The sequence below is a fragment of the Arcicella sp. GW821-FHT09D11 genome, assembly GCF_059416265.1.
This window is the reverse complement of record NZ_JBWKOV010000005.1, coordinates 1-57,671: the sequence shown is the minus strand read 5'-3', so window position 1 is coordinate 57,671 and position 57,671 is coordinate 1. Positions and strand designations below refer to the sequence as shown.

Annotated in this window: 40 protein-coding genes; 27 read left to right on the top strand and 13 right to left on the bottom strand. The window is 35.8% G+C overall.

Going from position 1 to position 57,671, the window contains the following annotated elements:
• Window positions 1-183: 183 nt before the first annotated feature.
• The 7 genes from AC07N0_RS15410 (at window position 184) to AC07N0_RS15380 (ending at window position 9,153) form a co-directional block, all read left to right on the top strand.
• On the top strand, window positions 184-882 hold the full coding sequence (locus tag AC07N0_RS15410) for an L-ribulose-5-phosphate 4-epimerase (protein WP_309916241.1): 699 nt from the start codon (window positions 184-186) through the stop codon (window positions 880-882).
• A gap of 190 nt (window positions 883-1,072) precedes the next feature.
• Window positions 1,073-2,617 (top strand): alpha-N-arabinofuranosidase, encoded by a 1,545-nt coding sequence (locus AC07N0_RS15405; RefSeq protein ID WP_492799459.1) that lies wholly within the window; start codon window positions 1,073-1,075, stop codon window positions 2,615-2,617.
• A gap of 48 nt (window positions 2,618-2,665) precedes the next feature.
• Window positions 2,666-4,159 (top strand): L-arabinose isomerase, encoded by a 1,494-nt coding sequence (gene araA, locus AC07N0_RS15400; protein WP_492799460.1) that lies wholly within the window; start codon window positions 2,666-2,668, stop codon window positions 4,157-4,159.
• Between the two features lie 158 nt (window positions 4,160-4,317).
• Window positions 4,318-4,977 carry a fructose-6-phosphate aldolase gene (gene fsa, locus AC07N0_RS15395; RefSeq protein WP_492799461.1) on the top strand — a complete coding sequence of 220 codons (660 nt, stop codon included), beginning with the start codon at window positions 4,318-4,320 and terminating at the stop codon, window positions 4,975-4,977.
• Between the two features lie 211 nt (window positions 4,978-5,188).
• The gene (locus AC07N0_RS15390; RefSeq protein WP_494589872.1) at window positions 5,189-6,340 is read left to right on the top strand and encodes an aldose epimerase family protein; all 1,152 of its coding nucleotides are present in this window, start codon (window positions 5,189-5,191) and stop codon (window positions 6,338-6,340) included.
• A gap of 188 nt (window positions 6,341-6,528) precedes the next feature.
• Entirely contained in the window at window positions 6,529-6,984 is a 456-nt protein-coding gene (locus tag AC07N0_RS15385) for a hypothetical protein (RefSeq protein ID WP_492799463.1), read from the top strand.
• A gap of 273 nt (window positions 6,985-7,257) precedes the next feature.
• On the top strand, window positions 7,258-9,153 hold the full coding sequence (locus AC07N0_RS15380; RefSeq protein WP_494589871.1) for a peptidase U32 family protein: 1,896 nt from the start codon (window positions 7,258-7,260) through the stop codon (window positions 9,151-9,153).
• 86 nt (window positions 9,154-9,239) lie between these two features.
• Here the strand turns inward: AC07N0_RS15380 and AC07N0_RS15375 are convergent, their stop codons facing one another.
• Window positions 9,240-9,830: an RNA polymerase sigma factor gene (locus tag AC07N0_RS15375; RefSeq protein ID WP_323246996.1), complete on the bottom strand. Its 591-nt coding sequence runs from the start codon at window positions 9,828-9,830 to the stop codon at window positions 9,240-9,242.
• Between the two features lie 295 nt (window positions 9,831-10,125).
• On the opposite strand from AC07N0_RS15375, the gene AC07N0_RS15370 reads away from it, so the two are divergent.
• The 9 genes from AC07N0_RS15370 to AC07N0_RS15330 all read left to right on the top strand — a co-directional run bounded on the left by AC07N0_RS15370 (window position 10,126) and on the right by AC07N0_RS15330 (window position 26,168).
• Window positions 10,126-11,169 (top strand): FecR family protein, encoded by a 1,044-nt coding sequence (locus AC07N0_RS15370; RefSeq protein ID WP_494589870.1) that lies wholly within the window; start codon window positions 10,126-10,128, stop codon window positions 11,167-11,169.
• A 397-nt stretch (window positions 11,170-11,566) separates the two neighbouring features.
• Window positions 11,567-14,779 (top strand): SusC/RagA family TonB-linked outer membrane protein, encoded by a 3,213-nt coding sequence (locus AC07N0_RS15365; RefSeq protein WP_494589869.1) that lies wholly within the window; start codon window positions 11,567-11,569, stop codon window positions 14,777-14,779.
• 24 nt (window positions 14,780-14,803) lie between these two features.
• Complete coding sequence (locus AC07N0_RS15360; protein ID WP_492799467.1) at window positions 14,804-16,348, top strand: RagB/SusD family nutrient uptake outer membrane protein; 1,545 nt, start codon at window positions 14,804-14,806, stop codon at window positions 16,346-16,348.
• 81 nt (window positions 16,349-16,429) lie between these two features.
• Window positions 16,430-17,899: an arabinan endo-1,5-alpha-L-arabinosidase gene (locus AC07N0_RS15355; RefSeq protein WP_494589868.1), complete on the top strand. Its 1,470-nt coding sequence runs from the start codon at window positions 16,430-16,432 to the stop codon at window positions 17,897-17,899.
• A 29-nt stretch (window positions 17,900-17,928) separates the two neighbouring features.
• Window positions 17,929-18,897, top strand: coding sequence for a glycoside hydrolase family 43 protein (locus AC07N0_RS15350; protein WP_494589867.1), 969 nt, complete (start codon window positions 17,929-17,931; stop codon window positions 18,895-18,897).
• Window positions 18,898-18,926: 29 nt separating this feature from the next.
• Window positions 18,927-21,047: an alpha-L-arabinofuranosidase family protein gene (locus AC07N0_RS15345; protein WP_494589866.1), complete on the top strand. Its 2,121-nt coding sequence runs from the start codon at window positions 18,927-18,929 to the stop codon at window positions 21,045-21,047.
• Window positions 21,048-21,107: 60 nt separating this feature from the next.
• Window positions 21,108-23,081: an alpha-L-arabinofuranosidase family protein gene (locus AC07N0_RS15340; protein ID WP_494589865.1), complete on the top strand. Its 1,974-nt coding sequence runs from the start codon at window positions 21,108-21,110 to the stop codon at window positions 23,079-23,081.
• A 130-nt stretch (window positions 23,082-23,211) separates the two neighbouring features.
• A complete protein-coding gene (locus AC07N0_RS15335) occupies window positions 23,212-25,131 on the top strand; it encodes a glycoside hydrolase family 97 protein (RefSeq protein WP_494589864.1) in 1,920 nt (639 codons plus the stop codon).
• A 65-nt stretch (window positions 25,132-25,196) separates the two neighbouring features.
• Window positions 25,197-26,168, top strand: a complete 972-nt coding sequence (locus AC07N0_RS15330; protein WP_494589863.1) for an arabinan endo-1,5-alpha-L-arabinosidase — start codon at window positions 25,197-25,199, stop codon at window positions 26,166-26,168.
• Window positions 26,169-26,245: 77 nt separating this feature from the next.
• On the opposite strand, the gene AC07N0_RS15325 is transcribed toward AC07N0_RS15330, so the two are convergent.
• The 9 genes from AC07N0_RS15325 to AC07N0_RS15285 form a co-directional block, all read right to left on the bottom strand.
• Window positions 26,246-26,641: a c-type cytochrome gene (locus tag AC07N0_RS15325; protein ID WP_492799474.1), complete on the bottom strand. Its 396-nt coding sequence runs from the start codon at window positions 26,639-26,641 to the stop codon at window positions 26,246-26,248.
• 167 nt (window positions 26,642-26,808) lie between these two features.
• Entirely contained in the window at window positions 26,809-27,981 is a 1,173-nt protein-coding gene (locus tag AC07N0_RS15320; protein ID WP_494589862.1) for a PQQ-dependent sugar dehydrogenase, read from the bottom strand.
• A 75-nt stretch (window positions 27,982-28,056) separates the two neighbouring features.
• A complete protein-coding gene (locus AC07N0_RS15315; protein ID WP_492799476.1) occupies window positions 28,057-28,842 on the bottom strand; it encodes a hypothetical protein in 786 nt (261 codons plus the stop codon).
• A gap of 244 nt (window positions 28,843-29,086) precedes the next feature.
• The gene (locus AC07N0_RS15310) at window positions 29,087-30,094 is read right to left on the bottom strand and encodes a fatty acid desaturase (RefSeq protein ID WP_494589861.1); all 1,008 of its coding nucleotides are present in this window, start codon (window positions 30,092-30,094) and stop codon (window positions 29,087-29,089) included.
• A gap of 111 nt (window positions 30,095-30,205) precedes the next feature.
• The gene (locus AC07N0_RS15305) at window positions 30,206-32,386 is read right to left on the bottom strand and encodes a penicillin acylase family protein (protein WP_494589860.1); all 2,181 of its coding nucleotides are present in this window, start codon (window positions 32,384-32,386) and stop codon (window positions 30,206-30,208) included.
• 188 nt (window positions 32,387-32,574) lie between these two features.
• Complete coding sequence (locus AC07N0_RS15300; RefSeq protein ID WP_494589859.1) at window positions 32,575-32,955, bottom strand: VOC family protein; 381 nt, start codon at window positions 32,953-32,955, stop codon at window positions 32,575-32,577.
• A 151-nt stretch (window positions 32,956-33,106) separates the two neighbouring features.
• A complete protein-coding gene (locus AC07N0_RS15295) occupies window positions 33,107-35,437 on the bottom strand; it encodes a glycoside hydrolase family 65 protein (RefSeq protein ID WP_494589858.1) in 2,331 nt (776 codons plus the stop codon).
• 287 nt (window positions 35,438-35,724) lie between these two features.
• Window positions 35,725-36,372 carry a beta-phosphoglucomutase gene (gene pgmB, locus AC07N0_RS15290; RefSeq protein WP_494589857.1) on the bottom strand — a complete coding sequence of 216 codons (648 nt, stop codon included), beginning with the start codon at window positions 36,370-36,372 and terminating at the stop codon, window positions 35,725-35,727.
• A 103-nt stretch (window positions 36,373-36,475) separates the two neighbouring features.
• Window positions 36,476-38,380: an alpha-amylase family glycosyl hydrolase gene (locus AC07N0_RS15285; RefSeq protein WP_494589856.1), complete on the bottom strand. Its 1,905-nt coding sequence runs from the start codon at window positions 38,378-38,380 to the stop codon at window positions 36,476-36,478.
• 235 nt (window positions 38,381-38,615) lie between these two features.
• Between AC07N0_RS15285 and AC07N0_RS15280 the strand changes: the two genes are divergently transcribed.
• The 3 genes from AC07N0_RS15280 to AC07N0_RS15270 all read left to right on the top strand — a co-directional run bounded on the left by AC07N0_RS15280 (window position 38,616) and on the right by AC07N0_RS15270 (window position 42,772).
• Window positions 38,616-40,523: an alpha-amylase family glycosyl hydrolase gene (locus AC07N0_RS15280; RefSeq protein ID WP_494589855.1), complete on the top strand. Its 1,908-nt coding sequence runs from the start codon at window positions 38,616-38,618 to the stop codon at window positions 40,521-40,523.
• A 106-nt stretch (window positions 40,524-40,629) separates the two neighbouring features.
• Window positions 40,630-41,883, top strand: a complete 1,254-nt coding sequence (locus AC07N0_RS15275; protein ID WP_494589854.1) for an MFS transporter — start codon at window positions 40,630-40,632, stop codon at window positions 41,881-41,883.
• 7 nt (window positions 41,884-41,890) lie between these two features.
• Complete coding sequence (locus tag AC07N0_RS15270; protein WP_494589853.1) at window positions 41,891-42,772, top strand: N-acetylmuramoyl-L-alanine amidase-like domain-containing protein; 882 nt, start codon at window positions 41,891-41,893, stop codon at window positions 42,770-42,772.
• 27 nt (window positions 42,773-42,799) lie between these two features.
• Here the strand turns inward: AC07N0_RS15270 and AC07N0_RS15265 are convergent, their stop codons facing one another.
• Window positions 42,800-44,176: an aldehyde dehydrogenase family protein gene (locus tag AC07N0_RS15265; protein WP_494589852.1), complete on the bottom strand. Its 1,377-nt coding sequence runs from the start codon at window positions 44,174-44,176 to the stop codon at window positions 42,800-42,802.
• Window positions 44,177-44,458: 282 nt separating this feature from the next.
• Here AC07N0_RS15265 and AC07N0_RS15260 point away from each other — a divergent pair, with 282 nt between their 5' ends.
• Both AC07N0_RS15260 and mog read left to right on the top strand, forming a co-directional pair.
• Window positions 44,459-45,037 carry a TetR/AcrR family transcriptional regulator gene (locus tag AC07N0_RS15260; RefSeq protein WP_309916156.1) on the top strand — a complete coding sequence of 193 codons (579 nt, stop codon included), beginning with the start codon at window positions 44,459-44,461 and terminating at the stop codon, window positions 45,035-45,037.
• Window positions 45,038-45,302: 265 nt separating this feature from the next.
• Window positions 45,303-45,836 carry a molybdopterin adenylyltransferase gene (gene mog, locus AC07N0_RS15255; RefSeq protein ID WP_494589851.1) on the top strand — a complete coding sequence of 178 codons (534 nt, stop codon included), beginning with the start codon at window positions 45,303-45,305 and terminating at the stop codon, window positions 45,834-45,836.
• Window positions 45,837-45,876: 40 nt separating this feature from the next.
• On the opposite strand, the gene AC07N0_RS15250 is transcribed toward mog, so the two are convergent.
• Window positions 45,877-46,860 (bottom strand): helix-turn-helix domain-containing protein, encoded by a 984-nt coding sequence (locus tag AC07N0_RS15250; protein WP_494589850.1) that lies wholly within the window; start codon window positions 46,858-46,860, stop codon window positions 45,877-45,879.
• Between the two features lie 253 nt (window positions 46,861-47,113).
• Entirely contained in the window at window positions 47,114-48,736 is a 1,623-nt protein-coding gene (locus AC07N0_RS15245) for a S8 family peptidase (protein ID WP_494589849.1), read from the bottom strand.
• Window positions 48,737-49,212: 476 nt separating this feature from the next.
• Here AC07N0_RS15245 and AC07N0_RS15240 point away from each other — a divergent pair, with 476 nt between their 5' ends.
• The 6 genes from AC07N0_RS15240 to AC07N0_RS15215 all read left to right on the top strand — a co-directional run bounded on the left by AC07N0_RS15240 (window position 49,213) and on the right by AC07N0_RS15215 (window position 57,597).
• Complete coding sequence (locus AC07N0_RS15240; protein ID WP_494589848.1) at window positions 49,213-50,454, top strand: MFS transporter; 1,242 nt, start codon at window positions 49,213-49,215, stop codon at window positions 50,452-50,454.
• Window positions 50,454-51,593 (top strand): MalY/PatB family protein, encoded by a 1,140-nt coding sequence (locus AC07N0_RS15235; RefSeq protein ID WP_494589847.1) that lies wholly within the window; start codon window positions 50,454-50,456, stop codon window positions 51,591-51,593. Before AC07N0_RS15240 ends, AC07N0_RS15235 begins: the two co-directional genes overlap by 1 nt.
• A gap of 146 nt (window positions 51,594-51,739) precedes the next feature.
• On the top strand, window positions 51,740-53,458 hold the full coding sequence (locus AC07N0_RS15230; protein ID WP_492799492.1) for an IlvD/Edd family dehydratase: 1,719 nt from the start codon (window positions 51,740-51,742) through the stop codon (window positions 53,456-53,458).
• Window positions 53,459-53,571: 113 nt separating this feature from the next.
• Window positions 53,572-55,554 carry a S9 family peptidase gene (locus AC07N0_RS15225; protein WP_494589846.1) on the top strand — a complete coding sequence of 661 codons (1,983 nt, stop codon included), beginning with the start codon at window positions 53,572-53,574 and terminating at the stop codon, window positions 55,552-55,554.
• A gap of 150 nt (window positions 55,555-55,704) precedes the next feature.
• Window positions 55,705-56,805 (top strand): carboxypeptidase-like regulatory domain-containing protein, encoded by a 1,101-nt coding sequence (locus AC07N0_RS15220; RefSeq protein ID WP_494589845.1) that lies wholly within the window; start codon window positions 55,705-55,707, stop codon window positions 56,803-56,805.
• 24 nt (window positions 56,806-56,829) lie between these two features.
• Complete coding sequence (locus tag AC07N0_RS15215; protein ID WP_494589844.1) at window positions 56,830-57,597, top strand: SDR family NAD(P)-dependent oxidoreductase; 768 nt, start codon at window positions 56,830-56,832, stop codon at window positions 57,595-57,597.
• Window positions 57,598-57,671: the final 74 nt, after the last annotated feature.

Sequence of the window (57,671 nt, the reverse complement as noted above, 5' to 3'; positions counted from 1 at the left end):
TAGACTGATAGACTTTAGACTTTAGGACTGGAGGACTTTAAGACGTTAGAGTGATAGACTTTAGACGCTAGACACAAGATTTGAAGACTTGAAGATAAAATAAATAAAAAGTAGAATTTTGAGATAGAAGGAATTGTGAGTCTTATGTATTCAAAACTCACAATTCACAACTTATAATTAATCATGTATCAAGACATTAAACAAGCCTGTTTTGAGGCAAATATGCAACTTCCTAAATTGGGTTTGGTTGTATTTACTTTCGGAAATGTAAGTGTTGTAGATAGAGAAAAAGGTGTTTTTGCTATTAAACCTAGTGGCGTACCTTACGAATCTCTACAGGCTGACCAAATCGTAATTTGCGATTTTGATGCTAAAGTAGTAGAAGGTACTTTCCGTCCTTCTTCTGATACTAAAACTCATGCAGTATTGTATAAGCATTGGACTGAAATCGGTTCTATTGTTCATACGCACTCTACTTATGCTACTTCATTCGCACAGGCTCAGATGGATATTCCTATTTTAGGGACTACTCATGCCGACCATTTGACGGTGGATGTACCATGCGCTCCGCCTATGAGTGATGAAATGATTAAAGGAGATTATGAATATGAAACGGGTTTTCAAATCATGAATCATTTTGAGAAAAAGGGTTTTTCTTATAAAGAAGTAGAAATGGTTCTTTTGGGAAATCATGCTCCTTTTACATGGGGTAAAAACGCCGAAAAAGCTGTTTATAATGCTGGTGTTTTAGAAGCAGTTGCCCAGATGGCTTACCTTACTTGTACGTTGAACCCACGAGTAAATCGTTTGAAAGATACCTTAATTGAAAAGCATTACGAACGTAAACATGGTGTAAGTGCCTATTACGGACAAGGATGTTAATTAGTGAGGAGTTTTGAGTGCGGAATATAGAGTCATTTACGATAAGTACTCAATCACAAACAAGTAATTCTTTTTTTCAAATAGGTAATAAAAGGAATTTTTAAGGGTGATTGCAAAAAAAACAATCACTAACTCACAATTCACTCATTCACAATTATATATTATTCCAATTAAATCCTCAAAAAACTCGATGAAAAAACAACTATTGGCAGTGGCATGTTTAGGGCTTTCTTTCTTAGGAAATGCTCAAAATACAGCGACATTGCAAGCTGATTCAGGTAAAGTTACTATTAACAAGCACATCTACGGGCATTTTGCAGAACATTTAGGTACGTGTATCTACGGTGGTTTTTATGTGGGTGAAAACAACACAAAAATCCCGAATAAAGATGGTGTAAGATTAGACATTATTGATGCGCTTAAAAAATTAAAAATTCCTAACCTACGTTGGCCAGGTGGTTGTTTTGCTGATACTTATCACTGGAAAGATGGTATTGGACCAAAAGCTCAACGTCCAGCGATGGTTAATACTTGGTGGGGGGGTGTTACTGAAGATAATTCTTTTGGTACACACGATTTCTTAAATATGTGCGAGCTATTAGGTACTGAACCATATATTTCGGGTAATGTAGGTAGTGGAACTGTACAAGAATTGAAAGACTGGACTCAGTATATAAACTTGGGTGCTGGCACTAGTCCGATGTCAAAATTGCGTGAGCAAAATGGTCGTGAAAAACCTTGGAATGTTTCAATCTGGGGAGTAGGTAATGAAGCTTGGGGTTGCGGTGGAAACATGACAGCCGAATATTATGCTAACATCTATCGTCAGTATGCTACTTTCATGGCAGGAGCAGATAAAAAAGGACTTTTCAGAGTAGCTTCTGGTGCAAGTGATGCAGATTATAAATGGACAGAAACGTTGATGAAAAACATTCCTCATCAAATGCTTGAAGGTGTAGCCATTCACCATTATTCAGTTTTAAGCTGGGGCGAAGGTAAAAAAACTTCTGCTACAGAATATACGGATAAAGAGTATTTCAAAACAATGCAACAAGCTTTGTTGATGGATGAATTGGTAACAAAACATTCAGCAGTAATGGACAAGTACGACCCTAAAAAGAAAGTTGCTTTAGTAGTTGACGAATGGGGCGGTTGGTACAATGTAGAAAATGGCACAAATCCGGGTTTCTTGTTTCAACAAAATACCATGAGAGATGCCATGATTGCAGGTGCAACTTTGAATATTTTCAATAACCATGCTGACCGTATTAGAATGGCGAATTTAGCACAGGTAGTAAACGTTTTGCAGGCAGTTATCCTTACGAAAGAAGAGAAAATGATCCTCACTCCTACTTACCACGTAATGGAAATGTACAATGTTCACCAAGATGCTACTTTGCTTCCAATCAAAGTAAAAACTAACGACTTTGTATTTGAAGGAGAAAAATTACCAGCGGTTTCGGTTTCGGCTTCAAAAGATGCTAAAGGTTTAACACACATCTCTTTAACAAATGTTGACCCTAAAAATCCTCAAGAAATCACTATTGATTTAAAAGGTGCTAAATACGTTTCTGTTTCAGGAAGAATTTTAGCTGCTGAAAAATTAAGAGACTTCAATTCATTTGAAAATCCTAATAAAATTCAACCAAAGGCATTTTCAGGAGCAACGATTTCGGGTAATCAATTAAAAGTAAAATTACCAGCGTTTTCAGTAGCTGTTTTGGAATTAAAATAATTATATCACACATAACATTCTGGTGCTTACCAAATTATATTTATTAAAATGATTGACTTAAAACAAAACGAAGTTTGGTTCATTACAGGTAGCCAACACCTTTACGGAGAAGAAACACTTAAGCAAGTGGATGACCACTCTAAAATTATTGCTGAAGCGCTCAACAAGTCTTCAAAAATTCCAGTAACTGTTGTATTTAAGCCTGTTTTAAAAACGCCAGAGGAAATATACAATATGGCCATTCAAGCAAACTCTGATGCAAAATGTATCGGTTTGATTTGCTGGATGCATACTTTCTCGCCATCAAAAATGTGGATTAATGGCTTGAAAATTTTACGTAAACCTCTTTGTCATTTACATACGCAGTTCAATGCTGAAATTCCGTATGCGGATATCGATATGGACTTTATGAACTTGAACCAGTCTGCTCATGGCGACCGTGAATTCGGTTTCATAGGAGCTAGAATGGGTATAGCTCGTAAGGTAGTAGTGGGTCACTGGCAGGACGAAGAGGTTCATGAAAGAATCAACGTTTGGAGTAGAGTAGCCTCTGGTTGGAACGATTTACAAGGTGCTAAATTTGCTCGTTTTGGCGACAATATGCGTTTTGTAGCGGTAACAGAAGGCGATAAAGTAGAAGCTGAAATCAAATTTGGATATTCTGTCAATACACACCCTGTAGGTGATTTAGTAGGTATTATCAATTCAGTGAGCGACGCTGCTATTAATGCATTGATTGAAGAATATGAAGCACAATATACTTTGATGGATTCATTGAAAGTAAACGGTGGACAAAGAAGTAGTTTGGTTGAAATTGCTAGAATTGAAGCTGGTTTACGTTCATTCCTTACACAAGGAAATTTCAAAGGTTATACTAATACTTTTGAAGATTTGCACGGAATGGTTCAATTACCGGGTATTGCTTCTCAGCGTTTGATGGCTGACGGATACGGTTACGGTGGCGAAGGCGACTGGAAAACGTCTGTATTGGTGCGTACATCTAAAGTAATGGCAGCAGGTTTAGTAGGTGGAACTTCATTCATGGAAGATTATACTTACCACTTCTCACCAAACAACAACCAAGTATTGGGTTCACACATGTTGGAAATCTGTCCTACTATTGCTTCAGGGAAACCAACTTGCGAAATCCATCCATTAGGTATTGGTGGTAAAGCAGACCCAGTTCGTTTGGTGTTCAACTCTCCTGCTGGCCCAGCTTTAAATGCATCAATGGTGGATATGGGCGGACGTTTTCGTTTAATTGTTAACGAAGTAGAGGCTATCGAACCAGCCGCTGAATTACCAAAATTGCCAGTAGCACGTGTATTATGGAAAACTAAACCTGATTTGAAAACCGCAGCGCAAATGTGGATTTTGGCAGGTGGTGCACACCATACTGTTTATTCGCAGGCACTTACACAAGAATTCTATGCAGATTTCGCTGAAATCGCAGGCATAGAATACGTATTGATTAATGATAAAACAGATTTGTACCAATTCAAAAATGAATTGCGTTGGAATTCAATGTTTTATAGAAGATAAATAAAATTGGGTTTTTGTATTGGTACCTCTCGCCTGAGAGGTATCAATCTTCTTGAGTTAATGAAAACTTAATAAAGCTTCAGACCCAAAAACCATTTATTTACTAGTAATTTCAATAATCAATTGATAATCTTGCGAAAGCACTAAAACACAAGCAAATGAAATTTTTTATCGATACAGCAAACCTTGCTGAAATTCAAGAAGCATACGATTTAGGTATTTTAGATGGTGTAACTACCAATCCATCTTTAATGGCTAAAGAAAATATCAGTGGACATGAAAACGTAATCAATCATTACAAAGCAATTTGTGATATTGTTGACGGAGATATTTCTGCGGAGGTAATCGCTACTGATTATGATGGAATGATTGCTGAAGGTCTTGCCTTGGCAGCACTTCACCCAAATATTGTAGTAAAAATTCCGATGATTAAAGATGGTATCAAAGCTATCAAATATTTTTCAAGCGTAGGGATTAAAACCAACTGTACCCTAATCTTCTCGGCTGGACAAGCGTTATTAGCAGCTAAAGCTGGTGCTACTTATGTTTCTCCATTCGTAGGTCGTTTAGATGATATTTCAATGGACGGTATTAAATTAATCGAGCAAATCCGATTGATTTTTGATAACTATGGTTTTGAAACTGAAATCTTAGCGGCTTCTGTTCGTAATCCAATCCATATTTTGAAGTGTGCTGAGTTGGGTTCAGATGTAGTTACTTGTCCGTTAAGTGCTATACTCGCCTTATTGAACCATCCATTAACAGATAGCGGTTTGGCTAAATTCTTAGCTGACCATAAGAAATCTGCTGGTTTGTAATATTGTCCCTATTTATTTCGGTCATTAACAGTTCGATGTATCAAACTGTTGATGACCGATTTTGAATATAGAATGATACAAGAAGCATTATATTTCGGAAGGATTCAATTTATGTTTGCAATAAAATTGCCCTAATCGTCATTATTCATTACAGTTTTGTGTATTATTTACCATACTTTTAATCAAAATAACTCAAAAACAATATTTAACAATGAAAAAACAAGTAAAAACAGCTGCTGTTTTGTTCTTATTAGCTTGTGTTAGTATGACATCTTGCGATACCTCAAAAAAAGAAAACAACAATAATATGATTGAAAAAGTAAGCTTTGGGAAACTCCCAGACGGACAAGAAACAGAACTTTATACCTTGAAAAATGCTGCTGGTATGGAAGTGAAAATTTCAAATTTTGGAGGAACAGTTGTTTCATGGACAGCCCCTAACAAAAAAGGTGAATTTGAAGATGTGATTCTTGGCTGTGATTCAGTTGCTGGTTATGTAAAAGGTGTTCCATATTTCGGAGCTTTAATCGGGAGATATGGCAACAGAATTGCCAATGGTAAATTCACCCTTGAAGGCAAAGCTTATTCTTTAGCACAAAACAATGGCGTAAATGCTTTACATGGTGGCTTAAAAGGTTTTGATAAAGTACTTTGGACAGCTACACCAATTGAAGGTGAAGAGCCAAGCTTAAAATTGACTTATACTGCCAAAGATGGCGAAGAAGGATATCCGGGCAATTTGTCAGTAGAAGTAGTATATACGTTACAAAAAGATAATTCTTTAAAGATTGATTATAAGGCAACTACTGATAAAACAACCGTTATTAACCTAACAAACCATACGTATTTTAACTTGAATGGTAATTTAGATAGCGATATTTTAAGCCATGAAGTAACGTTGAATGCTGACAAATTCCTTCCAGTAGATAAGACGTTGATTCCTACGGGTGAATTAAAACCAGTTGCAGGTAATGTGTTCGATTTCTTGAAGTCTAAGAAAATCAGTGCAGGCATTAACGATACGACAGACACACAAATTAAATTTGGTGGCGGTTATGACCATTGCTGGGTGTTGACAGATTCTACTAAAACGTTGAAATCTGTGGCAACAGTTTATGAACCAACGAGTGGTAGAGTATTAGAAGTATTGACGACTGAACCAGCGATTCAATTCTATACAGGTAATTTCTTGGATGGAACCATCAAAGGGAAAAACGGTATTATTTACAAACACCGTTCAGGATTGTGTCTTGAAACACAACACTATCCAGATTCTCCAAACCAAGCTGCTTTCCCTAGCACAGTATTGAAACCAAACGAAACATATCAAACTACTACAGTTTATAAGTTTTCGGTGAAATAAATACCATTAATCGGTATCATTTTTATCTTCTTAAAATCCCCAAGGCTGAAATTTCATTTGGCTTTGGGGATTTTTGGTTTTTGAGGTTTGCAAATTATTATCCAGAGATTCTTATTTATTAAAATTAAGCCTCAATTTTTTTCATTAATTTAGTTCTAAAACAAACGCTGAGCTAAAACACATAAGTAATGAAAACAACGACTAAATTCTTTTATTGGATTCACCTCTTTTTGCTAGGGTTTCTTGCTTTAGGGGCTCTCGGCGGAGGATTTACTTTAATTATTTCTCCAAATGGTAAGTTGATAGGCATGCCCCTATCTATGTTAGCACAGTCGCCCTTTAATAATTTTCTAGTGCCAGGAATCATACTTTTTGTTGTTTTAGGGGTATTCCCAGCTTTACTGATAGTGGGATTAATCAAAAAAACAGCATCTAATCTTGCTGAGCAATTTAATTTCTTTACCGATATACATTGGACTTGGACATACAGCATTTACATAGCTTTTGCGTTGATAATTTGGTTACAGGTTCAAATGATGTTTTTAAATGCCGTTGGCTGGTTACATACTTTCTATATGTTTTTAGCCATTACTATTATCTACGTTGCATTGCTTCCTCAAGTAAGAAATAATTATAAAAAATGAAGTCAATTACTATTCTTTCATCGTTATGAATACCACTAAATGGCTGATAATGACATAATATTATGAATATGCGTTATCAATATCCTCAATTACATCGTAATTATTAGCAATATGTCTTATACTTTATTAAGTATTTCCTAATTTTGTAGTTTGTATCAAAAAGAGGCATAATCATTGCAAGAATACTGATTACAAAAGTCGTCTCAGAAGTTTTGTTAGTCGATTAACGAAATAAACTCTGAGGATATCGATGAAAAAGAAATACATAATTAGATGAAAAAGAAAATAGAAATTCTCGCACCCGCCAAAAACTTGGTTCAAGGTATGGCCGCTATTAATGCTGGTGCAGATGCTGTATATATTGGGGCTCCACAGTTCGGGGCTCGTACTAATGCTACCAATTCGTTAGAGGATATCGCCGAAATGGTTAAATATGCCCATCTTTTTAAAGCTCAAGTGTTTGTCGTTATCAATACCATTTTATATGATAATGAGTTAGACTTGTGCAAAAAGCTAATTTATCAATTATATGATATTGGTGTTGATGCCTTGATTGTTCAAGATATGGCCATTATGGAAATGGACTTACCTCCTATCGTAATCCATGCTAGTACGCAAGCCAATAACAGAGATGCCAAACATGTTAAATTCTTAAAAGATGCAGGGATGAAACGGGCTGTGTTGGCAAGAGAATTAAATTTAGATCAGGTTCGTGAAATCAGCGAGGCTACTGATATTGAACTGGAATTCTTTGTTTCTGGTGCCCTTTGTGTATCATTCAGTGGTAATTGTTATATGAGTATTGCGGGTGGTGAACGTAGTGCTAACAGAGGTTCGTGTGCGCAAAACTGCCGTCTTCCTTATCAGTTGATTGATGGCACGGGCAAAACATTAATTGCTAATAGCCACTTATTATCGATTAAAGATTTAGACCTAAGCGACCAATTACCTAATTTAATTGACGCAGGTGTTACATCTTTTAAAATAGAAGGACGTTTGAAAGATATTGTGTATGTTAAAAACAACACGTCTTTTTTACGCAAGAAATTAGATGCTTTTTTAGAACAAAATACTGATAAATATCAAAAAGCTTCGTCGGGTAGAACATTCTATAATTTCGAACCAGAAATGGATAGAAGTTTTAACAGAGGTTATACCGACTATTTTGTAAACAAACGCAAAGAGAAAATCGGTAACTGGGAAAGTCCTAAATCACAAGGGCAATTGATTGGTAAATTGCTTGAAATAAAGGCAAATGGCTATGTCATTGAAAATTATGAGAAGCTAAACAATGGCGATGGACTGTATTTTATCAATGAACAAGGTGAAGCTGATGGTGCGCAAATCAATATTATCGTTGGAAATGTAGCTGTACCTAATACTTTTAAACCACTGCCAGTGGGAACAGTCATTTATAGAAATTCAGATGCTGAATTTAACAAAATGGTTGAAAAAGAAAACAGTGCTGTTCGGAAAATTGGTGTTTCATTACGCTTTACTGAAACGGTTGATGGATTCCAATTGTTAGCAGTGGATGAAGATGGTCATCAGTGTAGTTTGACCTTGGAAACTGCCAAAGAATTAGCAAAAAGTCAGGAGTCAGTGATTCCTAACATTAAAAAGAACCTTGCTAAAACTGGAAATACGCCTTTTATAGTGGATGAAATTGAAGTTGAGTTTTCAGGTAACTGGTTTTTACCAATTTCAAAAGTGAATGAGATTAGAAGAGAGGTATTAGAACAATTGGTTGATATTCGTGTAAATGAATATCATAGAGAAGAGTTCCAGATTACTAAAACAGACCACCCTTACCCTGTTCAGAAGCTTGACTTTATGTATAATGTTTCAAACCGTTTGGCCAGAGCATTTTATAAAAGACATGGCGTTACAGAAATTGAAAAAGCCTTTGAATTGCAATGGGACCCTGGAAAAGCGCGTGTGATGACGACTAAGTATTGCGTAAAATATGAGTTAGGAAAATGTGCAAGATTTCAAAGGGATACCATGGGCGAAAAGTTGGTCGAACCACTTACGCTAAAACATGGCGAAAATGAATACAAATTGAAATTTAATTGCAAGCCTTGTGAAATGGAGATTTGGGAAAAAGATGCTGAGCTAGAATTTGAAGATGAAGATGAACAATTAGGATATGTTAATTACAGACACTAAGGTTTGAAGAAAGTATAAACCCCAATGGAATTAATTCCCTTGGGGTTTTTTTATGGTTATAAATATAGCTTATTTCAAATATCAGTTTAACCCACCAAAGGATATTCCCAAGGGTACGAATATTTTTCTCCAACATTAAAAATCTCCTGTAGTGAATCCAAAGCTCTATAGATTAATGCCCTTGCAGATTTTACTTTAGTCATTTCCATGATTTTTGCTATTTCTTCATAACTCACATCTTCATAGAAATACAACAAAATAGCTTCTCTTTGTTTTACTGGCAATTTATTAAAGGCCTCTTGTAAAAGCTGACCTGATTGGTCAAGGCAAAGTTCTCTTAATATATCCGAATCAGCAGCGAAATCAATCTGAAAATCTCCTCCAAAATTATTCAAGCTCGAGAACCTATCTTCATGCTTTACCTTACGCACTAGCTTGTTGCGTAGACTCGCTAATAAATAAAATTTAATAGAAGTAGTATCCCCTAATCGCTCACGGCTTTGAATTAATTCACAAAATAATTCTTGAACAGCATCTCTTACCAAATCGCTATCACTCGTAAACTGACGACCATAATTATACAATACATTCACGTATTGGCTATAAATTGTCTCTAACGCAGAATCACTTCCATGTAGAAACTCATTCCAAAGCTGGCTGTCAGATACTTCTTTCATCTATTAATGTTCGTTGAGCTTTTGAAAATCTTGTGTCAGAATGACACAATTGCACACAAAGATAATAAAATATTTAGAAAACCAACAAATTGTATAAAAAAAATAAAAACTTTTACTTTTCTATGTATAAATGCCTTTAATTACAGAATATCATTAAATAATTAAAAATATTATCAAAGTTAACCTCCTAGTTTTCAATGAATTATTCAATTTATTCACTATAAATTTATTTTTTATTGATTTTACTATGGTCATCATCACACTATTTGTCTTTATTAATTGAAAACCTACATATATGTACTCCAACATTGAACGCATAAAAGATTTACTTGAAGACCCCACGTTTGTGAATTGGGTTAGACAACCCAATGACCAACTTAATGAACATTGGCTAAAATGGTCTGAAGAAAATCCTGATAGAAAAAGTGATTTATTACTTGCCAAGCAATTTGTAAACTCTTTACAATACAAAAATGAGTTTCATCTTGAAGAGGCAGATAAAAATAAAATGTTTGAGCGAATCAAGGCCTTCAAACAAGATAAAGAAGAAATAGAAAGAAGGGCAATCAAAAAAATAAAATTCCGTAAAACTTTATTCGGTTTTTCAGCAGCAGCCTCCGTAATAATGGCCTTTATTGGTAGTATTTATTGGTCTGGTAACGACCAGCCCGCTCCTTTCACGATTACTCGTTCAGGCAATAACGTAGAAGTAGCCACTACTTATAAAGGACAAAGGACTAAAGTAATTCTACCAGACGGCAGTATTGTTCATTTAAATGCAGGAAGTAGCCTTAGTTATCCAGTAGCTTTCAGCAAGACCAACAGGATAGTTGAATTGGTTGGAGAAGGTTTTTTTGAGGTTGTAAAAAATAAAAAAAAGCCATTCATCGTAGAAACGGGCAAAGTTAAAACCCAAGTATTAGGGACATCTTTCAATGTACGTGCCTACGCTAATGAAAAAATAGTGCAAGTGGCAGTAGTAACAGGAAAGGTAAAAATGGAAGAAAAACTATCTGGCAATGCCCAATACCTTACTCCTAATGAAATGGGAACATTGGACAATTCTTCAGTAATACACAAAGATAAAGTAGATCTCGAAAAAGCTACAAGTTGGAAAAAGGGAGTATTGATGTTTGACGGGAATAATTTTACAGATGTATTTACAAAATTAGAAATATGGTATGGTGTAAACATTATCGTTCTGCCCAATGTTGAGCTAAAAGGACACTATAGCGGTGAATTTCAACAAGAAAGCTTAGAAAACATCATGCAAGGTATTTCGTTTACTTCGGGTTTCAAATATGAAATTGCAGGTAAAACAATCCTTATTCACAATTGAACTTAACCACTCTATCATACTTTACCATTTAATTATTAACTAAACAAAACCCATCTAATTATGATGAATATAAAAAATTCTGATAACACTAGCTAAGGGTTTGAATTGTATAAGGTTGTGAAGACTGTTTTCTGCAAAAAAATAGACCCACAACCACTATACAAAGTAAAACCTTTCAAAAAATATCCTAAAAATTGGCGTTTGGAGGATAAGGATTAAAAGTATTTAGTATTCAAAATACAATAACAAATTTATGAAAATTCATTTACTACCAAGTATACGACGTTCAAAATATCTTTTTGTCGCAATATTTTTGCTGCTTTTGAACGTAATCGGGTCTATTCACGCTCAAGCAAATAGCTTTGATGAAACCAGATTGACTCTAAGAGTCGATAAAATGAACATTTTGCAAGTTTTTAAAGAGATAGAAAAGAAGACAGCTTATAAATTTACGTACAACGATGCTTTTTTAAACGACAAAATGCGCATAACGATGAGCATGGAAAATCGTTCGTTGACAGAAATTCTTGCTTTTCTATCAAAAGAAGTGAATTTGGAGTTTAAACAAGTAAAAAAACATATACATGTAATTGCTTCTAACGATAAGAAAACTAGTTTTTTAGGAGGAGAATCCGTTCAATCAATCAAAGTTGCAGGATTTCCAGTAAAAGGAAAAGTAACTAGTAGTGAAAATGCCGAGGGTATTCCAGGAGCAAGCGTTTTAATTAAAGGTACAAACAGAGGAACTGTAACAAATGCTTTAGGGGAATTTTCAATGGAAGTTGACAATGAATCTACTGTGTTAGTTTTTAGTTCGATTGGTTATGTTTCAAAAGAGATTTCAGTCGCTGGTCGTAAACTAATTAATATCAGTTTATCATCTGATGTAAAAGCTCTTGACGAAGTGGTTGTCGTAGGTTATGGTACTCAGAAAGCAAAAGATTTAACAGGTTCTGTTGGGATTGTAAAGATTGAAGATGCTAAGAAAACAGCTTCTTATGATGTAGCAAAACTATTACAAGGACAAGTTCCAGGAGTAACAGTACAAAGTTCGGGCGAGCCAGGCGGTTTTGTAAACATCAAAATTCGTGGTATTGGTTCATTGACTAACAATAACCCATTATTTGTAATTGATGGTGTGCTAGTGGATAGTCCTTTTGACTTTTCAACCAATGATATTGAATCAATCTCTGTGTTGAAAGATGCTTCTGCGGGTGCTATCTATGGTTCAAGAGGGATGAATGGCGTAGTAATCATTACGACTAAAAAAGGAAAAGCAGGCCCATTAAAAGTAGATTATAATGCCTATGCTGGCGTACAGAATATTGCTAAAACCATTTCAGTAATGGATAGAGTAGGTTATCAAAATGTTGTAAGTGCTGCAGAATTGAATGCTGGCTTAACCATTGCCCCTGCTAACGACCCTTCAAATCCTGCTTATATCAGCAATGTAAATACAAACTGGCAAAAAGAAGGTTTGAAAACTGGTTATATCCAAGACCATAATTTAAGCCTATCGGGTGGTTCTGAAACCATCAAAGCAAGTGCTTCATTAGGCTTCTTTAATAACAGTTCAACTGTTACTGGTCCGCAGAACTACAAACGTTATACTTTCAACGGTAACATTTCTGGTAAAAAGGGTATTTTCTCTTTCGGTGCTAAAATTGCCTATACAAATTCAGAAAAGATTGGTGCTGAAAATACCCGTGAACACGCTGTATTTGGTGGAGCAGTAACGAGTTTGTTAACTGCCATTCCTACGATGTCTGTATACGACCCAAATCGTTTAGGTGGTTTCGGTGGTGCTGATAAAAACACACAAAGAGCCATTACATTGAACGTAATCGGGATGAACTCTTTATTAAAAGGAACTGATACGCGTAATAGATTCTTAGGTTCTGTTTTTGGAGAATTAGAATTGTTGAAAAACTTGAAATACAAACTTCAATTAAGTGCTGACCGCATTGATACAAGATATTTATACTTTGAACCTAAGTATGATTTAGGTTTTTATTACCTAACGCCTAATGCTTATTTATATGAAAAAAGAGAAAGCAACTTTACAACTTTAGCTGAGAATACACTTAACTATACTGTTGAAGTCGGAAAACATAGAATTGAAGCTTTAGCAGGTTATACTTTTCAGCAAAGTGCTTATTCAAGAACAGAAGCTAGCGCAAAAGGCTTGACAGAACCTTATGTATTAAACATGAATACTGCTGTTAATACAGCCAATGGTAAAAGCGTGACAGGATGGGATGCAAACTCTTCATTAAGCTCTATTTTAGGTAGAATAAACTATAATTACGCTGATAAATACTTATTAACAGTAAATTATCGTCGTGATGGTTCGTCTAAATTCAGACCTGAAAATCGTTATGGCAACTTTTCATCTGTAGGGTTAGCTTGGAACGTACATAATGATATTGAGCTACCTGAATTTATCAACTCATTTAAAATAAGAGGTGGTTACGGTACATTAGGAAACCAAAATGTAGGAGATTACTTGACTGATACGTATATCAACACCAATGCTGGGTATGTTTTTGGCGGAGTATTAGCTCCTGGTGCAATCAGAACACAGGTGGTTGACCCTTCTATCAGATGGGAAAGCAAACGTACTAGCAACGTAGCCATGGAATTTGGTTTCTTAAAAGACCGTATGTCTTTCTCTGTTGAATATTTTGATAACCGCTCTTATGATGTATTGGCTAACATTCCAATTCCAACATCAGTAGGTGCCACGAATGGTTCTATTTTGACAAATGCCGCTTCATTAAGCAATTCGGGTATTGAATTCACTGCGGGCTATCGTGAACAAACTGGTGACTTTAAATATGCTGTTTCTGCTAACTTCCACACACTTTCAAACAAAGTGTTAGCACTAGGTGGTACTAATAATCCTATCTATGGAGCAGCTAGTAAAACTGAGGTTGGTCAACCAATTGGTCAAATTTTTGGATATGTTTCTGAAGGAATTTTCCAAAATGCTGATGATTTAAAAAACCACGCAACACAAACGAATGCAGCTCCTGGTGATGTAAAATTCAAAGATTTGAATGGTGATGGCGTAATTACTTCAGATGACCGTACTTATTTAGGAAATACCATTCCTACTTTTTATTTCGGTGCAAACTTCAATGCTGCCTATAAAAACTTTGACTTCTCGTGTTTCTTCCAAGGAAGTGGAGGCAATAAAATCTATAATGGAATGTACCGTGATTTGATGGGCTTGCAATATAGCAACGGTTCGACGGATGCTTTGAATTACTGGACACCAACAAACACGAATACAAATGTGCCAAGACCAATCATTGGTGACCCTAACTCAAATGGTAGAGACTCTGACAGATTTGTTGAAAATGGTACTTATGTAAGATTACAGAATGCTCAGTTAGGTTATACTTTGCCTTCATCACTTGTAAATAAATTGAAAGTAAGCAAAGTGAGATTTTATGTTTCAGGACAAAACCTTTTCTTGATTTCTGGCTTCAAAGGCTTTGAACCTGATTTTATGGGCGAGAGTGATGGCTTATTTAGTAGAGGTTATTACAATGGTTCATACCCTAATCCAAGAGCTATTTTGCTGGGCTTACAAGTTGGTTTTTAGTTTCACTCAAACGAATTTATTACAATGAAAATATTTAACAAAAAAGTTATCATTGCGCTTTCAGCGACCTTATTGATAGCTACTTCATGCGAAGATAAATTAAATCAGGTTAATCCAAACTCACAAACGTCTTCTACTTTTTGGAAGAACCAAGAGGATGCCTTAAAAGGTATTAATTCAGTATACCTGAGTTTAGCCATTGATGGAAGCTATATGCGCTCGACACCATTATTACTTGATAACCGTGGTGATGATGTAATGAGTAATAGTCCTTGGGATCAAATGTACAATTCTGGAAAATTTGCTTTGAATGCTGGTAATACTGCTATCTACGGCTGGGCATTTGGTGCTTATTACGAAGGTATTTCTAAGGCTAACCAAGTACTAGATTACGTTCCTGGCATTGCGATGGATGCTAACCTTAAAAAACGCATCTTGGGTGAAGCTTACTTCTTGCGTGGCTTGTACTTCTATCATTTAGTGAACATGTTTGGGAGTGTAATGTTACCTACGAATTCTGTACAATCGACAAAAGACTTTTTTGTAAAGCAATCAACAGAGGCAGAAGGATGGACACAAGTAATGGAGGATTTCAAGAAAGCTGCTGATATGTTGCCAACTACTTATACAGGTACTGACCTTGGTCGTGCTACTAAGGGAGCTGCTATTGCTTATTTAGGAAAAGCTTATTTAACGAATCATAAATACACTGAAGCTGCGGCTCAGTTCAAAGCAGTGATTGATTTAGGCATTTATGATTTAGTAACTAACTATCGCGATAACTTCACAGAGGCTAATGAGAACAATAAAGAATCTCTTTTTGAAGTTCAATTCGAACGCACAGCTGGTGGTACAGACCTTAACTGGGGTGGTGAACCAATTGCATCATGGGGTAGAGTATCAGCGAGAGCTATTACTTATGGTGCAAATGGCTTAGGCTGGACAGACGTCCAACCAACGCGTTCAGTATTTAATGAGTTCTTAGAAGAGAAAACGGCTGATGGTAAAGATGACCCTCGTTTGGTGGCTACTATGTTTTACAACAAACCAGGTTTCATGGTGTATGGAGTAGAGTTTGCAGTAAGATATGCAGGAAATGCAGGGGCTTTAAATTCATTATACTGTCGTAAATACGAAAATGATGATACTAAAGCCGATGAATTTGACTGGCGTTCGGGTATCAACGAAAGATTGATGCGCTATGCTGATGTACTGATGATGTATGCAGAATGTTTAAATGAAACTGGGCAAACAGCAGCAGCTTATCCATTGATTCAAAAAGTAAGAAGTCGTGTTGGATTGCCAAATTTAGCTACTGTAAAACCGAACATGACGCAAGCACAAATGCGTGAGCAGATTGGTCATGAACGCTTATTGGAATTCTGTTTAGAAGGTCACCGCTTTGATGATATTCGTCGCTGGGGTTGGTTAAATGATGCTACCAAATTAGCTTGGCTGAAATCAAGAGACCCAGAATTTAATACATTCAAGACTGGTCGTGAATTCTTCCCAATTCCACAAAATGAAATTGATAATAACCCTGGTGTTAAACAAAATTTAAGCTACTAGTCTCTTCTTTATTCCCGCAAGTATTCAAAAACTTGCGGGAATTATTTCAAATAACTTCCATTAACCCAACCTATACCACACATGTCACTCTTTAGGAAATCAATATATTTTAGTGTTAGTATGCTATTGTTGTCAGCTTGTAGTGGTGATAAGGCTGAAACAGTTGTTCAACCATTACCTACTACGCCCACCACAAAATTTGACATCAATTCTATCAAAGATAATTATGCCGACATTGCTCCTGCTACTAATTATCTAAACTGGGGTTGTTATAATGTTCACGACCCTTCTATCATCAAAGACGGAGATACTTATTACTGTTATAATACCGATGTAGCGTATGGCACAGATATTCGTCCCGGTATTCAAATTCGTTCTTCAAAAGATTTAATCGAATGGAAATTTTACGGATGGGTTTTTGACGCCCTTCCTACCAAAGGTTCAGACTATATCAAACAAGCTGGCGGAACACCTTTTAATTCACTTTGGGCTCCGTATGTCATTAAAGTAGGTAGCGAATACCGACTATATTACTCGCTTTCATCAGCCAAACCTCGACTAAGTGCTATTGGTTTAGCAACGTCCTCCTCTCCTACTGGTCCTTGGAAAGAACAAGGATTAACGGTAGTTTCAAAAGATGATAATACGATACAAACCAACGCTATTGACCCTACAGTACTAATTGACCAACAAGGAAAACATTGGATGTATTATGGCTCTGCTTGGGATGGAATTTATATATTGCAACTAGACCCTGCGACGGGCTTAGCATTAAGCCCAGGAGATAAAGGCAAACGAATTGCCAATCGTGGCTTTACGAATGGCGTTTACAATGGTAACATAGAAGGCCCAGAAATCATCTATAATAAAGAGCAAAAGAAATATTATTTATTCATTGCCTACGACTGGCTGGCAACAAAATACAATGTACGGGTAGCCAAAGCAGATTCGCCACAAGGACCTTTTTATGACTATGATGGAAAAGATGTAAATACTAATCAAGACCACGGCCCCATGATTATTGCTCCCTATCAATTTATAGGGCATGCTGGTTGGCAAGGCGTTTCACACTGCTCTGTATTTGAAAACAATGGTCAGTTTTATATTAGTCACCAAGGTCGCCCAGGAAATGATTCAAATTTTATGATTCTTCACAATAGAAAGCTATATTGGACGAAAGATGGTTGGCCTGTGGCTTCACCTGAGCGTTTTGCAGGAGAATTTACGACGGCTATTAAAAGTGAAGACTTAGTAGGCGATTGGGAAAAAATTGTGTTAGACTATAGAATAGTACCAGGCTATGATAAAGAACAAAACCAACCCGACTTTCAATATGCTGTCACTTTAACGCTAAATGCCAATGGTACTATCAATAGTGATGCTGCTAGTAAATGGACTTATACTGCTCCGTGGTTAGAATTAAAATGGAGTAATGGTTTTACCGACCAAGTGTATGTAGACCGAGGTCGCGACTGGGAAAACAAAAAAGAAACTATTCTTTTTACAGGTTTGAATAACAAAGGAACCAGTGTTTGGGGTAAGAAAAAATAGTAATTTTTGTATATAAATAAATATAATCCATGAATCGTAAAAACCTTTTAAAACTATTATTTGCAGGCCAATTAATGTTTGCATTTTCGGGAAATGCACAAGTAAAGACTTCTGGGAATCCTATTGTTAAAGACAAGTTCACTGCCGACCCTGCCGCATTAGTTGATAACGGAACAGTATACGTATATACTGGTCATGATGAAGCACCTACACGCGAACAACGCTACGTAATGCACGAATGGCTTTGTTATTCATCTACAGATATGGTTAATTGGAAAGAACACCCAAGCCCGTTATCTGTAAAAGACTTTGCTTGGGCGAAAGATGATGCTTGGGCTTCGCAAGTAGTAAAAAAAGGAAATAAGTATTATTGGTATGTTGCCACTACTCATGGCAAGATTCATGGCAAAGCCATCGGTGTAGCCGTTTCTGATAGCCCAACAGGTCCTTTCAAAGATGCAAAAGGTTCGGCTATTATTACCAACGACATGACAACGGATACAAAAATCAGTTGGGATGACATAGACCCTTCTGTATTTATTGACGACGACGGACAGGCTTATCTTTTCTGGGGAAATACCATCTGTTATTATGCTAAATTAAAAGATAACATGATTGATTTAGACGGGCCAATCATGAAAGTAGACCTGCCAACTAAATTTACAGAAGCTCCTTGGGTACATAAGCGTAAAGGATGGTATTATTTATCTTACTCTATTGAGTTTCCTGAAAAAACTGTTTATGCGATGAGTAAGAACATCAATGGCCCTTGGGACTTTAAAGGAACTATCAATGAAATTGCAGGAAATTGTAACACCAACCACCATGCTATTATTGACTTCAAGGGTAAATCTTATTTTGTTTATCACAATGGTGCTTTAGTGCCTGATGCTGGCAGTTTTCACCGTTCTGTGTGTATAGACGAACTAAACTATAATAAAAACGGAACGATTAAGCGCATCGTTATGACAAGTGAAGGTGTACCACAAGTTAAATAGTGATTTATCATCCGTAAAATCATCATTCATTGAAAAACACATTGTTAAGTTTTATACTGTTTTTACTTTGGGCTGGAAATACGCTAGCCCAAAGTAAAAATGCTTTAAAGGAGACTAGTACAAAACATTCAATTATCTCTCCTATTATTGCCAATATTAATCTTCAACAACAAAAACCTGAAATTAATAAATATCATTTTGGTCAATTCATTGAAAACTTGGGCAATGTAGATGTAGGCGATTTGGTAGATGATGGGCTATGGGCAGAAATGTTAGACGACCGTAAGTTTTTCTATCCAGTTGATACCATCAAGATTCTTTCGCCCATCAATAAGCGAGACCACATGAATCAGTGGACACCAATAGGGAAAATTGATGCCATAAAAATGGACTCTATCAATCCTTTTGTTGGTAAGCATTCACCAAAAGTATTTACCAGTAATAGTCAAACAAATGGAATTGTTCAATCGGGACTTTGGCTACAGAACAATAAAAAATACGTAGGAAGGATTTATTTAGCGGGTACAGCAAATGTAAAAATAACGATAAACTTAGTGTGGGGAGATAAACCCGAACAGAGAACTACAGTATTAATTGATAACCTAACGAGAGATTACAAAAAATTTGATTTAGCATTCATAAGCAAAACAAGTACGACAAACGCAAGAATAGAAATAACAGGCATAGGCGAAGGCATCTTTAGTATTGGAGCGGTTTCATTAATGCCCGAAGATAATATTCAAGGATTCAGAAAAGACGTTATTCAATTACTAAAAGGCTTGCATTCAGGTATTTATCGATGGGGAGGCAACTTTATTTCTGGTTACGACTGGAAAGACGGCATAGGCGACCCAGATAAAAGACCTCCTAGATATGAATACGCTTGGGAAGGATTAGAAAGCAATGATGTTGGTTCTGAAGAAATCGTCCGTTTTGCTCAATTAATTGATGTTGAAATAGCCTTTACTGTCAACACAGGTTTTGGTGATGCCTCCTCTGTCGCTCAGTGGGTAGAGTATATGAATGGTGATTCACATAGTGAAATGGGTAAACTTAGAGCCAAAAATGGTTTTGCAAAGCCTTTCAATATAAAGTTTTGGTGCATAGGGAATGAAAGTTACGGCTGGTGGCAGTTGGGACATATAGATTTAAAAAGTCATCTTATCAAGCATAGAATGTTTGTCGAAAAAATGAAAGCCGTTGATTCATCCATTAAAATTGTGGCTTCTGGGGCTTCTATCGATGAAATGACTGTGACTGAAAGTGCCAAAAAAGAAACGGGTAAAATCATTGCCGAATATGATTCTCCTGCTGATTGGACTGGTGGAATGCTGAGACAAAACAACAATTATTTTGATTTTGTGAGTGAACATTTTTATTGTTCTGTCACTGAAAGATTTGATTTAACTACTGGAAAATATATCACAATAGACGAACCTCTGGAAGATTGGACACGACGACCTGCGAATCGTATAAAAGCCAAAGCCGAACACTATGCAGAATATGCCAAAAGAATTCCTGCTTTGCAACATAAAAGAGCACAGGTTTATTTAGACGAATGGGCATATTATACTAATTGGGTACATCCTAAACCCACATTAGGTGTTACGATTGGATACGCTCGTGGATTAAATGAGATTTTTAGGAATACTGATTTAATTAAAATGGTTGGTTTTACCTTTGGAACTTCTTGTATTTCATTCAATGATACTTCGGCAGTTTATAACGCTACTGGTTTATTGTATCAGTTATACGGTTCGCATATAGCCAGTATTCCTGTAGAAATTGATGGAAACTCACCTCAACCTTTACCCAAATGGGCTATTGGAGGCGAACAACCCAACGTAAATGCAGGAAGTAATACTTATCCTTTAGATATGTTTGCCTCACAGAGCAAAGACGGTAAGTTTATTTCGATAGCTATAATAAACCCAACTCTCGCGGAACAAGATTTTGCCATTAAAGTACCTCATGTAAATACCACCAATGAAATAACACATTACTCCTTAACAGGAAATTCAATAGAGGGTAAAAATGTAGTGGGTAAAAAAGAGGAGGTATTTTTGAAAAAAGCCTCTGTCCAGAAAAAAGACCTTATAAAAATTGCGCCTGCAAGTATAAACGTTTATACCTTTGAAGTAATCAAATAAAACACAACGTGTAAACATTGAAAAATCAAAACTAGTAACAAAAACATAATGAATATATCCATGAAAAAAATCCTTTCTTTAGCAGTAAGTCTTTTTTTACTGACAGAGTCTTTTGCACAAAATCCCGTTATTAACATTCAAGCCACACAACCTGTATCTACTATTCAGCCAACAATGTGGGGTGTATTTTTTGAAGACATTAACATGGGTGCTGACGGAGGTATCTATGCAGAATTAGTTAAAAACCGTTCATTTGAATTTTTTAAGCCATTGATGGGTTGGAAAATTGAGCGTAAAAAGGCCGAAGAAGGTGATATTATTATTCAGAATCGCCAAGGGAATACCGTTAACCCGAGATTTATCAGCATAAAAGCCAACAATGTTGCTAAAGGTGAACTAGGAATTACCAACGAAGGCTTCAAAGGCATGGGTATTAAAAAAGGACTGAGATATGATTTTTCGGTATTGTACCGTCATCAAAAAGGAACCGTAAAATTGCATGCAGAGTTGATAGATTCAAAAGGTAATACTATTGGCGAAACGACTCTTATTCCTACAGCAAACGGACATGAGTGGAAAAAAGAAGCCATCAGTTTCAACGCTACTGAAACAGAAGCAAAAGGAAAGTTCAGGATTTGGTTTGAAGGAAATGGCGAAATCGACCTTGATATGATTTCATTGTTTCCTGAAGATACTTGGAAAAAAAGACCAGGCGGAATGCGTGCAGACATGATTCAACTTTTGGCAGATATGAAACCTGGATTCATCCGTTTTCCTGGGGGTTGTATTGTAGAAGGTTACGATTTATCACAAAGATATCAATGGAAAAAAACCCTTGGTCCTATTGAAGACAGACAGTTAATCATCAATCGTTGGAATTTTGAATTTGCACATCGCCCTGCTCCAGATTATTATCAAACATTTGGTTTAGGTTTCTTTGAATATTTTCAATTAGCCGAAGATATTGGTGCTGAACCATTGCCTATCTTGAACTGTGGGATGGCTTGTCAATTTAACACTGCCGAATTAGTACCATTAAGTGAATTAGATTCTTATGTACAAGATGCCTTAGATTTGATTGAATTTGCCAATGCTGAGCCAAATACTAGATGGGGAAAAGTACGTGCAGATATGGGGCATCCAGCACCTTTTGATTTGAAATTCTTAGGAATTGGTAATGAAAACTGGGGACCACAATATGTAGAACGTTTGAAAATTTTCACAAAGGCAATCAAAGCAAAATATCCAAACATCAAATTAGTAAATAGTTCAGGAACTGACCCTAATGGTGATAGATTTGATTATTTGAATAAAGAGTTACGTGATATGAAAGCTGACATTATTGACGAGCATTATTATCGTACACCAGATTGGTTTTTGAAAAATGCTGGTCGCTATGATTCTTACGACCGCAATGGAGCAAAAGTATTTGCAGGTGAATATGCAGCACAAAGTGATAAAACGGTAAGTGTAAAAAATGTAAACAACTGGAAGTGTGCTTTATCAGAAGCAGCATTTATGACAGGGTTAGAGCGTAATGCACAAGTAGTAAATATGGCATCTTATGCACCGCTTTTTGCGCATGCGGAAGGATGGCAATGGACACCAGATATGATTTGGGTAGATAACCTTCGTTCTTATGGTACGCCAAATTATTATGTACAAAAATTGTATTCTACTAATAAAGGAACACACGTATTAAATACTTCTGAAAATGGAAAGCCATTAACAGGCCAAGGAGACTTGTATGCCTCTGGTATTTTAGACAAAGCTACCAAGGAAGTGATTTTGAAAGTAGCTAATATTTCGGATAAAGAGCAAATTCGTGAAGTGAATCTTGAAGGTATCAAGAAATTTGATGCAAAAGCTAAATTGATTGTATTGAAAAATACTAACCCAGAGGCTTTAAATACTTTTGAAAATGCAACGAATGTAAGTCCCGTAGAAGAGACTATCACACTTAATCCAAAGAAAAAAATCTCTTTGACATTAGCACCGAATTCGTTTACAGTATTAAGAGTAAAGTTACTATAATATTTAGTTGCTATTAATTAAGGTCGTCTTGTCTAATGAATTACCAACATTAATTCTATACGACAAGACGATTTTTTTTAAAATTCCATTTCTTAATTTTATTTATGCTAATAAAACATCTTTCCTTACGATGAACCTAAAATCATTTCAAACAATTATTTTTTTACTATTGGCAAGTAGTGCTTTTTCACAGAAAATGTTTAGTCCGAATCATCAAATTACTGTTGATTTTTCAGTGAAAAATCAACAAGCAAGCTATTCTGTAAGCTTTCAAGGAAAGCAAGTATTAGAATCGTCTCGCTTAGGACTCATCCGCGAAGATGGTGATTTCACTAAAGGGCTTACACTTTTAGAGACTACGAAGCCTATTTTGGTAAAAGATAAGTATAGTATCCTTACTGCTAAAAAGAGTGAGATTACCTATACTGCTAACCGTCAGGTTTTTAAACTAAAAAATGCACAAGGTAAAAAACTTGATATTATTTTTCAGGTTTCAAACGACGGTGTAGCATTCAGGTATTTTTTTCCTGAAAACGCTAGCGACATCAAGAAAATCAGTGAGGAAATTACGTCATTCAATTTTCCAGAAGCTACTAAAGCTTGGCTTCAACCCATGAGTGATGCCCAAACTGGTTGGGAACACTGTCATCCTTCTTATGAAGAGTTTTATCAAAAAAATATCTTAGCAGGTATTATTTCACCTATCAAAGCGGGGTGGGTTTATCCTGCTCTTTTCCAAAGTAATGGCACTTGGGTTTTATTAACCGAAGCTGGTTTAGACGGTACTTATTGTGCTACACGCCTAAGATCTGAATCGCCGAATAATGAATACAAAATCGGGTTTCCACAAGCACCAGAAGTATTTACAGGGGGCGAATTGAATCCACAATCTACTTTGCCTTGGCTTTCACCTTGGAGAATCATTGCCTTAGGTTCGTTGAAAACTATCACAGAATCAACCTTGGGCACAGATTTAGCCAAGCCTGCTATCAAAATGGATACTTCGTTCATTAAAACTGGTAAAGCTTCTTGGAGTTGGATTATCAAAAAAGATGAATCTGTCAATTTTGAAACAACCAAAGACTACATCGATTTTGCGGCCAAAATGCACTGGGAATATTGTTTGATAGATGCCGATTGGGACACTAGAATTGGTTATGACAAAACAAAATGGCTAGCTGATTATGCCAAAACCAAAAATGTAAAACTGTTGCTTTGGTATAATTCCGCAGGCGATTGGAACACAGTAAAGTATCATCCTAAAGGATTATTGCTGACACATGAAGGAAGAATGAAAGAATTTACCAAAATCAAGGAAATGGGTATTGCAGGGGTAAAAATTGATTTCTTTGGCGGTGATGGACAGTCGATGATTAAGTATTATGTAGATATTTTAGAAGATGCTGCAAAAGTACAATTATTAGTCAACTTTCATGGTGCTACTTTACCAAGAGGCTGGCACAGAACTTACCCGAATTTAATGACTGCGGAGGCAGTAAAAGGATTTGAGATGGTTACGTTCGACCAAGCGGCTGCTGACGAACAGCCTGCACACTGCACTACTTTGCCTTTTACAAGGAATGCTTTTGACCCAATGGACTTTACGCCGATGAATTTGTACAAAGTGCCTAATATCAAAAGACGAACTACTTCTGCTTTTGAATTAGCCTTGTCTGTTGTATTTATTTCAGGTATTCAACATTTTGCAGAATCACCCGAAGGTATGACTCATGTTCCTGAATTTGCTCAAAAATTCTTACAAACATTACCAAGCACTTGGGATGAAACACGTTTTATTGATGGATTCCCAGGCAAATTGTTTGTCGTAGCCAGAAAATCAGGTAACAAATGGTACATCGCAGGTATTAATGGTGAAGGAATCAACAAAGAACTAACGCTTGATTTATCTTTCTTAAAAAATAAAAAAGGACAATTAATCTCTGATGATGAAACCGTTTTATTAAAAAAATCATCATTTGATATTCCTGCAAAGGGACAATACAAAATCTCTTTAAAGCCCAATGGGGGTTTTGTAGGTGTTTTTGAGTAATAATTAATAAACCCGATTAAGCTATTTTAGAACGTGGCTTAGTCGGGTTAAACCTCACTCTCACAATGACTATGATTAAAAATACGAAGTACTTTTTAATAGCTTTATTCGCACTATTAATAAACTTCCAGACTAACGCACAGCAGGGAGAAATCGAATCTCATGATCCTTCTACCATCTTGAAAGAAGGCAATAGTTATTGGTTCTTTTCTACTGGTAATGGTATCAAAGCTACTTATTCCACTGATTTAGTCAATTGGAAAGTCTCGTCACAAACAGTGTATAAAAAGGACTCTTTTCCCACTTGGATTAAAGAATATGTACCTAAATTCCAAGGACATTTTTGGGCGCCAGATTGTATTTTTATGAACGGGAAATACTATTTATATTACTCTTGTTCATCCTTCGGCGTTACTCAGTCCGCTATTGGGGTAGCAACCAATGAAACCCTTGATCCAAAATCTCCAAAATATAAATGGACAGACTTGGGTATGGTGGTAGCATCTAAGGAACGAAAAGACTTCAATGCCATAGACCCAAGTATTCTAAAAGACAAGCAAGGTAAAATTTGGATGACCTATGGTTCATTTTTCGGTGGCATTGGTGCAGTAGAATTAGATTCTATTTCAGGGAAAATCAAAGCTGGAGAAAGTATCAAAAAAGTAGCGGGTGGCAGAGAGTCTGACTGGGAAGCGTCTTGTCTGATTCAAGAAGGTGAATATTATTATCTTTTTGTGAACAATGGTTTATGTTGCAAAGGACTAAATAGTACTTATTACATCGTTTGTGGGCGTTCTAAAAATCCTTTAGGGCCATTTTTAGACCAAACTGGTAAAGATTTAAATACTGGCGGAGGTACGGTAATTATGCGAACTGAAGGTAAATTTCAAGGCCCTGGTCATGTGGGTTTATTGCGAGAAAAAGGCAAAAACATTGTCTCTATTCATTATTATGATGCCGAAGACCAAGGAAAATCTAAAATGAATATTGTAGAAATGTATTTTAAGAAAGGTTGGCCTTATTTTAAGAGGAAGTAGATGGATTAAACAGTTAAAGATTTGTCAACTTTTGAAAAGTTGTCTAATCTAAACCAAGAGCTAAAAACAAGAGGGAATCATTTTTTGATTCCCTCTACTGTTTTCACATCAATAATTTTTGTCGATTTATTACCCCATGAATTCAAGATATAATTCATTACATCGGCAATTTCTTCATTCTCTAATCCGGGTTCAGGCATCATGCCTTGATACTTTACTCCATTTACTTGGATAGAGTCTTTTAATCCAAATTTTATTGCTCTAATGCCTTTTTCGGGAGTTTTCAATAAATAATCTGAATTTGCCAAAGGCGGATTAAGCTTAGGAACACCTTCTCCTTTACCCATGTGGCAAACAATACAATTATTCATATATACTTCTTTACCACGAGCAATACTATCAGCTAGTTCATCTTCTTGACGCCAAAAAGGAGACAGAAACAACATTGAAGCAATTAGTATAATTATTTTCATTTTTATTTAAGGGGCTTTCGGTTGTCGGAATTCGGCAGTCAAAATATAAAAATTGGTTTTCAGGTATCGTGATTCAGCTTTAGATTATCAGAACTGATAATAATAGCCAACAGCAATCGGCTTTTAATTATAAAAGCCGATTGCTGATGACCGAAGACCGATAGCCACTATTTAGTTGGACTAATTTTTACAATTGAACCAGTACTTTCAATGGCTACATAAATATTTCCGTCTGGACCTTCTTTGATGTCTCTTACTCTACCAATATTTTCAAACACCGTTTCTTGACTAACCACTTTATTGTTTTTAATTACACAACGCTTGATATAATTAAACTTTAATGAACCAATCAGTAAATTACCTTTCCAATCAGGGAATTTCTTACTGGTGATAAAAGTCATTCCGCAAGGAGCAATTGATGGTCTGTAATAAATAATAGGCTGTTCCATTCCTGCACGAGCAGTATCTGGACTGATAATTGAATTATCATAGCCAATACCGAAGGTAATTGCTGGCCAGCCATAGTTAGCACCTTTCTTCACGATATTTACTTCGTCGCCTCCTTGTGGACCATGTTCGTGTTCCCACAAATCACCTGTCGTTGGATTAATCACAAAACCTTGTGGATTTCTGTGTCCATAAGAATAGATTTCAGGTCTAGCACCGTCTTGTCCAACAAATGGGTTATCTTTAGGCACAGAACCATCATCATTTAAACGCACTACTTTTCCTTGGAAAGTCGTAAGTTTCTGAGCCTCTTCTTGTTGACCTCTCTCTCCTACTGTCAAGTATAAATAGCCTGCTCTATCAAAAGCAATTCTTCCACCGTAGTGATGGGTTGTAGTTACATTTGGTGTTGCTTTAAAGACAACTTTTTGTTCTGTAAGCGTATTGCCTACTAATTTAGCACGCATCAACGCTGTATTAGAACCTTTGCCAGTTTCGCCATCTGCTAAAGGTGATGAATAGCTAAAGTAAATCCATCCATTTTTGGCATAATTGGGATGCAATTTTATATCTAAAAGCCCTCCTTGTCCTTTAGAGATAATAGCAGGAAGTCCTTTGATAGGCTCTTCTACTAATTTTCCATCATGAATCAATCTTAATTGTCCCGACCTTTCAGTAACCAACATATCACCGTTAGGTAAAAAAGCCATTCCCCAAGGTACATTCAAGCCCGTAACAAACGTTTCAATCTTAAACTCATCAGTACCAGCTTTTACTGATTTGTTTAAAACAGGGTTATCATTTGCATGATTTAGATTACAGGAAGCATCAACAGATATTAATAAGCCAGCCAGTAGAGGTAGTACTCCAATAGAGAAAATTTGTTTTTTCATTTTTGAGTTTATATTCTTTGTTCGTGATAAAGTTAATGAAAAACACCTTTTTCACTGTACTGATTTCCCTGTATTTTAAGTACTTATTTCAGAATGTTGAACAGAAGAATTCAATTTATCTGTGATGGCTTTTATACGAAGTTCAGAGCGTTTGACGTCTGCTCTTAAATTTTGTTTTTCAGTGACAAGTTTATTGATAAGAGCGTCGTTCTTCTCTATTTTTTTCATCGCTGATTTTATCTCATTCTGGATTTTCTGGATTTCAGAAAGTTCCCTATTGATTAAACGTTGCTTAATAGAGTTCGTTCGCTTTTTCAGTTGCTTATTCCTTTGCTTCTCAAGGAAATCATCGGAAGCAAAATAAGCTTTCTTTTCGGCATTAATACGTCCAATACCCTCTTTCCTTACCTTTAACGCTATTTCAGGGTTTACATTTAGGCCAAGCGAGCGCATTTTTTTATAAACAACGCCATATCTTAAGCCCAAATGTTCACAAATCTCTGGTAAAGGTTTGCTATAATGATGCTCCTTTAAATAATTGATGGCTTCGTCAGTCCATTTGGTAACGCCTTCTCTGCCTGAAGGAACGCCTTTTCTACTCGCTTGGCGTACTTTCCTAAGCTCTTCTCCTACTGTGAGTTTAAATCTTTTAAGTTGCCCTCTTACAGACTCCCAACTTCTTCCAAGTTGATCAGAAATTTCTCTGGATGTCAAATTCTGAAAATTTTCTTTGAGGAAATCTATTTCCTCTTGGGTCCATTTCGTTGTAATTCTTTTTGGAGGTTTGGGCGCAACTTCACTTCTCAGTACCACTCCATCCTTGACGTAGTTGATGATTCTTAATTTATTTTTCTTTGCCATTTGCTTTTTTACTAAATTTCAAAAGAATGTTTGCGTGATGAGGAACAGCGAAAAATGTATTGAGGACTCTCAAAACATTCAGTATTATGGTTAGCAAAGGGTTTCTGTCTAACAAACTTCGTATATTATTCTTAAAAAAACAAATAAGCAGTTTAGGATAAAACTAATTTATTGAAAATAAAAATAGCTCCAAAAATGGAGCTATTTAAAACGAAAAATCTTATTGAAAAATTGTAATTATCTATTATATTTTTTGTTCAGCCATTTGAATGTCTGGAATTGAGGTATCATCCAACCCTACACGACCTCTTTCTTTTCTTACAATTCTTGAATATAAGCCTACTTCTTGGCTAAATAAAAAGGTAAAAAATAATTTCACAAATGAAGTATGGTACTTCAAATCATCATAAAACTCAGGAGCAGTCGCTTTCAATTTTGGTAAATTATTCCAAGGTACTGATGGCATATCGTGGTGTTCGTTGTGGTAGCCCACATTCATATTGATTAAGTTCAAACCACCATAATAGCTGTATGTTTCTTGGTCTTTATCCAATACAAGATAATGTTCTTGAATCCATCTTGCACCAAGTGGGTGTAAACCTACTGAGAACATAAAGCTTGCACCCATGTAGCCTAATGCTGGCCATCCCCAGAAATACCAAATGACAACATCAAAGGCAATTTGAGCAAAAATATTCATCAATACCCAACGGTCTATTACCGCTAATTCTAAACAACGAAGTGTACGAATCACTTGAAAAATTGGGAACAATAACAACCAGATTGCTTTACCTAAAAAATAATTATTAATCATTTTTGCCTCCCATTTATCTGGTAAGTCAGCATCTAGTTCATGAACACCTTGAAAAGCGTGGTGCTTTAAATGGTAGTTTTTAAATGAAATTGCTGTAGGTACTAATGAAGGAAAATTAGCAACAATACCAGCGTAAACGTTCCACGATGGTTTTTTGAAAACAAGGTTATGCGAAGCCTCATGGATACAAATAAACAATGTATGTGATGGGAAAGCACCAATACACCAAGCAGCCGCTAAAATAATATACCAAGCTTGGTCTTTTACCAGATAAGTCATCAGAATTTGAAGTGACACACAAGCCAGAATCCAAACCATCGTCATTGGATTTTTTGTGATTAACTTCTTTACCTCAGGGTGAGCCTTTAATATCTGCCTTGTACGCAAACGGTGCGGTTCAGAACCTGTCACATGAGTAAAATCTTGTTGATACGCCATTTAATTTTAATTTAATTCGTTATTGAAATTACTGTTTGAATCTTATTTGAAAAATATTACAAATATACTGCGAACCTAACGTTTTATCAATTTGTTTAACAATATTTACGCTTATTCGCCTGGATGATACGTCTTTTCTGCATTTTTTAGCACATCTTCCTTATAAAAGAGGACATCTTTGAATTTCCCCTTTGTATACATCAACAATTGATCTTTGAAATGTTTTGAATTTGGATCACCACTTTCGCCACCTGCCAACAAAGATTTAGCTTTTATTTTTTCACCAAATTCTACGGCACAAATAAAACTATTGCCTCCAACGCCATATCTTTTATTCGTTCCTTGGTAATATCTACTATTATAAGATGGCAACGACCCCCAAAGCGCTGAAGCAAAACCTACAGGAACACTTGGCTCATTATCATTATATTTTGTTTGTAAATCACCCGTCAATCTTTGAAAACGATTTAGTTCGCCCCAAGGTATTTGCCAAGTACCAAATTTTTTATTCAAATCATTTATCACTGTCACCAAAGGAGGCATAAATTTCGCTACATCAGCATTGGCGGCAAACCTCTTAGTATTTTCCACTTGGTCGGTTTCGCCTTGGTCTATGTATAGTCTTTGGATAACAGGGCTCAATTTCTGTGCCCATTCTACTGCCAAAGTAGTAGCTACTGAATTTTCTGATGAATGATAATCCCACGCTTTCAAGATTTCAATCGGTGCTTTTAGCTGCGTATAGAGCGAATCGTTTTGCTTTACGTCACGCTCAAATGTTTTCACCAAAGCTGGAATCAATATTTCAAAAGCCGACAAATAAGTATCATAACCTGCGGCGATTACTTTATCCATGGTATATTTCTTCTCACGGTCTAATACCCTTACTGCATTTACCCCTCTAAAATTTTCACCGTCGGGAGCCATGTAGGATGGATAATTTTCTCGTTTAGGACTATTAACCCCTGCCACTGAAAAGGGCGTTGAATTACAATTTTGCAACCAACCATTGACTGGGTTATACAAATGCACGGTTTCATCTACCTCATGCAAGCCTTTCCATTCTGTAGCTGCTATTGAGCCATCTACAGGTTTAGCCCAATTGAACTGATTATCCCTTTTAGGAATATAGTTGCCATGCCAATAAGCGATATTGCCTTTATAATCAGCAAAAACAGTATTATTTGACGTATTAGCCTTTAAAGCCATCACTTGCTTATATTCCTCAAATCCTTTCGCTTTGGTTCTTTTCCAACTCTGAATCATACTGACAATAGAACGGTTATAAGATTTCAGGCTCACCCATTTATCATCTCTTTTACCCATAATTGGCCCGTGATGCGTAAAGTATGTACTAAAAGTTTTCTGTTTTAATACATTGTCAGCGAGGTAACTAATCGTAATTTTCTTTTCTGTTACGGGCTTTAAAGCTCCTTCATATTCATAAAAATACTTGTCGCCTTTTTTGACAATCTTTTCGGCATACACATCAGCAACATCTACATTACTAGAGGTATGCATCCAACCGCAATATTGATTAAACCCTTGATAAACAAACATTTGCCCCCACGTAACGGCTCCATAAGCATTCAAACCTTCTTCACTAACCACTTGTACTTCTGGACGAAAGTAGAAAGTAACGTGTGGATTAATGTATAAAATAGCTTTGCCTGATTGCGTAATCTTAGGAGAAAACGCAAACCCATTTGAACCTGTTTGTTGCTCAGGATTTTTAGGAACAGCTACCGCAGACACTAAACTACCTGAGTAAAAATTCTTTAAATCGGCTATGCTTAAATCGGCCGTACTGATTGCACCAATACTTCCATCTGTCCACAACAAAGCATACCACGGTTTAAAGCGTGTCAGCATAGCAGGTTTCACTGCTGGATGTTTATATAAATAAAAGTTAATCCCGTCGGCATAAGCATTCAACAATTTCTTTAACCAAGGTGCTGCCTTTTGATAATCTGCCTTGGCTTCGGTAGTATCAATCAATAAGCGAATTTGTAAATCGTTATAGAGTTCTGATTCACCTTTTAGTTCTGCAATTCTTCCCAGCTTTTCTATATAATTCATCTCTACCCGCTTGAAATCATCTTCACATTGAGCAAAAAGTAAGCCAAAAACAGCATCTGCATCCGATTTGCCATAAATATGAGGAATACCCCAATTGTCACGAATAATATTTACTCGCTTCGCCTGTGCCTCAAAGCGACTGATTTCAGCATTTGAAAATTTTTGTGCAAGAATTGAAAAAGGAAGGAAAAACAGTAAAATAATTTTTCTCATATTGATATGTATTGAATGATGAAGGATTCTGTATTAACAAACATACAAAATACAACGAAATTTCTCTCAATACTAATTTAAAACTTTCTCTCAATGCTTAAAATGCGCTAAACTTTAGGCAAATTAGACAAATAGGCACGATGTAAGAATGATATTTCTAGTAGGTCTTAACTGATATATGTTATTATTTACGCTTCATCCTCCGCAAAAGTCAAGTAATACCCATCAATATCTTTAATCGTAAATTCTGTCGCGCCATAAAAAGTCTTTTCTAGTCCTTTCACTACTTCTACTTTGTCTTTAATACTCTCAAAAAAGCTTCTTATTTCCTTTAGCTTGATATAAAAGAGTAAGCTCCCTCCTAGTCTGTTTCTATCAATATCAGGTAATTCTTCTCCTAAACTATCCATCGTCTGCAACATTATTGTTACGCCTCCATTTGAGAGCATCACCCACACAAAATCTCCTTCTTCTGGTACAGTCATGATGGTTTGAAAACCAATCTGCTTATAAAATTCAATAGATTTATTGATGTCTTTGACAAAGTTATTTACCGTTAAGCTTTCCATGTTATTATTGTTTATATGTTAGTGCCAAGTTAATATTTTTACACTTGAAATTTTCTAAAGCATCTATTACTTTTATTGAAAGATGATAAACGAACAAAGCCCCTCAAAAGAAAATCCTTCAAGGGGCTTTGTTTAAAATAATATTAGTAACCTACGCTACGGCTTCTACATTTTTCTGTTCAATATTAACTGTCGAATTTGCTTTCAAAACTACAGCTTCGTTGTATACAAAAATAGTAATATCATCTCCTGCCAAATTTTCAATCACTACTTCATGGGCAAAAGTTTTGATATTCAACAAATTGCCTCTAAAACGAATTTTAAACGAGAATGAATTCCAGTTTTCTGGGACAAATGGTGCTAAATATACCTGCCCATTGCGAATACGCATACCGCCAAACCCTTTCACGATTGACATCCAAGTACCTGCCATGGAAGTAATATGACAACCGTCTTCCGTATCATTATTATAATCATCCAAATCCAAACGTGCCGAACGTTGATAGAATTCATAAGAACGTGCCTTATCTCCTAATTTAGCGGCAATAATCGAATGCACACATGGACTTAATGATGACTCATGAACTGTCATTGGTTCATAGAAATCATAATTACGCTTGATGGTTTCGGTATCAAAGTCATCTTCAAAGAAATATATTCCTTGCAACACGTCGGCTTGTTTAATAAAGCAAGAACGTAATATTCTGTCCCACGACCATTTTTGATTGATTGGTCTATCATGAGCTGGAAGATTAGTTACTTTTATTAATTCTTTATCCAAGAAACCATCTTGTTGTAAGAAAATGCCTAACGCTTTATCTTCGCCCAAGTACATATTGCTAGTAATACTCTTGAATTTTTCAAACTCAATGGTTTCATCAAGGTTTGTAAAACTAGCTAGCTCATTATAACGTTCAGGATTTGATGCTTTGATTTTATCCGCTACTTCCATCAAATACTTCATACACCAAACAGCGAAATAACTTGTGTACCAGTTATTATTTACGTTGTTTTCGTATTCGTTTGGTCCCGTCACTCCCAACATCACATATTGCTTTTTCGCTTCCGACCAGTTTACTCGCTGTGCCCAGAAACGAGCAATGCCTAAAAGTACTTCAAAACCATGTTCAGCTAAATAAGCTTCGTCGCCTGTATAGTTTACATAATCGTAAATGGCATAAGCAATGGCGCCATTACGGTGAATTTCTTCAAAGGTAATTTCCCATTCGTTATGGCATTCTTCACCGTTCATTGTAACCATTGGATACAATGCGGCACCATCTTTAAAACCTAATTTTTGGGCATTCTCAATGGCTTTACCTAGTTGTTTCCAACGATAAACCAGTAGATTACGAGCTACCTGCTGATCGGCAGTTGCTAAGTAAAAAGGAATACAATAAGCTTCGGTATCCCAATAGGTTGAGCCACCATATTTTTCGCCAGTAAAGCCTTTTGGCCCAATATTTAAACGAGCATCTTCGCCCGTATAAGTTTGGTTCATCTGGAAAATATTGAAACGAATACCTTGCTGAGCAGCAACGTCACCTTCAATCACAATATCATTCGTTTCCCATTGTGATGCCCACTTTTCTGCTTGTTCTGTTAGCATTTTATCAAAGCCTTTGGCTTCAATGTTAGCTAAATAAGCTTTGGCTTTAGGAAGTAAATCGTCTATTTCATGATTTTCAGAAGAAAGGTTACAAGCATATTTTACTAAAACAGTTTCTTCGTTAGCTTTTACGCTCAAAGTAACTTGACTCGCTATATATTTTTCTGCTTTTTGAGGCAAGCTTTTGAAATCAACGGCTTTGCCTTCTTGAAAAATTTGAAATTTCTGACCAGTTACTACATGAAAACCTGTTTTCTTAGTAACCATCTCTATATATCCTTCCGCAAAAGCTGTTTCTTTATGAACTTCGTCCCAGAATTTTTCATCATAGTTGGCATCTTTATTTTTGATATCGCCATCTATAAAAGGAGTTAGCACAAGCTTTCCGTCAAAATTAAGGGGCGTAATTGCATAAGAAATTGCCCCTGATTCGTCATCAACAATAGAATTGAAGCGTTTGGTATTAACTTTTACCTGTCTGCCCGACGGCAAAATAGCCACAAAAGAACGTTGTAAATAACCTTCTTTCATATTCAACACACGTCTAAAATCGTTTACTTCCGCAGTATGTAAATCTAGTATTTCATCTTCTATTTCAACTTTAATACCAATCCAGTTGGCAGCATTCAACACCTTTGCAAAATATTCAGGGTATCCGTTTTTCCACCAACCTACACGTGTTTTGTCGGGGTAATATACACCAGCTACATAATTCCCTTGAAGTGTTTTTCCGGTGAAAGTTTCTTCAAAATTACCTCTTTGTCCCATTCGTCCATTGCCTAACGAGCAAACAGATTCCGTAATTTCGTTGAATTCACGATTAAATCCCTCTTCGATGATACACCATTCATCGTGTTTAAGATAGTCTTTCATATAAGGTTATACTTGGTTAGTTTGTTTATTAAGAAAAAGATTAAACCTTTCTCCTCAAGAAAAAACCAATCAAATCAACTGATTATCAATAGTTTAATCAAGTATTTATAAAAATGGTCAATAGTAAATTAAATAACAATTCTCGACTTTTACATAAAAACAGCATTATTATTTAGAAAAAACATCAGCATAATACTATTATACTGCAAAAGTGTTAATTTCTGTGCGAATTTATACTAGAAATTTAACACTCAATTTGCTGTGCTAAACTGTATTTTGGATAATTATTAAAAGTTCAATTTATCCAAGGTCATTTCGTCAAAGCCAGCAATCACAAAATCTGCTTCTGTTAAAATATCAGGAGAACCTACTCCAATAGCTTTCATACCTCCTGCTTTAGCCGCTTGGATTCCTGCTACGGCATCTTCAAATACTACACATTCACTTGGCAATGAATCAGTTGCCTCCGCTCCCATCAAAAATACTTGAGGGTCTGGCTTGCCTTTGGTGATGTTATTGCCATCTATAATGGCATCAAAATAATCTAACATATTGATTCTTTCTAAAATCAATTTAGAATTTTTACTAGCCGAACCCAAAGCGATTTTAATACCCGCTTCGCGAAGGTCAGTAAGAAACTTTTCAACGCCTGGGAGGACTTCCTTAGGTGTCATTAGTTTCACTAAATCTAGGTACCAGTCATTTTTACGAGTTGCCCATGCTAATTTTTCCGCTTCTGTTAAGGTAACATTTCCCCATTGAAGAATCAATTCTAACGATTCCATACGTGAAATACCCTTTAATTGTTCATTCTGATGTTCGGTAAAATCAAACCCTAATTCGTTGGCAAGGCGTCTCCAAGCTTGAAAATGATATACTGCTGTATCAACAATTACGCCATCTAAATCGAATAGGCAAGCTTTAATCTTTGTCATGTGATTTTTAGTTAGTGATTGAGTGAGTAGTGATTGAGTGATTTAAAAAAAATATTCACTCAATCACAATTCACTAACTCACTCAATGTCTGTAAGGATATGTTTATTTTTTTAATTCAAGAATCGTAATTGACATCGCTGGGATTTTTAATGTTTTTAAATCTCCCACCAATACATCTGTCATAATATTTTTGGCAGTACTGAAACCCGACATTCTTTCTGAAAATCTTTGAGTATCCAGATTTTTATCTTCTTTATTTTGGCTCATGATTACCATAATGCTTTCGTTTTCGGTATATCTAAAGTACACATAAATTCCATCCTGTGGTAAAAACTGTGTTAATTTTCCTGTAGTAATCGCATTACTGTTTTTACGATAGCTAGCTAACTTTTTCACAAAATCGAAAGCTTCATTTTCTTTCTCTGTTCTCCCTGATGCTAAAAACTTATTTGTTTTATCATCAGCCCAACCGCCTTCAAAGTCCTTGCGTACTTCGGCATCCGATGGATTCTTGAAGTTTTTTGTCAGGTTTTCGGTGCCATAATACAAATGTGGTACTCCACGAGTAGTTAATAAAAAGCCTACGCCAAGTTTATATTTATTAAAATCTTCGCCAATGACAGAATAAAATCTATCCATGTCATGGTTATCCAAGAAAGTCATGTTCAAGTTAGCGTCTTCATAGAGCGCATCCATTGCCAATGTAGAATACAAACGATTGAAGCCTTTTCCCCAATCAAACCCTTGGTTCAACGCATCGTTGATGGCATTAAACAGCACAAAGTCGTTGGCAGAAGGCAATGAGCTTTTGAAAGGTACATTCAGGTTATTTTTTGCAAAATAGGCTTGTGAATAAGCACTTTGTACAGAGTTTTCACCTGTAATAAACATGTTAGGATATTCTTCTGCCAAAGCAGCATTACAACGATTCATAAAATTCAAGTCATTGTATTGATAAGTATCGATTCTCCAGCCATCGATACCAAAGTTTTCCACTGTCCAAAGAGCATGTTGAATCAAAAAGTTAGCGACAAATTCATTTTTATGGTTCAAATCGGGCAAGAAAGGAACAAACCAACCATTTTGTTGTACTTTAAAATCAGCAGCCGAACCATGCAAAATATCAACCACGGGTTCATCACGGTACGACGTATTGGTATAAGTATCCCATTGATTTAACCAGTTTTTCATTGGTAAATCTTTCAAAATCCAGTGATTGATTCCTACGTGATTATATACTGCATCTTGAATAATTTTTAGTCCTTTGACATGCGATGCTTCTATTAATTTTTTATACGCTTCATTACCCCCAAGGCGTTTGTCTACATTATAATGGTCTGTAAAACCATAACCATGATAGGCTGAACGCATAGCTCCTCCTTCGTTGGTTTGGGGTTGATTGTTTTCAACAACTGGATTCAACCAAATGGTAGTAGCTCCTAATTCTTTTACATAATCTAAATGATTTTGTACACCCAGCAAATCGCCTCCGTGACGTAAAAATGGATTTTTACGGTCGGAAGCAGGGTCGGCCATATCTGCAAATTTATCGTTGGAAGGGTCGCCATTTGAAAAACGGTCAGGAAGAATCAAGTAAATAAAATCTTTTGAATTGATTTCCTGTGGCTTTTGGTCACGTACTTTTAGCTGAAAAGGTTGCGTTATTTTTACGATTTGGTCTATCAATTGTTTTTTCCCTTTTTGCACTTTCACCGTTTTTGAAAGCTCAATCATCATTTGCCCAGCTTGGGTGGCTGGTGCAATTGTTAAATCAAGGAATAGATAATTGGGATTTTCAACTTTGTTTACTTTTTCCAAAGAAACTCCCGGATAATTGATTTTCACATCGCAATCACCAATGTTTTTGCCATAAACTAAGAGTTGTAGCTTTGGGTTTTTCATACCAACCCACCAGTTAGTTGGGTTAATACGTTGAACATTTGGCGTTTGAGCCACCAAAGCATTCATCAAGAAGCATAAAAGAATGGATAAAATTGTTTTTTTCATTTGTTTAAGATGGTTAATGGAAATACAGTAAAATAGCGCAAACTCGGGTGAAAAAGGATTTTATAAACGTTGGATTCTACTTTTTTCAGTATCATTCCTGCAATTTTTCAAATAATTTCAAGAATTTCCTAATAATAAAATCTTAAATTGTGAGCAATTTAATGCAAAGATAAAAGAAAGCTAAAAGAAACGAATCTGTGCTAATCTGTCCTAATACCCAAATTTTATTCTAAAAATGTCTCAAAATTCAATCAAAGTCACAACATTATTAGGCTTCGTTTTTGTCGTTTTTTGGGCAAATGCTCAACAAGCTATCAAAGCCATCCCACGCACGCAACAAAACGCTATTGCCAAAACCAAGAATTATAGTAAATTCAAAGATAGAGACCCGAAAAAAAGTAAAATCATAGTCCCGAAAAATATGACAAAGCATAAAAACGACAAATTAGTAATCCTACAAATGATGTTTCACCTATGGGGAAACAAGAATACTACCAATAAATTTAATGGCTCTGCAGCCGAAAATGGTGTTACTAAATTCTCTGACATTAGTGATTTAGCCTTAAAAAAAATCAAAGATTATGGATATTCACATCTTTATATGACAGGGTTAATTGAGCATGCCACGATGGAAGATTTAACAGCTTATGGTATTCCTAAAGATCATCCAGATGTAGTAAAAGGAAGGTCTGGTTCGCCCTTTGCCATTAAAGATTATTATGATGTCAATCCTTTTTTTGCAGATAAACCTAAAAAAAGACTGCAAGAGTTTGCTAGTATGGTTGATAGGATTCATCAAAATGATTTAAAACTCATTATGGATTTTGTACCTAACCACGTAGCAAGGGTATATCATTCTGATATGAAACCGAAAGGCGTTGAAGATTTCGGTGAAAAAGATGACACAACGAAATTATTCGACCCACACAATAACTTCTATTATCTACCTGATACCCAATTTCAGATTCCTGATGGCGTAAATCCTCCTGTAGAAGTAGAGGGACCTTATGTTGAAACACCCGCGAAAGTATCGGGCAATGATGTTTTCTCTCCTCATCCTTCTATCGACGATTGGTTCGAGACTGTAAAACTTAATTATGGTGTTGACATCCAAAATGGCAGACAAACTCATTTTGACGATATTCCGAGTACTTGGCTGAAAATGGTGAATATATTAAAATACTGGGCTGATAAAGGTGCTGATGGTTTCCGTTGTGACATGGCCGAGATGGTTCCTTATGAGTTCTGGAAATATGCTATTAAAGAAGTAAAGAAGAGCCATCCTGATATTATCTTCATTGCTGAAATTTATAATCCAAAGGAATATCATAATTATATTAAAATAGGAGGTTTTGATTACCTGTATGATAAAGTAGGTTTATATGATGGACTTCGTCATTTGGTTGAAAACAGAGACGATGCCAGTGTAGAAAGCATTACGGGCGTTTGGCAACATGAATCTGGCGACATTGCAGAACACATGCTAAGGTTTTTAGAAAACCATGATGAAGTAAGGATTAATTCGGCGGCTTTTTCTAAAGGGTATCCTATGGCAGCAGTACCAGCGATGGTAGTAACGGCTACTTTGCATACAGGACCAGTGATGATTTACTTTGGTCAGGAATTAGGAGAGTCGGCTTCTGAGCCTGAGGGTTTTAATAGAGCCGAAGACCGTACAACTATGTTTGATTTCTGGGGTGTAAAATCACATCAGGCTTGGATGAACAATGGTAAATTTGATGGAAAACTGTTGACAGAAGAACAAAAGAATATCAGAAAATTCTATGGTGATTTAATCAAATTTGTCAATACTTCTGATGCTGTACAAACTGGCAGTTTCTTTGACTTACAATATATTCAAAATGGTAATTACGACCGTAGAAAAGTGTATAGTTACCTACGTTATTCTGGTAAGCAAAAGCTTTTAATTGTTTGTAATTTTGACCATTTCCAAACCAAGACATTCGATTTAGTAGTTCCAGAAGGTGCATGGTCGGCAATGGGATTAAACCCGAGCAAAGACGCTACTTTCAAAGGGAAATTCAATCAAAAAGAGCAATTTAATCAAAATGCTAGTCAATCAATTCCTGTTACAATCAATCCAAATTCAGTACTTATTTATGAAATTTCTCAGAAAAAATAGAATATATTTTAAATATTTTCTTAATTTGAGTCTTTAATATTACATCATTAACCATTTTATGACAAATAATATAAAACCCCGCCTTAGCCTAGCTCAAATTATCAACATGAGCATAGGCTTTATGGGTATTCAATTTGGTTTTGCACTACAAAATGCAAATACAAGCCGTATTTTTTCAACGTTAGGTGCCAATCCTGACGAGATTCCTATTCTTTGGGTAGCAGCTCCGCTTACTGGTTTATTAGTTCAGCCTATTATTGGATACATGAGCGACCGTACTTGGCATGCAAGATGGGGGCGTCGCCGTCCATTCTTTTTTGCAGGAGCTATTTTAGCCACTATTGCATTAATTGCCATGCCACAATCATCAGTACTTTGGATGGCTGGCGCTATCCTCTGGATAATGGATGCTTCTATTAACGTTTCAATGGAACCATTTAGAGCATTTGTGGGTGATATGCTTCCAAAAGAGCAAAGGACAACGGGCTTTTCGGTACAAACCTTTTTTATTGGTGTCGGGGCAATGATTGCCTCTGGGCTTCCATCTATTTTAGATTATTTTGGTGTCCAAAACACTGCTCCAGAAGGAATTGTGCCAGATACCGTTAGATGGTCATTTTACATCGGTGCGTTTGCTTATTTTATTTGTATTCTTTGGACAATCCTAAAGACAGAAGAATATCCACCTGAAGACATGGAGCTTTTTCAAAGAGAAAAAGACGAAATGAATTTTATGCATGGCATGAAAGAAACAATCAATGGATTATTCAATATGCCAAAAGTAATGAAGCAGTTGGCAGTCGTTCAATTTTTCTCCTGGTTTGCATTATTTTGTATGTGGATTTTTATGACGAATGCTGTTACAGCTAACATTTTTGGCTCGACAGATACGAAGTCTGAAATTTATAATGATGGGGCAAATTTTGTAGGTATTTGCTTCTTGGTGTATAATGGGGTTTCAATGGTTTTTGCTTTATTTTTACCAACTTTGGCGAAGAAATTTGGCAGAAAGCTAACGCACCTACTTTGTCTGACAGCAGGAGGCTTAGGATTAATCTCTATTATGTTTATCACTTCTAAAGAAGCACTATTGCCTTCATTTATTGGTATTGGTTTAGCATGGTCAAGTATTTTGGCGATGCCTTATGCCATGTTATCAGGGAGCTTACCTGCCAACAAAATGGGGTATTATATGGGCGTTTTCAACTTTTTTATCGTCATTCCACAGGTAATTGCCAGCTTAGGTTTACAAAAATTCATGAATTTTATGCAATTAGAACCAATACATATCGTTACTTTGGGGGGAGTATTTATGATTTTGGGAGGATTACTCACACTACGGGTAGAAGATAACGATTAAATAATACATGAGAAAAAGTAATTTAAGTACGCTTAACAGAAACCTTGCAAGCTTGATAAAACCTTGCAAGGTTTTTATATTTTCGTCGCTGTTATTGACAGCCGCTAGCTTTCAACAGCCACTATCAGATGAAGAAATTTATCAACGGAAAATCCAAATGGCTCAGGGCAGTAATATGCACGATTATACCCTAAATATTGCCAAAAGTTTTCTAAACAGACCTTATAAGGCTTCGACGCTCGAAAACCCTAATGAGGAGAAACTAGTAGTAAATCTACGAGAATTTGATTGCTCGACTTTTGTAGAAAGCTGTGTAGCCATGGGCTTGACCTATCGTAAAAATGATATTTCCTTTGATAAATTCCAATATTATTTAAAACGCCTCAGATATTATAACAAAGGACAAATAAAAGGATATGAATCAAGAATCCATTATTTTTCAGATTGGATTTATACCCACAACAAAGACGGACTTTTAGAAGATATTACGAGTTCGTTGGGAGGTATTCCATTAAGAAAGGAAATAAATTTCATGAGCTTGCATTGGGATAAAAACCCTAATGTGGCAAATGTATCACTCCAAGAAAAAATAAAGAAGGTAGAGAATAAAATCAGCAATCAAGATTTTTATTATGTCCCAAAGGCTAAAATCAGAAGTATTGAAGACAAAATCATGAATGGTGATATTATCGGCATTACAACCAATATTGATGGATTAGACATTACGCATGAAGGTTTTGCTATAAGATTGCAGGATAAACGCGTCTATCTGCTTCATGCTTCATCCGAGTTCAAAAGAGTAATGGTGAGCGACAGGCCATTGGCAGAATATATGGCTCCTAAAAAGAATCAAACTGGCATCATGGTGGCTAGATTCAAATTAGAATAATAGTCACCATCATACCAGTTTTCAATGTTATTTCTTGAACATCAAATTCTTATTTTTCAAGAATTTCTTAAACGAAAAAGTTCCAATATTCTCTGCCTTGGTTTCAGGCGAGTTGGTGGAGCTTTTTTCATTTCCATAGAATCTATTGCCCATATAAACATCGTTGATGGTAATGGATTTACTTTTAATTCTACGCGCAATTTTCATGGCTTCGCTATCTTTTCCAGCAAAAACAGAACAGTTAAAAACACTGTTTGAATCATTGGCAAAATCAAGTGCCTGCGTTTCATTCAAGAAAGATTTTACAGGCAAAATAGGTCCAAATGTCATTTCTTTCATGATTTTCATTTGGTGATTCACATTTGTCAGAATAGTAGGACGACAATAAATACTTCCTTTTTGAACAATACATTTTTCAGAACCCGCTACAATAACCGCTCCTTTCTTGACAGCATCGGCTAATTGTTCGTTGATATTGGTGGCTTGTTTTTCTGTAATAATAGGTCCTATTTGTCCATGCTCTATGTTAGGATAGTTGAGCGTCAACAGGTTGCTTTTACCAACTAATCTTGATAAAAACTGTGAATGGATATTTCGATGAACGTATACTCTTTCGATAGACTCTAAAGATTGACCAGCATTAAAAGTTCCGCCCCATAAAATAGCAGATGATGCACTTTCAATATCTGCTGTTTCAGTAATTATTGCCGCTCCTTTTCCTCCAAATTCTAACTGGGCAGGCACAAAATGTTTAGCACTTGTTTCAAATACTTTTTTAGCTTTCTCTTCCGTTCCCGTAAAGCAAATTAAATCTGTAATACTACAAAGCATTTCGCCTACTTCTTTCTCACCTTCAATAAAATGCAAAAAATTATTAAAATGTGGTATTTGACTAATCGTTTTTTCAAGGACTCTAACAAATCGTGGCGTTTTTTCAGAAGGCTTCACCAATACACTATTGCCTGCTAAAAGAGCAGGAATAACCTGCATCATTGTACTCTGGAAAGGGAATTGCCAAGTACTGATAATACCAACGAGCTCGAAGGGTTCGGAATATTCTTCGATATGGTAAGTATTATTATGAAGAATAGTTTGGACTTCTACTTTAAAATAATCCTGTGCTAAATCACAAAACTGGTCGATAGCAGTCAATACTAGATTGATTTCATAAACAGTTTCTATTTTTCTACCAGTATCTACTATCAGTACTTCTGTAAGTTCTTCAAGATGTCGCTCTAAGGCTTTTTTCCAACGTTGTATGGTTTTTATTCGTTGCTCGATACCGATAGCCTGCCAGCTTTTTTGGGCATGACGCATTGCATCAGCTTTTATTTTGAGTGTTTCAAAAGAGAGTTGAGATATTTCATAATCATATAAACCAGTTCTTGGATTTCTTACTTTCATTTAATTAAAGGCTTAAAATTAATGCAATCTCTTAAAGTTAACTGCATTTTTCAAATATACATTTTTTGATTAGTTTTTAAATATTTTTAAAAGGTTAATCACATAGATTAAAATAAAAAGATATGGCTTACAATAAAAATAATTAATCACTACAGATTCATCATTAAGAAATTTATATAAATACTTAATTATTCCTAATTTTAATCTATATTTAAAGCCTAATTTCAAATAACCACTTACACACTGAGTCTAAAACCCATTTTACCTTCCTTCCACTATTTTATGAATACTGTTAAAGATTTCGACAAAAAAGAAGCCATTTTTCAAGCAACCCTCGAATTAATATCAAAACATGGATTCCACAGCTCACCCATGTCTGAAGTAGCCAAAAAAGCAAACGTAGCCGCAGGAACAATTTATCATTATTTCAAAAGTAAAGACGAACTCATTTGCGCACTCTATGTCTATAAACGTGAAAAATCGATTCAGAATATATTTAAAAATGATGACCCGTCAAAACCTTTCAAAGATCGCTTCCGTAGTTTTTATCTGCAAATGATTAATTACTATTATACCAATCCTAAAGAGTTCTATTTCTTAGAACAATTTATGAATTCTCCATACATTAGTATGCTTCAAAAAGAAGATATTGTTAGATTAGAACAACCAATTTATGATTTTCTAAGAAAAGCTGTTTTCACACAAGTGGTTAGAGACATCCCTCCTAAAATACTCATTGCTATGGTGACTGGAAGTGCAAGCTCTTTGATTAAACTTCGTTTGTCTGGCGAGTTTTTAATGACTTCATCAGACCTAGAAATGGCATTTTTTACTTGCTGGGATGGTATAAAAAAACCATAATTTTTTTACTTATTCTTATTGAAAATCTTGAAGGCAATATATAAAGCTCCCAATAGTAAAATCAGGAATAATAAAGAAAACAATTTTTCAGTATTTTTGGATAATTGAGATTGTAATAAAAACATTGAAGTAAAGGATAAAGGTTAAATAATATCAAGCTAAAGCTGAATCTTACAAATTAACTCATCAAATACTAGTCCTCAAAGAATTTTAAGCTATATTTAAAAATTTGAAAGAAAACATTTACCAAGTATCGCTTAAATATATGCAAGAACTTATTAAAATTGGGGTAATTAATATTTCAGACCGCGCAAGTGCTGGTATTTATGAAGACATACCCGGCAAAGCCGTTGTTGAAACGTTAAAAGAATATTTAGTCTCCACCTTTGAAACTGTTTATAAAGTAATTCCAGATGAGCAAGATTTAATATCCGAAACGCTTATCGAAATGGCAGACACCCACAATTGTTGCTTGATAGTAACAACAGGGGGAACTGGACCAAGTAAAAGAGACGTAACCCCAGAAGCAACCGAAGCTGTTTGTGAAAAAATGATGCCTGGCTTTGGGGAGTTAATGAGGATGGAAAGCCTAAAATATGTTCCCACAGCCATTTTATCACGCCAAACGGCTGGGATTAGAGGGAAATCATTAATTATCAATTTACCTGGCAAACCTAAAGCTATTCGACAATGCTTGGATGCTGTTTTTTCTGCCGTTCCATATTGTATTGATTTACTTGAAGGGCCTTACCTTGTTTGTAATCAAGAGATTATGAAAGAATTTAGACCAAAACAATAAAGTAAAAGGCTTGCAAAATTAATTTTGCAGGCCTTTTACTTTATTTCAACTGATTGAGTTCTAAACTTAATTCTTCAATCAAAGATTTTGCTCGTTCTAAAGAGATTCTGGGTTCTGGTAGTTCTTTGCTAATAAAAGCAGACACTTCCCAAATCTCAGCGATTGATTTCAATGAAATCTCAAAACTTGGGATAGAAGAATCATCAGAACTTAATAACAAAGTGCCTTTTACTTTTATTTGATTATAAACTCTTCGGTAAATAATCCCTTGTTGAGGGGTAATCAAAATATAAAATTTGCCATCCAAAATGTTTGTCCAATGTTCGATGGCATTGCCAATTACCACTGAGTTTTGCAAAGGGAAATCACTGCCCATTTCAAAAGCCCTACTTTTGTCAGAGGTAATAAATGGAAGAGAAAAAGTAGCTAACGTCTTGATATACTCTGACTTAGTATAATTGGCTAAATAGTCTTTAATCTGACTCCTTTTTACATAAGTAATCCTGATTTCAAAACTCTTTTGTGGGCTTTCGCTAAGCGGCTTATTATTATTAGTGTACTGATTATCAGTAAATGATTGAAAAGTTTTTTCTGAAATATTATAATTTATCCTATTGGGTACAAATTGTTTTTCAGTACGGATAGGTTGCTTGTCTTCTTCCTTTTCTTGAAAATACTCGTCGATAATTTTAGCAATAGGTTGAGCTTCAACTTCTTTTTTCTGAAAAGCACTCACTGTATCGTTTACTGGCACTTTTACGTGTTCCATGATTCCAGTAGTACTTTGTCCCAAGCTTATACCAGGTGTTTCTCTGATTTTTCGAATATCAGTCTTTATCAGCGAATCAACCGATGTGCCAAATACCTGAGCGATAGTTTTAAGGTTTTCTAAATTGGGGTTTGCTCTGGCCTCTTCGTAAGCTCCAAGCAAAGAACGCTTAATACCAATTCTACGTGAGAATTGTTCTTGAGTAAGTCCATTTAATCGACGAAGATACTTTATATTATTGCTAACGATAGACATGGTTTGAAGGTTAATCTGAAGCTCTTGTCTTAATTAACGTTTACAAGAAAAATTATTCATTGATGAAAAATGCCACTATGTTTTACTATTGTCACGTGTAAAGCAAGCTAATTTTATTAAAATTCATCTCGTTTTTTCTGACAAAAGTTTTTGAAAAATAACCAATATTTCAATAAAATACTAATTATTGATTGAGAATGAATTGATAAATTCAATATGTTAATTGACATTTATTAAAATCAACGAAATAGGGCTAATTTTTAGTTGTATTTTCTTTCATTTTTTCAGCCATTTTTACAGCCTCATAAGCATTCACGATTCCTCCGCTGGTTGAAAGTTTTCCAAATTCTATTAATTCGGATGAACCTGGGCGAGCTACTTTTAATTGTGCTAGTTTGATAGACGACTCTAGAATAATTTGCTTTATTTGTTTATAATCAAGCTCTGGATAATACGAAATCAATAATGCGGCTAAGCCCGTCACAACGGGTGCGGCCATGCTTGTGCCGCTTAAATCTTCATATTTTGAACCTACTACAGTTGATTGAATATCTACACCAGGAGCAAAAACATCAACCGTTTTCTGACCATAATTTGAAAATTCAGCTACCGTATTAGGCGATTGCATCCAAGACGTCGCTCCTACTTCAATCCAGTTATCAGCTTCACTGCCATCCAAAAAACGTTTTGTTGGATAATTCTCTTTCGTATCGATGTCTTCATTTTCATTGCCAGCTGCATGAATTAACAAAACACCTTTTGACTGAGCAAATTTTACGGCGTCGTCAACTGCACTTTTTTGCGGAGAAACTGTTTTCCCGAAGCTCATATTAATTACTTTCGCTCCATTTTCAACCGCATATAAAATAGCATTCACTACATCCTTATCACGCTCGTCACCATCTGGCAAGGCTCTAACTACCATAATCTGAACATTATCCGCTACACCCGCAATGCCTAAATCATTATGCCTATTAGCCGCCACTATTCCTGCTACGTGCGTGCCGTGGTGTGCATCTGGACCTTTTACTTCATTATTGCCATAATTTCTATCATGGATATTATTAACGTCATCACCAATTAAATCTCTAGGATTATACGTTAAGTTGATGCCATAATTCAGTTGAGTATCGTAATATTCAAAAGCTTCTCTAAGTTTGGCTTCATCTTGTCCTAAATCCAAAATCAGTTCAAATACTCTTTTAGCTTTTTTTAACTCCTCCGTGTCTTTACTACTTATTTTATTTAACTCTTCCTTTGTAATATCCTTTACCCCTAAATGCTTGCAAAGTGAGAACTTCGCTTCAATAAATTTGTGGTATAAATTAATCACAAAAGTACCTTGCTCTTTTACTTCACCCACTTTGCTTTCGTAGGCTAGTTTATATTTCTTGTATAAATTATATTCTTCTTTTTCGCTAGTTGATAATTTTTCTGCATCCACTTTAGTTTGATACTTCTTTTGAAGTCTAGCAAATTCACGTGTAATTTCCAGACTCTCTTTAGCTAAATCTTCCCCTGCTTTATTCCCTAAAAAATCCCAACCATGAATATCATCTACATACCCATTATTATCATCATCAATACCATTATTAGGTATCTCTTTAGCATTAACCCAGATTTTATTAGATAAATCTTCATGAAGAATATCTACACCAGAATCAATAATGGCAACGATAACAGGTTTTGATTTTTTGGTTCTTAGTATATCTTTATAAGCTTTTTCAGTACTTATTCCTCTTACTTTATCGTCCAAGAAATCTAGATTAAACCAATTTGACGGTGCACGTTCTAACGAGGGTTCAAGATATTGAGCATTAGCAACATGGAAGAGAAAAATAAAACAAATCAGACTTAGTTTTGATATAATATTCATAGTGGTAAAAAAACATTAAGGATTATAGTATTTTGTTGATTGAATTATATAGTAAAGCTATGAAAAAGGAAATTCAGATAAAAATGAGTGTTTTAAAAGAAAAAACTAAATATTGGCTATATTTTGCTTTTTGAACCAAAATTTAATCATTTTTTTAATATTTTATCACTTTTATTTATAAAATCACCTCTATATGTGGTATGGCTTTTCTATAGTTTTCAATCTTTAGCTGAGGATAATCAGCTGATTTACAATATAATCCACCGTGGCTAGTATAATATAATGAAACAATGAGTAAAAATACCACAAGTATTAACAACTATTGTATGGATATTCCAAGAATATTTTTTTATTTTTTAAGCTTAATTTTTATTTACCTTATTTAATACCGAAAAATGAACCTGTAACGTAACTGAATAGTTTAATGATATGATGTATATACATTAAATTTGGGTATCTCCATAAATTCAGAAATTATGAACAAAATCCTTTACGAAAAGAAAAATTTTTATCCTTGGCTTATTTGTTTTTCTGGTTTATTGATTCTCGTTGTCATCAATGGATTAACCACTACTTCCCTCTCAGTTTTTGATAATGCTTTTATCTCTGAATTTCACTGGAAACGAGATGAATTAAAGCTTCGCGAATCTATCACTAATAGTGTTACTTTATTTTTCATTTTAGTTTCTGGCATTATTATCGATAAAATTCGTGTAAAAAAAATGATGCTTTTCGGAAGCCTAATATTAGCCATTGCATTGTTTTCATACAGTTTTGTTAGCAATAAATATCAAGCCTACTTTATTCATTTTCTTTTGGGAGTATCCATGATTACCGCAGGGTCAGTATCTTGTATTATATTGGTTTCGTCATGGTTTCAAGAGAAAAAAGGATTAGCCTTAGGCATCGTTTTGATTGGGACTAGTTTGGGGAGTGCTATATTTTCTCCTTTTAATCACTACCTACTACATGAATACGGTTGGCGACAAAGCTTTACTATTTTGGCCATTTTCCCTGCTTTCATTTTTATTTACATCTATTTTTTTGTTGAGAACTCTCCGAGTGATATTAATATAAAACCATTAGGTAATCTGAATACTGCTAATAATTTATTGACAGAAGGAATGACCTATCCAGAAGCTACAAGAACACACTTGTTCTGGTTAATTTGTCTATGTGGCTTTTTAACTTTTTATTGTTTAGTAGGAACAATTGCTAATGTTTTTCTACATTTGGTTGGTTTAGGTTTTGAAGGAAGTCATGCAAGCTTTTATTTAAGTTTGTATTTTATCATGGCGGGACTAGCGAAATTGTTTGTTTCAATCTTTTCAGATTATATCAACCCTTATATTGTTTTCTCAGTTTGCTGTATCATGATGATGTTGGGTTGTTTTGGACTTTCAATGATGGATACTAATTTAATATTGCCTTCTATTGCTTTGATGGCTATTAGTTGGGGAGGTATTTATTCATTATATAATTTGATTGCGATTAAAACATTTGGCTTAACAGCCGCTGGAAAAATCAATGGTACGATTAACATGTTTGAAGGCGGAGGAGCATTGCTTGGACCAGTGATGACGGGATTTGTTTTTAATTTAAACCATTCTTATCAATTAGCGTTTATGATAAACGCAGGCTTAATGTTTATTGTCTTATTGCTTTCTTTAAGATTCAAAGCATTTATGCTAAAACTACGCAAACCAATTATCGAATAATGAAATATAATTTCGACGAAATTATCAATCGAAAAAATACAGATTCTCAGAAATGGGATATGTTCAACGACCCTGAAAATGTGATTCCTATGCCCGTGGCAGATATGGATTTCAGGTGTCCTGAACCAATATTAGATGTATTAAATAGTATTACACAACATGGTGTTTTGGGATATGCCATTGTTCCAGAAAGACTAAAAGACATCCTTCAAGAACGCCTAAGAAACCTGTATGACTGGGAAACAGAAAAAGAATGGCAAGTATGGATTCCCGGATTAGTACCTGCTATTTATGCCAGTTGCAAAGCTTATGGCGAGCTAAACGATGCCGTGATGACCGCTATTCCAGTATATCATCCTTTTCATCTAGCACCTGCTGTGGTTGGCAAAAAACTTCAAACATTTCCAATGATAGAAGTTGCTGGTCGCTGGACGTTCGACTTTGAAGCCTTAGAAGCCAATATTACTGCTGAGACTAAGTTATTCATGCTTTGCAATCCGCATAATCCAGGAGGAACGGTTTTCACAAAAGAAGAATTAGAACAACTGGTTGATATTTGCGAAAAGCATGATATTATCATTTGCTCCGATGAAATCCATGCAGACTTGATTTTGGATGATTCTAAAAAGCATATTCCCTTAGCCAGTTTAAGTGAAAAAGCTGCTAACAGAACGGTAACTTTAATGGCTCCTTCCAAAACTTTTAATATCGCAGGTTTGGGCTGTTCGGTTGCCCTTATTTCAAACCCTATGCTAAGAAAGAAGTTTGAAATGGCCAAACAAGGTTTTTTCCCTCCGCTAACACGCTATTCACAAGATGCAGCCATTGTGGCTTATCGCGACTGTGAAGATTGGCGATTGGCTTTAATTGACTACCTCAAAGACAATCATGATTATTTATACCAATCTCTGAACGGATACAAAGGATTAAAGTTATTACCGCTCGAAGCAACTTATTTAGCTTGGATTGATGCGAGGGAAACGGGCATCGACAATATTCAGGAAAAATTGCTAGAAGCTGGCGTAAGAATTATGGATGGAAAAATATTCAAAGGCGAAGGCTTTTTCAGACTTAATTTTGCTTGTCCAAAAGCCTTATTAATCGAAGCAGTAGATAGAATCAAAAAGAGTTTGGCTTAAAAGAAATGATGTGCCTCCAAGTTTTAAAACACCTTGGAGGCTTTTTTTATAGATGTTTGTAATATCCCTTTCAAAAATCAGGATACAAAATCGGTAAAATTTTAATAATTTCCCCTTTATAAATAAAACTATGATTATTTGACAATATGGAAGACAATAAAGCACTACGCTCTCAAAATTGGTTTGGTAAAACAGGAAAAGATGGATTCATTTACCGAGCGTGGATGAAAAACCAAGGTATTCCGCATGACGAATTTGATGGTCGTCCTGTAATTGGTATTTGTAATACTTGGTCAGAGCTTACACCTTGCAATGCCCATTTTAGAGATTTGGCAGAAGCAGTAAAAATTGGGGTTTACGAAGCGGGTGGCTTTCCTGTTGAATTTCCAGTGATGTCATTAGGAGAAACCTTGATTAAACCAACTGCCATGTTGTATAGAAACTTGGCTAGTATGGATGTAGAAGAATCTATCCGTGCTAATCCGATTGATGGCGTGGTTTTGCTTTGTGGCTGTGATAAAACTACTCCATCGTTAGTAATGGGTGCTTGTAGTGTGGACATCCCTACGCTTGTAATTTCGGGTGGACCAATGTTGAAAGGACATTTTAAAGGAAAAGATATTGGTACGTCGGATGTTTGGCGTTTTGCTGAAGCGTATAAATTAGGGCAAATCTCACAGTCGGAATTTGTAGAGGCGGAAGCCTGTATGGCTCGTACCCAAGGACACTGTGCTGTAATGGGAACAGCCTCAACGATGGCTACTATGGTAGAAGCCTTAGGATTATCTCTACCCAACAATGCTTCTATTCCTGCGGCTGATGCACGTAGAAAAGTGATTTCACAGTTTTCTGGAAGACGTATCGTGCAAATGGTCAAAGAAAATTTAACGCTTTCTAAAATCCTTACGCGTGAGGCTTTCGAGAATGCCATCATGGTAAACGCTGCGATAGGTGGTTCTACCAATTTTGTTATTCACTTATTGGCAATTGCAGGTAGAATCGGCGTGGATTTAAACATTGAAGATTTTGATAAATTCTCTCAACATATTCCTTTGTTAGCTAATCTTCAACCATCAGGCGAGCATTTTATGGAAGATTTATACTATTCTGGTGGACTTCCAGCGGTTATCAAAGAAATGAGTGGAATCATTCATAATGATGCCCTAACTGTGAACGGAAAAACAATAGGCGAAAACTGTGCTGATGCGGAGGTGTATAATAGAAATATTGTAGCCACGATGGAAAACCCGTTTAAGCCTAATTCAGGAATTGCAGTTGTAAAAGGAAACCTTTCTCCGAATGGAGCCGTGCTAAAACCTTCTGCGGCTACGCCTGCCTTAATGGTGCACCGTGGTAAAGCAGTAGTTTTTGAAACCATTGAAGACTATCATGAGAGAATTGACCATCCAGATTTAGACATTGATGAAAATTCTATCATGGTCTTGAAAAATGTTGGACCTAAAGGTTACCCAGGAATGGCAGAAGTAGGCAACATGGGGATTCCTAAAAAGCTACTGGAAAAGGGAGTACACGATTTAGTAAGAATCTCCGACGGTAGAATGTCTGGAACAGGCTTTGGAACAGTAGTCTTGCACGTTTCGCCCGAAGCAGCAGCAGGTGGAAACTTAGCGTTAGTTCAAAATGGTGATTATATTAGTTTGGATGTACCCAACAGAACGTTGAATCTGGAAGTATCTGATGAAGAGTTAGCCGAAAGACGCAAAAATTGGCAAGCAATCGATATGAATATTACACGTGGGTATGTAAACCTATATATCAATCACGTAGAACAAGCACATTTGGGTGCTGATATGGATTTCTTAAAAGGGAAATCTGGCAGTACCGTTACCAGAGATTCTCATTAAAATATTTAAAACGATTGAATCTCTATAACAATCTTTAATAATTCCCCAATGTATTCGTCAACATTGGGGAATTTTATTATCTTCGGTTTTATTCATTAATCTTCAACAACAACATGAAAAAACATTTATTGCTACTCTCCTTTTCATTATTAACAAGCCTTGGTTTACAAGCACAAACGCCCACAAAACGCCCCCTCAAACCTACGGATGTTTATCGTTTAAAAACTGTTACTGATGCGCAGATTTCACCCGAAGGCAATTGGGTAAGTTATACGCTTTCAGCGATTGATTCAGCTAAAAACAAACGCAATGCAGATATTTATATGGTTTCGTGGGATGGCAAAGAAACTATTCAATTAACGAATAGTCCAGACGGTGAATCGCAAGCACGTTGGAGTCCCGATGGTAAATATCTTTCTTTTATTTCGTCGAGAAATGGACTAACAAGTAGCCAAATTTGGCTAATGGATAGAAGAGGTGGCGAAGGAAAACAACTAACCGATTTAAAAAAAGGCGATTTGAATGATTATGCTTGGTCGCCAGACGGTAAAAAAATTGCGTTGGTGATTAAAACCTCCGCAGATACTTCAAAATCAAAATTACCTAAACCGATTGTCATCGACCGTTTTCAATTCAAAAGAGATGTGGAGGGTTATATCACTAAAAGTTCGACCCATTTGTATTTGTATGACATCGCTACAAAGAAAATAGATACCCTTACAAAAGGAAATTTTGATGAGTCTTCACCTGTGTGGTCACCCGATGGGACACAGATTGCTTTCTTGAGTAATCATACAACTGACCCTGACAAAAACTCGAACACTGATATTTTTGTAATAGATGCGAAGGCAAATGCTACGGCAAAACAAATTACGAATTGGACAGGTAGAGATTATTCGCCAGTATGGAGCCCAGATAGCAAGCAAATCGCGTACATGAGAACTACTGCTTCTGAAGACTATATCATGTATGACCAGTCTATTCTATGTCTTATTTCAAAAGACGGAGGCGAACCTAAACTATTAAGCAAATCGTTAGACAGACCTGTTTCTTCACCTAAATGGTCGAAAGATGGAAGTGCTATTCTTGCCTTAGTAAGTGACGATAGAATCAGATACATAGCACAATTCAGCCCTATTGACGGTAAATTATCCAAGCTATTGGACGGTGAAAGAAGTTTTGGTTCTTTAGAAAGACACCCTTCTGGTTCATTCTTAACCAGTATGTCTAACCCACAAACACCAGCAGAATTATACGTTTTTGAAAATAATAACCTTAGAAAATTAACGAAACATCATGATGAGTTTTTAGCCCCATTGGCTTTGGCAAGTGTAGAGGGCTTTACGTCAAAGAGTAAAGATGGCACTGCTGTTTCAAACCTTTTGTATCGTCCTGCTAATGCTTCAAAAACCGAGAAATTGCCTACTATATTTTTTATTCATGGCGGGCCAGTATCACAAGATGAATATGCTTTTGATTTAAGTCGCCAAATGTTGGCAGCAGCTGGGTACAATGTAGTAGCTGTAAACTATCGTGGTTCAAATGGACGTGGCTTGGCTTATTGTAAAGTAATTTCAGGCGACTGGGGTAACAAAGAAGTAATGGATATTTTAGGGGCTACTGATTATGTAGTAAATAATGACATAGCAGACCCTGAAAAATTAGGTATTGGCGGATGGAGCTACGGCGGAATCCTGACAGATTATACCATTGCGACGGATACTCGTTTTAAAGTAGCATCAAGTGGTGCAGGTGTAGCCATGATTTCATCGATGTATGGTGCTGACCAATATATTTTACAATATGAACATGAATTAGGTGCTCCTTGGAAAAATTTTGATAAATATGTTGCGTTGTCTTACCCATTCTTGAAGGTTGAAAAAATCAAAACGCCAACACAATTTATGGTTGGTGAAAGTGATTTTAACGTGCCTGCCATCGGTAGTGAGCAGATGTATCAAGCCTTTAAATCAGTAGGTATTCCAACAGAATTAATTATTTATCCGGGTCAATTTCATGGTATTACCAACCCAAGTTTTCAAATCGACCGCTTTGACCGTTATTTAAAATGGTTTGGTAAATATTTGAAAAAATAAATCTTAAAAACATCTGTACTTATTTCTGGGAATGTCTGTATTATTTTATACATTCATTCCCAGATTTTTTTATGTCCAAGTAAAAGTAATTAGATAGCTCTTAAAAATTATTTCACCATTAACACACACATTAAATCAAGCAATTATTGTATGAAAAAGGCTCTTTCCAGATACTGCTTACTATTATTTTTAATACTAAGCTCACAATCTTTTTTAGGGCAGGAATTAATCAAAGGAAGAGTAATTGACGAGCAAACCAGTGAGGCTTTACCCTTCGCAGCAGTATTTGTGGTTGGCTCTTCTATTGGTACCTCAACGAATGAAAAAGGAGAATTTACCTTAAAAGTACCTTATGGTACGATTCAAATCGGAGCATCGTTTATTGGTTATAATACGATTAGCTCTATTTTTGAAACCAAGCAATTGCATGCCAAGACGCTTACCTTTAAATTATTGGCTATCAGCAAAGAATTATTAGAAGTAAAAATAGAAGGAAAGCATACCAAACAATGGTTAAGAGACTATAAAACCTTTAAAACAGAATTTTTGGGCGTGGAAGTCGATGACAAAAATTATGAAATAGAAAATAGAAATAGTATACAATTTATTAGGGAAGAGAATACGCTCATTGCCCAATGTGAAGAACCACTGATAATCATTAATCGAAAATTAGGGTATAAAGTAATTACCACCCTTAAAGAGTTTAGTTATAAAACAAATGGTGATGTATCGTACTTAGGTATCACTCGTTTTGAGCTTTTGAAAGCCGAGCATCAAACTGAGCAAGAAAGATGGATTAAAAACCGTAGAGAAGCTTATCTTGGTTCGCCAAATCATTTTTTTAAATCAATGATTAATCATGAGCTTGAGACTAATAAGTTTTTAGTCATCAAGGATACCCTAATTAATTATCGCATTTATGATTTTTATGATAAGCTTTCTAATAAAGCTTTTAAGTTAGATTTAGATAAGATGATTTCTCCAGACTCGGTCAATCATCAGTTTTTTTTAAAGCTTAATACGCCTATTGAAATTGTTTATGAGGGCAAAAACAACTTTACGCCTAACCGTCGATATAGGTATATGCGATATGAATATACCAGCATTGAGCCAGCCAATAAGGAGATGAAGTATTTATCTAAACAAGGAGAACTATTTCCTCCGCAATCGTTAAAATTTTCGGGAAGTATGGGTAATTATCGCATTGGCTTGGCTTTACCTTCTGATTATGAGCTTGACGAAAAAGAATAACAACCAGTAACAAAACATAGAATCATGTTTGAAAAACGTTTCCAAAACCAAGTAGCAATCGTAACGGGTGCAGGGATTGGCATTGGCTTTGAAATTGCGAGGCAATTGGCAGAACAAGGAGCAAAAGTAATTTTAAATGATATTGATAAAGACTTGGCTGAGTCATCCACTTTAGCCATTCAAGAAACTGGAGGTATTTGCGAAGCTTTTAGCGGAGACGTTTCAGACTTAACAGTCATACAAGAGTTGATAAAAACTACCATAGCTACTTTTGGAAAACTAGATATTCTTATTGCCAATGCTGGTATTACCACCTTTGGCGATTTCTGGGAATATCAGCCTGAATCTATGCAAAAGATTCTTCAAGTAAACCTCTTCGGAACATTTTTCCTTACTCAATCTGCCACGAAACAAATGGTGGAACAAGGACGTGGAGGAAGTATTCTATTAACATCTTCGGTTACTGGTCATCAAGCGCACAAATATTTAGCAGCTTATGGCATGACAAAAGCGGGTATTGAACAATTGGCTAAAAACTTGGTCGTTGATTTATCTCCCCATCAAATCAATATTAATACTGTTGCTCCTGGCGCTACTTTAACAGAACGGACTTTAAGTGATGCTAATTATATAGAAACTTGGTCACGTATTACACCTACAGGGAAACCTTCTACTGTTCAAGATATTGCTAATGCGGCTCTTTTCTTGGTATCTCCCCTTTCCAGACAAATTACTGGACAAAGTATAGTGGTTGATGGCGGGTGGACTTCTGTTGGACCTTCGCCTTATTGAGTTGTGAGTTGTGAGTTGTGAGTTGTGAGTTGTGAGTTGTGAGTTGTGAGTTGTGAGTTGTGAGTTGTGAGTTG

Bases quoted from the DNA above. Each gene is read 5' to 3' on its own strand.
- AC07N0_RS15350 (WP_494589867.1), top strand. From the start codon at position 17,929: ATGAATCGTAAAAACCTTTTAAAACTATTATTTGCAGGCCAATTAATG.
- AC07N0_RS15295 (WP_494589858.1), bottom strand. From the start codon at position 35,437: ATGAAAGACTATCTTAAACACGATGAATGGTGTATCATCGAAGAGGGA.
- pgmB (WP_494589857.1), bottom strand. From the start codon at position 36,372: ATGACAAAGATTAAAGCTTGCCTATTCGATTTAGATGGCGTAATTGTT.
- fsa (WP_492799461.1), top strand. From the start codon at position 4,318: ATGAAATTTTTTATCGATACAGCAAACCTTGCTGAAATTCAAGAAGCA.
- AC07N0_RS15365 (WP_494589869.1), top strand. From the start codon at position 11,567: ATGAACATTTTGCAAGTTTTTAAAGAGATAGAAAAGAAGACAGCTTAT.
- AC07N0_RS15260 (WP_309916156.1), top strand. From the start codon at position 44,459: ATGAATACTGTTAAAGATTTCGACAAAAAAGAAGCCATTTTTCAAGCA.
- AC07N0_RS15285 (WP_494589856.1), bottom strand. From the start codon at position 38,380: ATGAAAAAAACAATTTTATCCATTCTTTTATGCTTCTTGATGAATGCT.
- AC07N0_RS15355 (WP_494589868.1), top strand. From the start codon at position 16,430: ATGTCACTCTTTAGGAAATCAATATATTTTAGTGTTAGTATGCTATTG.
- AC07N0_RS15280 (WP_494589855.1), top strand. From the start codon at position 38,616: ATGTCTCAAAATTCAATCAAAGTCACAACATTATTAGGCTTCGTTTTT.
- AC07N0_RS15375 (WP_323246996.1), bottom strand. From the start codon at position 9,830: ATGAAAGAAGTATCTGACAGCCAGCTTTGGAATGAGTTTCTACATGGA.
- AC07N0_RS15335 (WP_494589864.1), top strand. From the start codon at position 23,212: ATGAACCTAAAATCATTTCAAACAATTATTTTTTTACTATTGGCAAGT.
- AC07N0_RS15310 (WP_494589861.1), bottom strand. From the start codon at position 30,094: ATGGCGTATCAACAAGATTTTACTCATGTGACAGGTTCTGAACCGCAC.
- AC07N0_RS15275 (WP_494589854.1), top strand. From the start codon at position 40,630: ATGAGCATAGGCTTTATGGGTATTCAATTTGGTTTTGCACTACAAAAT.
- AC07N0_RS15380 (WP_494589871.1), top strand. From the start codon at position 7,258: ATGAAAAAGAAAATAGAAATTCTCGCACCCGCCAAAAACTTGGTTCAA.
- AC07N0_RS15270 (WP_494589853.1), top strand. From the start codon at position 41,891: ATGAGAAAAAGTAATTTAAGTACGCTTAACAGAAACCTTGCAAGCTTG.
- AC07N0_RS15370 (WP_494589870.1), top strand. From the start codon at position 10,126: ATGTACTCCAACATTGAACGCATAAAAGATTTACTTGAAGACCCCACG.
- AC07N0_RS15305 (WP_494589860.1), bottom strand. From the start codon at position 32,386: ATGAGAAAAATTATTTTACTGTTTTTCCTTCCTTTTTCAATTCTTGCA.
- AC07N0_RS15220 (WP_494589845.1), top strand. From the start codon at position 55,705: ATGAAAAAGGCTCTTTCCAGATACTGCTTACTATTATTTTTAATACTA.
- AC07N0_RS15320 (WP_494589862.1), bottom strand. From the start codon at position 27,981: ATGAAAAAACAAATTTTCTCTATTGGAGTACTACCTCTACTGGCTGGC.
- AC07N0_RS15360 (WP_492799467.1), top strand. From the start codon at position 14,804: ATGAAAATATTTAACAAAAAAGTTATCATTGCGCTTTCAGCGACCTTA.
- AC07N0_RS15325 (WP_492799474.1), bottom strand. From the start codon at position 26,641: ATGAAAATAATTATACTAATTGCTTCAATGTTGTTTCTGTCTCCTTTT.
- AC07N0_RS15300 (WP_494589859.1), bottom strand. From the start codon at position 32,955: ATGGAAAGCTTAACGGTAAATAACTTTGTCAAAGACATCAATAAATCT.
- mog (WP_494589851.1), top strand. From the start codon at position 45,303: ATGCAAGAACTTATTAAAATTGGGGTAATTAATATTTCAGACCGCGCA.
- AC07N0_RS15240 (WP_494589848.1), top strand. From the start codon at position 49,213: ATGAACAAAATCCTTTACGAAAAGAAAAATTTTTATCCTTGGCTTATT.
- AC07N0_RS15215 (WP_494589844.1), top strand. From the start codon at position 56,830: ATGTTTGAAAAACGTTTCCAAAACCAAGTAGCAATCGTAACGGGTGCA.
- AC07N0_RS15225 (WP_494589846.1), top strand. From the start codon at position 53,572: ATGAAAAAACATTTATTGCTACTCTCCTTTTCATTATTAACAAGCCTT.
- AC07N0_RS15385 (WP_492799463.1), top strand. From the start codon at position 6,529: ATGAAAACAACGACTAAATTCTTTTATTGGATTCACCTCTTTTTGCTA.
- AC07N0_RS15405 (WP_492799459.1), top strand. From the start codon at position 1,073: ATGAAAAAACAACTATTGGCAGTGGCATGTTTAGGGCTTTCTTTCTTA.
- AC07N0_RS15250 (WP_494589850.1), bottom strand. From the start codon at position 46,860: ATGTCTATCGTTAGCAATAATATAAAGTATCTTCGTCGATTAAATGGA.
- AC07N0_RS15235 (WP_494589847.1), top strand. From the start codon at position 50,454: ATGAAATATAATTTCGACGAAATTATCAATCGAAAAAATACAGATTCT.
- AC07N0_RS15330 (WP_494589863.1), top strand. From the start codon at position 25,197: ATGACTATGATTAAAAATACGAAGTACTTTTTAATAGCTTTATTCGCA.
- AC07N0_RS15245 (WP_494589849.1), bottom strand. From the start codon at position 48,736: ATGAATATTATATCAAAACTAAGTCTGATTTGTTTTATTTTTCTCTTC.
- AC07N0_RS15265 (WP_494589852.1), bottom strand. From the start codon at position 44,176: ATGAAAGTAAGAAATCCAAGAACTGGTTTATATGATTATGAAATATCT.
- AC07N0_RS15390 (WP_494589872.1), top strand. From the start codon at position 5,189: ATGAAAAAACAAGTAAAAACAGCTGCTGTTTTGTTCTTATTAGCTTGT.
- AC07N0_RS15410 (WP_309916241.1), top strand. From the start codon at position 184: ATGTATCAAGACATTAAACAAGCCTGTTTTGAGGCAAATATGCAACTT.
- araA (WP_492799460.1), top strand. From the start codon at position 2,666: ATGATTGACTTAAAACAAAACGAAGTTTGGTTCATTACAGGTAGCCAA.
- AC07N0_RS15315 (WP_492799476.1), bottom strand. From the start codon at position 28,842: ATGGCAAAGAAAAATAAATTAAGAATCATCAACTACGTCAAGGATGGA.
- AC07N0_RS15340 (WP_494589865.1), top strand. From the start codon at position 21,108: ATGAAAAAAATCCTTTCTTTAGCAGTAAGTCTTTTTTTACTGACAGAG.
- AC07N0_RS15230 (WP_492799492.1), top strand. From the start codon at position 51,740: ATGGAAGACAATAAAGCACTACGCTCTCAAAATTGGTTTGGTAAAACA.